Source organism: Puniceibacterium antarcticum (assembly GCF_002760615.1).
Taxonomy (GTDB): Bacteria; Pseudomonadota; Alphaproteobacteria; order Rhodobacterales; family Rhodobacteraceae; genus Puniceibacterium; species Puniceibacterium antarcticum.
Window position 1 is genome coordinate 1 of the sequence record NZ_AWWI01000111.1, and the last position, 55,356, is coordinate 55,356.

At 62.2% G+C, this 55,356-nt stretch carries 56 protein-coding genes and 1 other RNA gene; 31 read left to right on the top strand and 26 right to left on the bottom strand.

The genetic code is table 11. The features are described from left to right. The 7 genes from P775_RS15325 to P775_RS15355 form a co-directional block, all read right to left on the bottom strand. A partial coding sequence (locus P775_RS15325; protein ID WP_099911794.1) for an ABC transporter ATP-binding protein occupies positions 1–867 on the bottom strand: 867 nt, incomplete at its 3' end. Continuing rightward, a complete protein-coding gene (locus P775_RS15330; protein WP_099911795.1) occupies positions 864–1,916 on the bottom strand; it encodes an ABC transporter ATP-binding protein in 1,053 nt (350 codons plus the stop codon). The genes P775_RS15325 and P775_RS15330, both read right to left, overlap by 4 nt. Then, on the bottom strand, positions 1,903–2,784 hold the full coding sequence (locus tag P775_RS15335) for an ABC transporter permease (protein WP_099911796.1): 882 nt from the start codon (positions 2,782–2,784) through the stop codon (positions 1,903–1,905). Before P775_RS15335 ends, P775_RS15330 begins: the two co-directional genes overlap by 14 nt. A gap of 3 nt (positions 2,785–2,787) precedes the next feature. After that, the gene (locus P775_RS15340; protein WP_099911797.1) at positions 2,788–3,741 is read right to left on the bottom strand and encodes an ABC transporter permease; all 954 of its coding nucleotides are present in this window, start codon (positions 3,739–3,741) and stop codon (positions 2,788–2,790) included. Between the two features lie 63 nt (positions 3,742–3,804). After that, a complete protein-coding gene (locus P775_RS15345) occupies positions 3,805–5,406 on the bottom strand; it encodes an ABC transporter substrate-binding protein (protein ID WP_099911798.1) in 1,602 nt (533 codons plus the stop codon). A gap of 379 nt (positions 5,407–5,785) precedes the next feature. Then, on the bottom strand, positions 5,786–6,886 hold the full coding sequence (locus P775_RS15350) for a transglutaminase-like domain-containing protein (protein WP_099911799.1): 1,101 nt from the start codon (positions 6,884–6,886) through the stop codon (positions 5,786–5,788). 90 nt (positions 6,887–6,976) lie between these two features. After that, on the bottom strand, positions 6,977–7,849 hold the full coding sequence (locus P775_RS15355; protein WP_218967716.1) for a transglutaminase family protein: 873 nt from the start codon (positions 7,847–7,849) through the stop codon (positions 6,977–6,979). Between the two features lie 96 nt (positions 7,850–7,945). Here P775_RS15355 and P775_RS15360 point away from each other — a divergent pair, with 96 nt between their 5' ends. Then, positions 7,946–8,854, top strand: coding sequence for a transglutaminase-like domain-containing protein (locus tag P775_RS15360; RefSeq protein ID WP_099911800.1), 909 nt, complete (start codon positions 7,946–7,948; stop codon positions 8,852–8,854). A 102-nt stretch (positions 8,855–8,956) separates the two neighbouring features. On the opposite strand, the gene P775_RS15365 is transcribed toward P775_RS15360, so the two are convergent. Both P775_RS15365 and P775_RS15370 read right to left on the bottom strand, forming a co-directional pair. Continuing rightward, positions 8,957–9,271, bottom strand: a complete 315-nt coding sequence (locus P775_RS15365) for a DUF1244 domain-containing protein (protein ID WP_099911801.1) — start codon at positions 9,269–9,271, stop codon at positions 8,957–8,959. Between the two features lie 35 nt (positions 9,272–9,306). Further along, on the bottom strand, positions 9,307–10,044 hold the full coding sequence (locus tag P775_RS15370; RefSeq protein ID WP_099911847.1) for an N-formylglutamate amidohydrolase: 738 nt from the start codon (positions 10,042–10,044) through the stop codon (positions 9,307–9,309). 206 nt (positions 10,045–10,250) lie between these two features. Here P775_RS15370 and pyk point away from each other — a divergent pair, with 206 nt between their 5' ends. From pyk to rplT, 3 genes are all read left to right on the top strand, one after another. Beyond that, positions 10,251–11,696, top strand: a complete 1,446-nt coding sequence (pyk, locus tag P775_RS15375; protein ID WP_099911802.1) for a pyruvate kinase — start codon at positions 10,251–10,253, stop codon at positions 11,694–11,696. Positions 11,697–11,916: 220 nt separating this feature from the next. Further along, positions 11,917–12,117, top strand: a complete 201-nt coding sequence (rpmI, locus tag P775_RS15380; RefSeq protein ID WP_099911803.1) for a 50S ribosomal protein L35 — start codon at positions 11,917–11,919, stop codon at positions 12,115–12,117. Between the two features lie 29 nt (positions 12,118–12,146). Further along, on the top strand, positions 12,147–12,518 hold the full coding sequence (gene rplT, locus P775_RS15385) for a 50S ribosomal protein L20 (protein WP_099911804.1): 372 nt from the start codon (positions 12,147–12,149) through the stop codon (positions 12,516–12,518). A gap of 66 nt (positions 12,519–12,584) precedes the next feature. On the opposite strand, the gene P775_RS15390 is transcribed toward rplT, so the two are convergent. Continuing rightward, the gene (locus tag P775_RS15390) at positions 12,585–13,457 is read right to left on the bottom strand and encodes an aldose 1-epimerase family protein (protein WP_099911805.1); all 873 of its coding nucleotides are present in this window, start codon (positions 13,455–13,457) and stop codon (positions 12,585–12,587) included. A gap of 119 nt (positions 13,458–13,576) precedes the next feature. Between P775_RS15390 and pheS the strand changes: the two genes are divergently transcribed. From pheS to mscL, 7 genes are all read left to right on the top strand, one after another. Next, positions 13,577–14,650, top strand: a complete 1,074-nt coding sequence (gene pheS / locus P775_RS15395; RefSeq protein WP_099911806.1) for a phenylalanine--tRNA ligase subunit alpha — start codon at positions 13,577–13,579, stop codon at positions 14,648–14,650. A 230-nt stretch (positions 14,651–14,880) separates the two neighbouring features. After that, positions 14,881–15,282 (top strand): BLUF domain-containing protein, encoded by a 402-nt coding sequence (locus P775_RS15400; protein ID WP_099911807.1) that lies wholly within the window; start codon positions 14,881–14,883, stop codon positions 15,280–15,282. A gap of 113 nt (positions 15,283–15,395) precedes the next feature. Then, on the top strand, positions 15,396–15,839 hold the full coding sequence (locus P775_RS15405; protein WP_180287460.1) for a BLUF domain-containing protein: 444 nt from the start codon (positions 15,396–15,398) through the stop codon (positions 15,837–15,839). Next, positions 15,836–16,114, top strand: a complete 279-nt coding sequence (locus P775_RS15410) for a YrhK family protein (protein ID WP_099911809.1) — start codon at positions 15,836–15,838, stop codon at positions 16,112–16,114. Before P775_RS15405 ends, P775_RS15410 begins: the two co-directional genes overlap by 4 nt. 281 nt (positions 16,115–16,395) lie before the next feature. Further along, on the top strand, positions 16,396–18,792 hold the full coding sequence (gene pheT, locus P775_RS15415; protein WP_099911810.1) for a phenylalanine--tRNA ligase subunit beta: 2,397 nt from the start codon (positions 16,396–16,398) through the stop codon (positions 18,790–18,792). 209 nt (positions 18,793–19,001) lie between these two features. Beyond that, complete coding sequence (locus tag P775_RS15420) at positions 19,002–19,451, top strand: YtoQ family protein (protein WP_099911811.1); 450 nt, start codon at positions 19,002–19,004, stop codon at positions 19,449–19,451. A gap of 137 nt (positions 19,452–19,588) precedes the next feature. Continuing rightward, the gene (gene mscL / locus P775_RS15425; RefSeq protein ID WP_099911812.1) at positions 19,589–20,011 is read left to right on the top strand and encodes a large conductance mechanosensitive channel protein MscL; all 423 of its coding nucleotides are present in this window, start codon (positions 19,589–19,591) and stop codon (positions 20,009–20,011) included. 57 nt (positions 20,012–20,068) lie between these two features. On the opposite strand, the gene ald is transcribed toward mscL, so the two are convergent. Then, entirely contained in the window at positions 20,069–21,187 is a 1,119-nt protein-coding gene (ald, locus tag P775_RS15430; protein ID WP_099911813.1) for an alanine dehydrogenase, read from the bottom strand. Positions 21,188–21,323: 136 nt separating this feature from the next. On the opposite strand from ald, the gene P775_RS15435 reads away from it, so the two are divergent. Then, positions 21,324–21,782: an Lrp/AsnC family transcriptional regulator gene (locus tag P775_RS15435; RefSeq protein WP_099911814.1), complete on the top strand. Its 459-nt coding sequence runs from the start codon at positions 21,324–21,326 to the stop codon at positions 21,780–21,782. A gap of 155 nt (positions 21,783–21,937) precedes the next feature. On the opposite strand, the gene rpsU is transcribed toward P775_RS15435, so the two are convergent. Further along, the gene (gene rpsU / locus P775_RS15440) at positions 21,938–22,144 is read right to left on the bottom strand and encodes a 30S ribosomal protein S21 (protein WP_099911815.1); all 207 of its coding nucleotides are present in this window, start codon (positions 22,142–22,144) and stop codon (positions 21,938–21,940) included. Positions 22,145–22,317: 173 nt separating this feature from the next. On the opposite strand from rpsU, the gene P775_RS15445 reads away from it, so the two are divergent. Together P775_RS15445 and P775_RS15450 are read left to right on the top strand one after the other, a co-directional pair. Beyond that, complete coding sequence (locus P775_RS15445; RefSeq protein ID WP_099911816.1) at positions 22,318–23,010, top strand: COQ9 family protein; 693 nt, start codon at positions 22,318–22,320, stop codon at positions 23,008–23,010. Between the two features lie 35 nt (positions 23,011–23,045). Next, complete coding sequence (locus P775_RS15450; RefSeq protein ID WP_099911817.1) at positions 23,046–24,029, top strand: NAD(P)H-quinone oxidoreductase; 984 nt, start codon at positions 23,046–23,048, stop codon at positions 24,027–24,029. A gap of 70 nt (positions 24,030–24,099) precedes the next feature. On the opposite strand, the gene P775_RS15455 is transcribed toward P775_RS15450, so the two are convergent. After that, complete coding sequence (locus tag P775_RS15455) at positions 24,100–24,900, bottom strand: DUF2189 domain-containing protein (protein WP_180287461.1); 801 nt, start codon at positions 24,898–24,900, stop codon at positions 24,100–24,102. A 193-nt stretch (positions 24,901–25,093) separates the two neighbouring features. Between P775_RS15455 and P775_RS15460 the strand changes: the two genes are divergently transcribed. Both P775_RS15460 and P775_RS15465 read left to right on the top strand, forming a co-directional pair. After that, a complete protein-coding gene (locus P775_RS15460; RefSeq protein ID WP_099911819.1) occupies positions 25,094–26,077 on the top strand; it encodes a quinone oxidoreductase family protein in 984 nt (327 codons plus the stop codon). 93 nt (positions 26,078–26,170) lie between these two features. After that, positions 26,171–27,199 carry an Atu2307/SP_0267 family LLM class monooxygenase gene (locus P775_RS15465; RefSeq protein WP_099911820.1) on the top strand — a complete coding sequence of 343 codons (1,029 nt, stop codon included), beginning with the start codon at positions 26,171–26,173 and terminating at the stop codon, positions 27,197–27,199. 64 nt (positions 27,200–27,263) lie between these two features. Here P775_RS15465 and P775_RS15470 read toward each other — a convergent pair whose 3' ends face one another. Continuing rightward, a complete protein-coding gene (locus P775_RS15470) occupies positions 27,264–27,893 on the bottom strand; it encodes a ribonuclease T2 family protein (RefSeq protein ID WP_099911821.1) in 630 nt (209 codons plus the stop codon). Positions 27,894–28,068: 175 nt separating this feature from the next. Between P775_RS15470 and P775_RS15475 the strand changes: the two genes are divergently transcribed. Together P775_RS15475 and P775_RS15480 are read left to right on the top strand one after the other, a co-directional pair. Further along, positions 28,069–28,836 (top strand): DUF1013 domain-containing protein, encoded by a 768-nt coding sequence (locus P775_RS15475; RefSeq protein WP_099911822.1) that lies wholly within the window; start codon positions 28,069–28,071, stop codon positions 28,834–28,836. A gap of 254 nt (positions 28,837–29,090) precedes the next feature. Further along, entirely contained in the window at positions 29,091–30,383 is a 1,293-nt protein-coding gene (locus tag P775_RS15480) for an Nramp family divalent metal transporter (RefSeq protein ID WP_099911823.1), read from the top strand. A 2-nt stretch (positions 30,384–30,385) separates the two neighbouring features. On the opposite strand, the gene recR is transcribed toward P775_RS15480, so the two are convergent. The 3 genes from recR to P775_RS15495 all read right to left on the bottom strand — a co-directional run bounded on the left by recR (position 30,386) and on the right by P775_RS15495 (position 33,316). Continuing rightward, entirely contained in the window at positions 30,386–30,982 is a 597-nt protein-coding gene (gene recR, locus P775_RS15485) for a recombination mediator RecR (RefSeq protein ID WP_099911824.1), read from the bottom strand. Between the two features lie 90 nt (positions 30,983–31,072). Beyond that, on the bottom strand, positions 31,073–31,417 hold the full coding sequence (locus P775_RS15490; RefSeq protein ID WP_099911825.1) for a YbaB/EbfC family nucleoid-associated protein: 345 nt from the start codon (positions 31,415–31,417) through the stop codon (positions 31,073–31,075). 153 nt (positions 31,418–31,570) lie between these two features. Beyond that, complete coding sequence (locus P775_RS15495) at positions 31,571–33,316, bottom strand: DNA polymerase III subunit gamma/tau (protein WP_099911826.1); 1,746 nt, start codon at positions 33,314–33,316, stop codon at positions 31,571–31,573. A 240-nt stretch (positions 33,317–33,556) separates the two neighbouring features. Between P775_RS15495 and P775_RS15500 the strand changes: the two genes are divergently transcribed. Both P775_RS15500 and ypfJ read left to right on the top strand, forming a co-directional pair. Further along, on the top strand, positions 33,557–35,089 hold the full coding sequence (locus P775_RS15500; RefSeq protein WP_099911827.1) for an ankyrin repeat domain-containing protein: 1,533 nt from the start codon (positions 33,557–33,559) through the stop codon (positions 35,087–35,089). A gap of 288 nt (positions 35,090–35,377) precedes the next feature. Further along, positions 35,378–36,211 (top strand): KPN_02809 family neutral zinc metallopeptidase, encoded by an 834-nt coding sequence (gene ypfJ / locus P775_RS15505; RefSeq protein WP_099911828.1) that lies wholly within the window; start codon positions 35,378–35,380, stop codon positions 36,209–36,211. 120 nt (positions 36,212–36,331) lie between these two features. Here the strand turns inward: ypfJ and ffs are convergent. The 4 genes from ffs to P775_RS15525 all read right to left on the bottom strand — a co-directional run bounded on the left by ffs (position 36,332) and on the right by P775_RS15525 (position 39,660). Beyond that, an RNA gene (ffs, locus tag P775_RS15510) (signal recognition particle sRNA small type) lies at positions 36,332–36,429 on the bottom strand. A gap of 52 nt (positions 36,430–36,481) precedes the next feature. Beyond that, a complete protein-coding gene (locus tag P775_RS15515) occupies positions 36,482–37,129 on the bottom strand; it encodes an HAD family hydrolase (protein WP_099911829.1) in 648 nt (215 codons plus the stop codon). Then, positions 37,126–37,464 (bottom strand): hypothetical protein, encoded by a 339-nt coding sequence (locus tag P775_RS15520; protein ID WP_099911830.1) that lies wholly within the window; start codon positions 37,462–37,464, stop codon positions 37,126–37,128. Before P775_RS15520 ends, P775_RS15515 begins: the two co-directional genes overlap by 4 nt. 216 nt (positions 37,465–37,680) lie before the next feature. Further along, entirely contained in the window at positions 37,681–39,660 is a 1,980-nt protein-coding gene (locus P775_RS15525; protein ID WP_099911831.1) for a bifunctional 2',3'-cyclic-nucleotide 2'-phosphodiesterase/3'-nucleotidase, read from the bottom strand. 250 nt (positions 39,661–39,910) lie between these two features. Here P775_RS15525 and nudC point away from each other — a divergent pair, with 250 nt between their 5' ends. The 5 genes from nudC to P775_RS15550 all read left to right on the top strand — a co-directional run bounded on the left by nudC (position 39,911) and on the right by P775_RS15550 (position 44,567). Beyond that, complete coding sequence (nudC, locus tag P775_RS15530; protein ID WP_099911832.1) at positions 39,911–40,882, top strand: NAD(+) diphosphatase; 972 nt, start codon at positions 39,911–39,913, stop codon at positions 40,880–40,882. A 43-nt stretch (positions 40,883–40,925) separates the two neighbouring features. After that, a complete protein-coding gene (locus tag P775_RS15535) occupies positions 40,926–41,393 on the top strand; it encodes an SRPBCC family protein (protein WP_180287462.1) in 468 nt (155 codons plus the stop codon). 91 nt (positions 41,394–41,484) lie between these two features. Continuing rightward, a complete protein-coding gene (locus tag P775_RS15540; protein ID WP_099911834.1) occupies positions 41,485–42,330 on the top strand; it encodes a fumarylacetoacetate hydrolase family protein in 846 nt (281 codons plus the stop codon). A 3-nt stretch (positions 42,331–42,333) separates the two neighbouring features. Next, on the top strand, positions 42,334–43,155 hold the full coding sequence (locus tag P775_RS15545; protein ID WP_099911835.1) for a DUF4198 domain-containing protein: 822 nt from the start codon (positions 42,334–42,336) through the stop codon (positions 43,153–43,155). After that, positions 43,155–44,567, top strand: a complete 1,413-nt coding sequence (locus tag P775_RS15550; protein ID WP_099911836.1) for an FAD-binding oxidoreductase — start codon at positions 43,155–43,157, stop codon at positions 44,565–44,567. The genes P775_RS15545 and P775_RS15550 overlap by 1 nt, the downstream gene beginning before the upstream one ends. 45 nt (positions 44,568–44,612) lie before the next feature. On the opposite strand, the gene hemC is transcribed toward P775_RS15550, so the two are convergent. After that, positions 44,613–45,575, bottom strand: coding sequence for a hydroxymethylbilane synthase (gene hemC / locus P775_RS15555; protein ID WP_099911848.1), 963 nt, complete (start codon positions 45,573–45,575; stop codon positions 44,613–44,615). A 116-nt stretch (positions 45,576–45,691) separates the two neighbouring features. Between hemC and hemE the strand changes: the two genes are divergently transcribed. Further along, positions 45,692–46,720 carry a uroporphyrinogen decarboxylase gene (hemE, locus tag P775_RS15560; RefSeq protein ID WP_099911837.1) on the top strand — a complete coding sequence of 343 codons (1,029 nt, stop codon included), beginning with the start codon at positions 45,692–45,694 and terminating at the stop codon, positions 46,718–46,720. Between the two features lie 71 nt (positions 46,721–46,791). On the opposite strand, the gene P775_RS15565 is transcribed toward hemE, so the two are convergent. Continuing rightward, complete coding sequence (locus P775_RS15565; RefSeq protein WP_099911838.1) at positions 46,792–47,772, bottom strand: DMT family transporter; 981 nt, start codon at positions 47,770–47,772, stop codon at positions 46,792–46,794. Positions 47,773–47,902: 130 nt separating this feature from the next. On the opposite strand from P775_RS15565, the gene P775_RS15570 reads away from it, so the two are divergent. Further along, complete coding sequence (locus P775_RS15570; protein WP_099911839.1) at positions 47,903–48,838, top strand: ABC transporter ATP-binding protein; 936 nt, start codon at positions 47,903–47,905, stop codon at positions 48,836–48,838. Next, entirely contained in the window at positions 48,835–49,596 is a 762-nt protein-coding gene (locus P775_RS15575; RefSeq protein ID WP_099911840.1) for an ABC transporter permease, read from the top strand. The genes P775_RS15570 and P775_RS15575 overlap by 4 nt, the downstream gene beginning before the upstream one ends. 154 nt (positions 49,597–49,750) lie before the next feature. Here the strand turns inward: P775_RS15575 and P775_RS15580 are convergent, their stop codons facing one another. Both P775_RS15580 and P775_RS15585 read right to left on the bottom strand, forming a co-directional pair. Next, entirely contained in the window at positions 49,751–50,950 is a 1,200-nt protein-coding gene (locus P775_RS15580; RefSeq protein WP_099911841.1) for an MFS transporter, read from the bottom strand. A gap of 150 nt (positions 50,951–51,100) precedes the next feature. Continuing rightward, positions 51,101–52,696 carry a sodium:solute symporter gene (locus P775_RS15585; RefSeq protein ID WP_099911842.1) on the bottom strand — a complete coding sequence of 532 codons (1,596 nt, stop codon included), beginning with the start codon at positions 52,694–52,696 and terminating at the stop codon, positions 51,101–51,103. A gap of 79 nt (positions 52,697–52,775) precedes the next feature. On the opposite strand from P775_RS15585, the gene P775_RS15590 reads away from it, so the two are divergent. Next, positions 52,776–53,645, top strand: coding sequence for a 50S ribosomal protein L11 methyltransferase (locus tag P775_RS15590; protein ID WP_099911843.1), 870 nt, complete (start codon positions 52,776–52,778; stop codon positions 53,643–53,645). A gap of 109 nt (positions 53,646–53,754) precedes the next feature. Here the strand turns inward: P775_RS15590 and P775_RS15595 are convergent, their stop codons facing one another. After that, entirely contained in the window at positions 53,755–54,027 is a 273-nt protein-coding gene (locus P775_RS15595; RefSeq protein WP_099911844.1) for a DUF1127 domain-containing protein, read from the bottom strand. 316 nt (positions 54,028–54,343) lie between these two features. Here P775_RS15595 and ruvC point away from each other — a divergent pair, with 316 nt between their 5' ends. Continuing rightward, on the top strand, positions 54,344–54,835 hold the full coding sequence (gene ruvC, locus P775_RS15600; protein WP_099911845.1) for a crossover junction endodeoxyribonuclease RuvC: 492 nt from the start codon (positions 54,344–54,346) through the stop codon (positions 54,833–54,835). Continuing rightward, positions 54,832–55,356 (top strand): Holliday junction branch migration protein RuvA (ruvA, locus tag P775_RS15605; protein ID WP_099911846.1); only part of this gene is annotated, 525 nt, incomplete at its 3' end. The genes ruvC and ruvA, both read left to right, overlap by 4 nt.

The window sequence follows — 55,356 nt, forward strand, 5'->3', positions numbered from 1 at the left end:
CGGCGCAAAGGAACAGGCGTCGGGCCGCGTGTCCAGCGGCGGCGGCGCGCCCGGAATGGCGTTCAGCCGTGCGCCGCGCGCCGCATCATGCAGGTTCGCCGCCAGCAGCCCCCGCGTATAGGGGTGGCGCGGGTCCTTGATGATCTGGCGGGTTGTGCCCTCTTCGACGATCTGGCCGGCATACATCACGGCAATGCGTTCGGACACTTCGACGGCTACGCCGATGTCATGGGTGACAAAGATCACCCCCATTCCGAATTCCTTTTGCAGATCGCGCAGCAGCAGCAGGATCTGGATCTGCACCGTTGCATCCAGCGCCGTCGTCGGCTCATCCGCCAGCAACAGGCGCGGACGGCAGGCCAGCGCCAGCGCGATCATCACCCGCTGCAACATCCCCCCCGACAGCTCGTGCGGATAATTTTTCAGCCGCCGCTCGGGCGACGGAATGCGCACCCGGCGCAGCATGTCGAGCGCGGTTGACAGCGCCTCTTCGCGGCGCACGCCCTTGTGGCGCATCACGGATTCCGCGATCTGATCCCCCACAGTATAGACCGGGTCCAGCGCGAGACCCGGCTCCTGAAACACCATCGACACCTCTTCGCCGCGATAGGCCTGCAGTTTCTTGCCCGACAGGGTCAGTACATCGACACCGTTGACCTCGATTGCGCCATCAATCTTGCTGCGTTTTGGCGGCAGCAGACGCAGCAAGGTCTTTAGCGTCACGGACTTGCCCGACCCGGATTCGCCCAGCAGCGCCAGCGTCTCGCCCTGCTTCAGGGTCAGGGTCAGGTCGTTGATCGCATGCACCGTGCGCGCGCCGGTAAAGCGGACATTCAGGTTGCGGATATCGACAAGGTTCTCGGTCATGACAGCACGTCCTTTCCCGCCTTGCTGTGGCCTGATCCCAGATCATGCAGATGGCAGGCCGCCATATGCTCTGACCCCACAGCCAGCGGGCGCAATGTCGGCACCTTGGCCTTGCAGACAGATTCGGCAAAGCGGCAGCGCGTGTGGAACCGGCACCCCGACGGTGGATTGATCGGGTTGGGCGGATCGCCCGCCAGCGGCGGCTCCATCGTGCGGTTGTCCGGATCCATCGACGGCATCGCCGAAAACAGTGAGCGCGTATAGGGATGTGCCTGCGACGCCCAGATGTCATCCACCGGCGCAATCTCGACCACCTCGCCCAGATACATCACCAAGATCCGGTCAGAGATATAGCGCACCACGTTCAGATCATGGCTGATAAAGATGTAGGTCAGGCCAAACTCGCGCCGCAGATCCGCCAGCAGGTTCAGCACCTGCGCCTCGACCGATTTGTCCAGCGCCGAGACGGCTTCGTCCAGCACCACCAGACGCGGCGACATGGCCAGCGCGCGCGCAATGTTGATGCGCTGGCGCTGCCCGCCCGACACCTCATGTGGGTACCGCTGGGCAAACCGATCCGGCGCCAGCCCCACACGCTCCATCAGCTTGCGCGCACGGCCCACCGGGTCCGACAACCCCTGAATGCGCGCACCAAAGGCAATCGATTCCTCAATCGTCAGGCGCGGGTTAAGAGAGGCATAGCTGTCCTGAAACACCATCTGCACGCCCCGGCGCAGATCGCGCAACGACAGCGCACCGCCAAGGTCCTGACCATCATAGATGATCTCGCCCTTGTCCTTATCGATCAGGCCGATCAACAGGCGCGCGGTTGTGGACTTGCCGCAGCCGGATTCGCCGACAATGCCCAGCGTCTCGCCCTTCTTGACCTCAAACGACACACCATCCACCGCCTGCACCACGGCCTTCTTGCCACCCAGAATGCCGCCGCGCACGGGGAAATATTTCTGCAGATTGCGCACAATCAGCAGCGGTTGCGCCGGGCCACCCTTGTCGGGCGCGGTGTCGGGCAGGGGTTCAGTCACGGACATTCATTGCACTCCTTACGCCATCGCTCAGCAGGTTGAGGCAGAGCGAGGTGATAAAGATCATCAGCCCCGGCAGGGCCGACAGCCAGGGGTTCACATAGATCGCGGATCGCAGGGTGTTCAGCATCAGACCCCATTCCGGCTCTGGCGGGCGCACCCCGATGCCAAGGAACGACAAACCGGCCGCCAGGATCATGCAGACGCTGGTCAGAGAGGTGGCATAGACAAAGATCGGCGACAGCACGTTGCCGATCACATGCACCCGGATCACCGTCAGCGCATTCGCCCCCGACGCCCGCGCCGCATCGATGTAGTCGAGCGCGCGCACACCCGATGTCACCGCCTCGGCCACCCGCGTCAGCGGCGGGATGAACACGATGGTCAGCGACACCAGCGAATTGACGATCCCCGCCCCCAGCGCCCCCGAAATGGCGATGGCCAGCAGGACCGAGGGGAAGGCAAAGAACACATCCACCGTGCGCATGATCAGCGTGTTGACCCAGCCCCCGGCATAGCCCGCCACAATGCCCAGCGTCCCACCGATGAAAAACGCCAGCACCACGGGGGTCAGACCAATGAACAGCGTCAGCCGCCCGCCATAGATCAGCCGGGCCAGCATGTCGCGGCCCTGCTCATCCGTGCCCAGGATATGCCCCGGTGTGCCGATGGGTTTCAGCCGCGCGATCATCGACCCCTTGTAGGGATCAGCCAGACCCAGCCATGGCGCAAAGACCGCCGACAGGATCAGCAACAGGATCACGCTCATGCACAGCAGCGTCAGCGGATCGCGCATCAGCCGCGCGCCGACACCCGACCAGTAGCCCTTGCCCGATTCCGCGACCGGCTCTTCGAGGGTTTCAACCGCGCTCATGGCTCAGCTCCTCTTGATACGGGGGTCGATGGCGGCCTGCGCCACGTCGACGATCAGGTTCATCCCCACAAAGAACAGGGCCAGCACAAGGATGGTCCCCTGCAGCAGCGGCAGATCGCGCTGAAAGATCGCATTGGACAGCAGAAAACCCGACCCCGGCCAGTTGAACACCGTCTCGATCAGGATCGAACCGCCCAGCAGATACCCCAGCTGCAGGCCCATCACCGACAGCGCGGTCGCGGCGGCATTGCGCGCCACATGGCGCAGTACATCGCCCCGGCTCATCCCCTTGGCATAAAGCGCCTGCACAAAATCCTGCGTCAGCAGATCCCCCGCCAGTGCGCGCACCGTGCGCGCAACAATCCCTATGGGCACCACGGCCAGTGTGACGGCGGGCAGCACCAGATGGCGCATGTGCAGCCAGTCCCAGGACCAGTCCTGCGATCCCCCCGGACCCGCGCCCATCGACGGCAACCAGCCCAGATTGACGGAAAAGATGATGACCAGAACGATGCCCAGCCAGTAATTCGGCACCGACACTCCGGCGATGGAAATCGCCGTGACCACGCGGTCGATCCAGCTGTCGCGGAAATAGCCCGCCAGAAACCCCAGGAAGATCCCGATGGGAAAGGCGATGACCGCGGCGCTGAACGCCAGCAGCAGCGAATTGTTCACGGCGCCGAACACCTCGCCCGCGACGGGGCGCCCGGATGCAATCGACCGGCCCATGTCGCCTTGGGCAAGGTTGCCGATCCAGATCGCATATTGCACCGGCAGCGGTTTATCTAGGCCGTAGACGGCGCGCATTGCGGCCTGTTCATCTGCGGTGGCATCCACCGGCATGATTGCGGTCAAAGGATCACCCGGGGCGATCTGGACCAGCATGAAGCAGATGACCGAAACACCAAAGGCGACAGGCAGCATCAGGATCACGCGGCGCAGGAAATAGCTGAACACTTGGCATTCCTCATATTGGAAAGCCCCCCGCCGCAGTGGGCGCGGCAGGGGGCGGGGATCAGATCATTCCATCGTGATGGACGAAAAATTCTGATACCAGTTCTGCGCCTGGACAAAGCCTTTGACCTTGGGCGACAGGGCGCGGGGCGCTACGTCATGGGTGACCATCAGGAACAGCGCATCGTTCACGAACTTCTCATGGGTCTTGCGCAGCACCGCATCCTGTTCGGCAGGGTCAAAGGTGGTCTTGATCTGCTCGAACAGCGCCTGCATTTCCGGATCGCAGTAATGGCCCCAGTTGGTGCCGTTGGGCGCGATCAGATCACAGGACAGGTGGCGGATCAGCCCGGTGAACGGATCCTGGATAAAATAGGTAAAGTTGATCGATTCCGATCCTTCCACCGCTGGATCAGCGGCCCCTGCACGCCACAGGTTGATCATCTGGTTCCACTCGACAACCATGAACTCGACCTCGATGCCGACTTCGGCAAGGCTTTGCTGGATGTATTCGTTCATCGGCAGCGGCAGCATCTGACCTGACCCCGAGGGCGAGATCAGCGCCTTGACCTTCAGCGGGTTCTCAACGCTGTAACCGGCCTCGGCCAGCAGCGCCTTGGCCTCTTCGGGGTCATACCGCACGTCAAATGTCGGCTCGCCGAACCACTGCGACGACGGCGGCAGGAACCCCTTGGCCGGAACCATCAGGCCGCCCAGCAAGGCGCCCATGCCCTCGCGGTCGATGGCAAGGTTCGCAGCCTTGCGCACGCGGATGTCATTCCAGGGCGACCCGTCCACACGCGACAGGTGCCAGGTCCAGTTGTGCGGATAGGCGTTGGACGAAATCACAAAGCCGTTGCCGGTCATCGCGGGAATGGTGTCGGGCGCGGGCGCCTCGATCCAGTCGACCTGACCGGACAACAGCGCGGCGGCACGGGCGTTCGGCTCGGGCAGCGGGATCAGCACCATCTTGTCGAGCTTGGGAATACGGGCTTCATCCCAGTAATCGGTGTTGGGCACCATTTCGGCACGCTCACGCGGCACAAAGGTTTCCAGCTTCCAGGGCCCGGTACCAGACGGTGTGGCGGCAAACGCCTCCCAGTCTTTTCCCAGCGCCTCGAACTGCGCCTTGGACGACATCAGGATCCAGGCCAGCTGATAGGGCAGGGTGGCGTCCGGCTCCTTGGTCACGATCTCAAGCGTATATTCGTCAACGGCGGTATAGCTCGCAACCGCGGGAATGCGCGACTTGCCCTGTGCGGCCTGACGGGAATCATACTGTTCGGACGTTTCATCCAGCAGCTTGTCTAGGTTCCAGACAACCACCTCGGACGTGAACGGGCTGCCGTCGTGAAAGGTCACGCCCTCGCGCAGCTTGAAGGTCCACTTGGTCTTGTCCTCGGCATCGACCGCCCATTCGCTGGCAAGCCCGGGGATCAGCACAGACGGCTTGTCCGCGCTGGTCAGGTCCCATTCGATCAGCGAATCATAGACCGTATAGCCCATGAACCGCATGCCTTCGCCGCCCTGATCTGTCTGGCCGGTGGTCAGCGGAATGTCTGCGGCCGTCATGCCGATCCGCAAGGTCCCCTGCGCGGCAGCCCCCTGCGCGAAGGCCAGACCCGCAGCCAAAGCGAGGGCTGCAAAGCCTTTCGTGAACTGTCTCATCTTTACGCTCCATGTCGTTTCGGGGCCGTATGACTCGCCCCTTGACCGACAAATTGCGCAAGCCGGAAATCCAGTCCCGCACCAATGCGCGAATTGGTGCAGGTGATTGCGCTCAGCCCGACGATTTTGCCCGCTTAATGGGCAATCATGCAGGTCCTGATTACTTCGCGGGCAGACGCCAGATCAGGGGCGCGGCACGACAGGGGCCTGCCGACAGCAGCCATCAGACCCTCGTGATGTCCTGAAATCTCACCGTTTCGCGCCGCGATCCGTCTATTGGCCTCGGGGCGGCGATGCCGGGGCAGCGGTCAAAGATGCGGCGCTCCTGCCGGAAATGCACCGATGGGCGCGGGGCAGCCTGCGCCACCCCGCGAAAGTGTCACGCGGTCAGTTCGCGCGCCGTGATCGTGTAATAACGGTTGTCCATGTCCAGCGGGTCCATCAGCGCGCCGGCCAGTTCGGCCTGCGGGTACATCAGAAACGCGATGGGATCCGCGTTCGAGCCGGGCAGAACCACATCATGGGCAAAGTTATAGGCGATCCAGTTGCCTTCCCAGCCACCGAACAGCACATTGCGGGCCTCGACCACCTTGGGATCATCCAGCGGCAGATCCTTGGGCGGCTCTTCCAGCATGACCTTGCGCACATCAGCGGGGTCGACGGCGACCCAGCCGAACCCATCCAGAAACACCTCAGCGCGGCAATGCTGTGCCTTGGTCACATCCGGCGAACCGGCGCCCAGGCTCTTGTAGCCGAACTCGGATTTCGCCACGCGCAGACCATAGACGTCGCGCGCCGGAATCCCCGCCGCCCGCGCCAGCCCGACGTAAAGCGAATTGAGATCGGCGCATTTGCCGGTCAGATCGCCCACCGCCAGCATGGATGCGACATCGCCCAGACCACAGCCACGGGTTTCGGGATTGCGCGCGGTGTTTTCCACGATCCAGTCATAGATCAGCCGCGCCTTTTCCAGATCGCTCTCTGCCAGCTCGGTGATCTTGTCCGACGTTTCCTTGACCAGACCATCGGTCGGGATCAACGCAACAGCGGATGTATAAAGCGTGCGCTCTTCTGCCGACAGGTCCGGCGTCTCGCCGGGCTTGGACAGATCCGTGTCCCGGCTCTGGGCTGAAACGGTGTTGACCAGATCCAGCACCTTTGCCTTGGTGTTGCCCGCATCCCATTCGGCATGCAGCATCATCACGCCGGTTTCGGGGTTGCTCACAACCTCGGCGCGGTCGGCCGTGGTGGTCCATTGCGTCGCGCCGGGCTTGCTCCAGCCCGCCTGATCGACCGCAGGCAGCGGCACCCAGACCTGTGCCGCCTCTGACGTCTCTGGCAGGGCGATGTTGGTCGTCAGCTCGAACTCGCGCCAGCCGTTCGGCTCGGGGCGGAACGCCGCCATCGCGCGGCGGGGCATCAGGGCCAGCAGCGATACCGCCGCGCCGGTCATCAGCACTGTGCGTCTATTCATATCCATTCGGCCACTCCACTTTATCAAAGTCCGCAGCCTTAGGCCCCCACCGGGGGATCCGCAAGCCTGCGTCCCATTGCAGATCAGCATAGCCGATCAGTCCACTTCCGTCACGCTGACCGACACGGTCAGGCCCAGAAACACCGCGCCCGCCCCGTGATAGCTGCCCGAGATCGGCGAGGCCTGCGCCGGTGTGCGCGTCGTTGCCACCCGGATCAGTGCGCTGCCTGCGGTCAGACGGTTGGTTGGGTCGAACTCGATCCAGCCCTCGCCGGGGACAAAGACATCGGCCCAGGCATGGGTTGCCCCTCCGCCGACCGGCGCGCCATCACCACTGCCCGCATCGTTCAGATAGCCGGTGACGAACCGCGCCGCGAAACCGAACCGCCGCGTCGCCTCCATGAACAGAAAGGCAAAGTCGCGGCAGGTCCCGCGCGCCTTGGCAATGGTCTGCCCGGCGGTCTGCGTGCCCATCTCTTCGCGGCTGGAATAGCCCATGACGCGGTGGATTGTGTGACAGAGGCTGCGCAGGAACGGCACGGCGCTGCCGGGACGGTCGGTGAAATGGGTGTTCAGCCACTGGTCCAGCGCCCCGGCATCCCCGGGATTGTGCAGGCCAAGATACGGCGACAGGTCGCGCGCATCCTCGTCCGTATAGGCAAAGGGGTAGGGGCAGGCAGGCCCGCCGCCCGCGCGCACCAGCGGATCGCCCGCATAGCGCCGCAGCACCAGCTCGCTTTCGATCACCAGCACGTCGCTTTCTCTGGAAAACGTCGCCTCGGCAATCGAATTGCCGAAGGTGTCAAAATACCAGTGCAGCTTGGCCACGGGCTGGATGCTCAAAAAGGCCTCATCGACCCACAGGTCATGCCCGTCGCGCGGGCGCAGCATGAGCTTGTGCGGGTTCAGCACAACCTTACGGTCGTATTTGTATTCGGTGCGATGCAGAACGCGCAGACGGCGGGCCAAGGGAACCTTTCCGGGGTCGGCGCGTATGATCGAACGTGCGACCGCATTGTGACGACAAATCTGCGCCAACTCTATTCCTAAAAACAAGGACGAACCATGCTCATCCGTTTCGGATTCGAGATTGATATCGACTGCGTGGCCCCCGTGCCGATGCTGCTGGCGCTCTCGACTCACAGCACTCTGGGTCAAAGCCCCCTGAACGCCCGGTTGATCGGGCAGGATTTTGTGCGCGCCCCTCAGTCCTGCGGCGCACGCAGCTATGTCGATCAATTCGGCAACCGCATCACACGCATCGTAACTCCGGCCGGATCGACCCGGCTCTGGTCCGATTGCGTCATCGACTTTGCGGGCGATGTGGACGAACAGGCCCCCTTTGCCGTGCAGCACCCGATCGCGGATCTGCCCGATGATGTGCTCAGCTACCTTCTCGCCAGCCGCTATTGCGACAGCGACAACCTCACCGCCCAGGCTTGGAACATCTTCGGCCAGACCGCCGAAGGCTGGGGCCGGGTCGAGGCGATTGTCGCCTTTGTCCACCAGCACGTGACCTTTGGCTATCATTTCGGCCGCGCGAACAAGACTGCCTCAGAGGTGTTTCGTGAAAAGACCGGGGTCTGCCGCGACTTCGCGCATCTTGCGATCTCTCTTTGTCGGGCGATGAACATCCCGGCGCGCTATGCCAGCGGCTATCTGGGTGACATCGGCGTGCCCTATTCCGGCCCGCCCGACTTCTGCGCCTGGTTCGAGGTTTATCTGGGCGGGCGCTGGTACACGTTCGACGCCCGCTACAGCACGCCCCGGGCGGCACGAATCCTCATGGTGCGCGGCGCGGATGCGGCGGATGTGGCGATGATCACGTCCTTTGGCGGCTACCGGCTGACCTATTTCCGGGTCTGGACCGAAGAGATCGACAGCACCCTGTCCGATGACGCGGTGCATGACATGTTGCGCACCCGCCCGGGCGGGGATCCGTTGGTCTATCCCTCTTCGGCCCGCATGGCCTGAGCCACATGGCCTTAAGCACACGGCGCAAAGTACGCGGCCCAAAGAAAGTGTCCTGTACCCCGCAGCCGAAGCAGCGGGGCGCGGCTTCGGCTGCGTCCCGGATCAGTCTTTGTTGGTGACGTTCTCGGCAAAAGCAGTCTTGAACGCCTCCTCCTTGTCCCCGGTCGCCTCGGTCTGGTGCTGCGCTTTCCAAGCGTCCATCGTCATGCCGTAAAACGCCTCGCGGCCTTCGTCCTTGTTCATTGTGATGCCACGCTCGTTTGCGGCCTCCTGATACCAGCGCGACAGGCAGTTGCGGCAGAACCCCGCCATGTTCATCAGATCGATGTTCTGCACATCGGGTCGGTCCTGCATCAGGTGCTTTCGCAGGCGGCGAAAGGCGGCGGCCTCGAGTTCAATACGTGTCTGGTCATCCATTCTTCAAATCCCATACTTTCAAGGTCTTTCGCGCCTCATACATCGGCGCGCCGCAGCGATTCTTCAAGCATGGGCGCCAGACGGTCGGCCCAGGCCTGCTGCGCCTCTGGTGTCTCGATCAGGTCGTTGCGCAGCTCGATCAGCGTGTTCTGCCGGCCATGTTTCAGCCCGTGCCGGTCAATGCTGTCGCCGGGCAGATGACCCGGATAGGGCTGGTTGCGCCCGACCGCAAGATCAGGCTCGGCGTCCAGCAGCGCGATCAGCGGATCCGACAGCCGCACGTCCCAGGCATGCAGGATGCCGATATGCCAGGGCCGTGGGGGCCTCCCGCGCAATTGCGGGGTAAAGGAATGGATCGATACCAGGACCGTATCCTCGCGCCGTGCCGCCAGCCCCGCAAGCGCTGCATGATAGGGGCGGTGATAGGCGGCCAGCCGCCGCTCCTTTTCCGCACCATCCGCATGGCGGTTGGCCGGTATCACCGACCCGTCATAGAGCCGCATCAGCAGCGTCGGATCATCCTCGCCCCGGTTCGGATCGATCACCAGCCGGGAAAAGTTGGAACAGATCACCGGCGCATTCAGGACCTGCCCAAGGGCGCGCGCAACCCCCGCCGCACCAATGTCAAAGGCGATGTGGCGTGCCATATCTTCGGGCGCCAGCCCCAGAGATGCCCCCAAATCAGGCGGGACCAGATTGCTGGCATGGTCGCAGGTGATCAACCAGGGACTGTTTCGCCCGCTTCCATCTATATGGTAAGGAGTGTAGGTCATGGTCATGTCATCTCTTTGCCGCATCTCTACAGAGGAGTTGCGCGTTCAGGGGAAATACGCAATAAGGGCGCTGATGTGTTAGCGGTAACGAAAATCGAACGGGCACCGGGGCATCGTGCGAAATGGGCACGGGGTCCGACCCAAAAAGGGGTACCGGGGCCGCAGCTCTGACACGACCGCAGAAATTCCAGACGGGACACTGATATATGAGACGATTGCGCAATGTAAAAATCGTGGCCACGCTGGGGCCGGCATCTTCGGATTACGACATGATCCGCAAGCTGCACGAAGCCGGGGCAGATGTGTTCCGCCTCAACATGAGTCACGGAAGCCATGACGAGATTCGCGAACGCCACGCGATCATCCGTCAGGTCGAGGTGGATCTGAACAGCCCCATCGGCATCCTTGCTGACCTTCAGGGGCCAAAGCTGCGCGTCGGCGTCTTTGCCAATGGCGAAGAAGAGCTGGTCAAAGGCGCTGCCTTCCGCATGGATCTGGACAAGGCCGCAGGGGACGCCACCCGCGTCAACCTCCCCCATCCCGAGATTTTCGAGGCGCTGGAACCCGGCGCACACCTTCTGGTCAATGACGGTAAGATCCGCCTCAAGGTCGAAACCTGTGGCAAGGATTTCGCCGATTGCATCGTGATCAACGGCGGCACGATCTCCAACCGCAAGGGCGTGAACGTGCCCGATGTGGTGCTGCCGCTGGCCGCTCTTTCGGCCAAGGACCGCAAGGATCTGGAATTCGTCTGCCAGCTGGGTGTCGACTGGCTCGCCCTCAGCTTCGTGCAGCGTCCCGAGGATGTGCTTGAGGCGCGCGAACTCTGCAAGGGCCGCGCTGCGATCCTGTCCAAGATCGAAAAGCCTGCGGGTGTGACCGCCTTTGATGCGATCCTCGAAGTGTCCGACGGCATCATGGTCGCCCGGGGGGATCTGGGTGTGGAACTGCCGGTGCAGAACGTGCCGCCGATACAGAAACGCCTGATCCGCAAATGCCGCGCCGCCGCCAAGCCGGTGATCGTCGCGACCCAGATGCTCGAATCGATGATCGAATCGCCCATGCCGACCCGCGCCGAAGTGTCCGACGTCGCCACCGCGATCTACGAAGGCACCGATGCGATCATGCTCTCTGCTGAATCTGCGGCCGGCGCCTATCCGGTCGAGGCTGTGGAAACCATGCACAACGTCGCGATGGAGGTCGAAAGCGATCCGACCTATCGTCAGGTCATCGACGCCTCCCGCGCGGCAAAACGCACCTCGATTGCCGACGGCATCGTCGCCGCCGCGCGTGAAATCGCCGAGACGACGGATATCAAGGCGATCGTCTGCTTTACCCAAAAGGGCACAACCGCCCAGCTGGTCGCGCGCGAACGTCCGCGTGTGCCGATCCTTGCGCTCACCTCCTCGCTGAACACCGCGCGGCGTCTGGCGCTGCTCTGGGGCACCAACACCGTCCAGATCGGTGTGCTTGAACGGTTTAAAGAGGCCGTTGTCAGTGCCGCCCGCGCCGCACGTGAAGGGGGCTATGCGACCACCTCCGATCAGATCGTCGTGACCGCCGGTGTGCCCTTCAACACCTCTGGCACCACAAACATCCTGCGCGTGGCGCCCTGTGACGAACGCCTGATCTACACCACCGATCCAGGTTGATCCGCAGCTTCTGCGCAGATCCGTAACAGCTATCGCGGCGCCGCCTTTCGGGGGGCGCCGCAGTTTTTGCCTCCCCGGCGCCTCTGATGCCTGCCCCCCTCAAAACCCCTTGCATCGGCTCCGGTCGCCGCCTATACGGCCCACTCAATCCGCGCACGTCCGGCCCACTTGGCATGCCGAGTCGTGCGTCCTAACCGACCCAAACGTTAAGGAGACGGAAATGCCCAAGATGAAGACCAAGTCGAGCGCTAAAAAGCGCTTCAAGGTGACTGCCACTGGTAAAGTGATGGCAGGCCAGGCCGGCAAACGGCACGGCATGATCAAGCGCTCCACCAAGTTCATCCGCGATGCGCGCGGGACGTCGGCTCTGTCGGCTCCGGACGCCAAGATCGTCAAGGGCTACATGCCCTACGACCGCTGATAGACCTGCAGATATAAGGAGCCTCAATCATGGCAAGAGTTAAAGGTGGGACAGTTACCCACGCCCGTCACAAAAAAGTCACCGATCAAGCCAAGGGTTACTATGGCCGTCGGAAAAACACCTTCAAGGTGGCTGCACAGGCCGTCGACAAGGCAAACCAGTACGCGACACGCGACCGTAAGAACCGCAAGCGCAACTTCCGCGCTCTGTGGATCCAGCGGATCAACGCGGCCGTCCGCATGTACGATCCCGAACTGACATATTCGCGCTTCATCAACGGTCTGGCACTCGCCGGTATCGAAGTGGACCGCAAGGTTCTGGCCGATCTCGCCGTGCACGAGCCTGAGGCATTCATCGCCATCGCCGCTCAGGCCAAGGCAGCCCTGCCCGCAGCCGCCTGAACCGGCGACACGGACTGACATTCTGAAACGCCACGGGGGAAACCTCGTGGCGTTTTGCGTTGGGGCTCAGAGGTTCAACGCCATCCGATAGCCGAACCGCGCCACGCCGCCTGCTGGCAGCGTCACGCTGAACGGGCGCTCCGCAATCTGGTGCGATCCGCCAACCCGCGCCGCCATCCCGTGCCACGGCTCGATGCACAGGAACGGCGCGCCCGGCTTGCTCCACAGCGCGAGGTTGGGCAGGGTGTCGAACTGGAACGTCAGGTTTGCGCCCCCCGCCACGCCATAGCGCAGCCCGGGTCCAGCGCCCTCGGGGAACACCAGCGCATCCTGATCGAACATCCCCGGCGTGATCGAAAGGCGCCCGGCATCAAAGGGTGACGGATGCGTGCCCGCCGCCAGCAGCCCGTCCTCCAGAGCGGCCCGCAGCGGCGCGCCACCATTGTCCAGCACCACCTCGTGTTGCTGACCCGCACAGCCGGGCAGGGGCCAGACAAAGGCCGGATGAAAACCGAACCCGAACGGCATCTCACCCTCGCTGCAATTCTCGACCTCGGCGCGCACCTCGACCGCCGCGCCGTCCAGCCGGTGCGTCAGCCGCAGTGCAAATTCAAACGGATAGACCGCCCGCGTCGCATCACTGTCGCGCAGCACATGGCGGCACATCTCCGGGCTGCTCTTTTCCAGCTCGAACACCGACCGCCGCGCAAACCCATGCTGCGCCATCTCGGCCTCAAACTCCCCCACCGCGATCCGGTTCTTGGGCGCGCGCCCGACAATCGGGAACAGCACCGGCGCGCGTCCGCCCCAAAACGCCGCATCGCCCTGCCACAGCACTTCGCGCCCGTCCACGGTGCGCAGGCTTTGCATTTCCGCCCCCAGTGCTGCCACATCCAGCGCCAGATGCACGTTTTCCAGATGAACGCCGTCGTCACTCATATCCGTCTCCTGTCCGTTTTGCGCACCCTGCCGCATCGCAGTGGTCAAGACCAGCGCCCGAAAGCTTGCATTCCCGGGTCGCTGTGCTAGCAGAGCGCCAAGGACTTCCGGAGGCCACCATGACCGATCTGCGCGACAAATATATTCAGGCCATCGCCGATGCCGGCGACGAAAACGTGCTTGAGGCACTGCGCGTTCAGGCGCTTGGCAAAAAGGGCGAAATCAGCCTGCAGATGCGCGAACTGGGCCGCATGACGCCCGAGGAACGCCAGACAGCAGGCCCCGCGCTGAACGCCCTCAAGGACGAGATCAACTCGGCCCTTGCCGCGCGCAAGGAATCGCTGGGGGATGCGGCGCTGAACGACCGCCTGCGCTCCGAATGGCTCGACGTGACGCTGCCCGCCCGGGGCCGCCGTCAGGGTTCGATCCACCCGATCTCTCAGGTGACCGAAGAAGTGACCGCGATCTTTGCCGACATGGGCTTTGCCGTGGCCGAAGGCCCGCAGGTTGACACCGATTGGTACAATTTCGACGCGCTGAACATCCCCGGCCACCACCCAGCCCGGGCCGAGATGGACACCTTTTACATGCACCGCGCGCCGGGCGACAACCGCCCGCCCCATGTGCTGCGCACCCACACCAGCCCGGTGCAGATCCGCCATATGGAAAAGCACGGCGCGCCATGCCGCATCATTGCGCCCGGCCGCGTCTACCGCGCCGATTACGACCAGACCCACACGCCGATGTTCAATCAGGTCGAAGGCCTCGCCATCGACAAGGACATCTCGATGGCCAACCTCAAATGGGTGCTCGAAGAATTCTTCGCCGCCTTTTTCGAGGTCGACGGGATCAAGACCCGCTTCCGCGCCTCACATTTCCCCTTCACCGAACCCTCGGCCGAGGTTGATATCCAATGCTCTTGGGTCGATGGACAGCTCAAGATCGGCGAAGGCGACGGCTGGCTCGAAGTGCTCGGCTCCGGCATGGTTCACCCGCATGTGCTGCGCTCGGCGGGTGTGGACCCGTCGCAATGGCAGGGCTTTGCCTTTGGCATGGGGATCGACCGGATCGCGATGCTGAAATATGGCATTCCCGACCTGCGCGCCTTCTTCGACTCTGACCTGCGCTGGCTGCGCCACTACGGCTTTGCCTCGCTCGACGTGCCGACGCTACACGGTGGGCTCAGCCGCTAAATCAGCTAGGCGCGCAAACGCGCGCCGGGCCGCGCCAGCCGACATCGCCAAACGCGAGGCAGGCTGGCGCTTTGATAAGGGCAGCAACCATCACTGACGCTGCCGAGATAAACCGCCCCAAACGGCCGTCCCATGGGCCACTCCACGGCCATCCACCCGGCGTCCTCTTTCAACGCCCTCTCGACACATCCCCCCGCAGGACGTAGCCTTTCGCAAAAGGAGTCCGCCTCGTGTCCCATCTCCGCCTGATCTATGCCTCGCGCCCCTTCGGCTTTGACCCCGGCACGCTCAACGGCGTCCTTCTGGATTCCCGGCGATGCAATCTGCGCGATGACATCACCGGGGCGCTGATCACCCGGGCAGACCTTTTCCTGCAACTGCTCGAAGGCCCCCCGGACAAGGTCAACGCCGCCTATGATCGCATCCGCCGGGATGATCGCCATATTGAGATCCGCGAACTGGTCCGCCGCGATGCGGACACACGGCTGTTTGCTGGCTGGGCCATGCGTGACGATCCGGCCAGAAGCTGGCTCTGGTCACGCGAGGAACTCGCCGCCGGTGCCCTCGACACCGCGTCGGAATCCGAGGTCGAAGCGGTCTTTGTGCGCGTCTGGCGCGAGGCGCTGAACTGAACTGATCTTGAAAAGGCAGGGCGCAGGGGACGGAACCCTACGGTCCTCTGGCGCGTTGGACCGTAAGAGCAGTTCCAACAGCGATCTGCTTTCCTGCACTACAAGAGTGTTCATTGACCTATCTCAGACTGATCTATGCATCGCGTCCCGTCGATTATGCGCCCGAAACGCTGGGTGCCGTCCTTGCGGGTTCTCAACGTCGCAACATCCGCGACGACATCACTGGCGCCTTGATCGCACGGGCCGACCTTTTCCTTCAGATGCTGGAAGGCCCGGCATCGCTCGTGGATCAGGCCTATGCCCGCATCCGGCAGGATCCCCGCCATGAAAACATGCGCCTTCTGGTTCGTCGCGAAACGCAATGGCGTCTTTTCCCCGGCTGGACCATGCGCGAGGCGTCAGACACGGAGTGGATCTGGACGCCCGAACAGGTCGCTCATGGTCTGCCCGCCAAAGCCCCCCGCCACGAGGTCGAGGCGATCTTTGTCCGCCTCTGGCGCGAAGGCCTGACGCCACCGGCGCGCAGGTTTACCCTCAGACGCAAGAGCCTTTTATGAAACTGTTTGACCACAAGAACCGCGAGCGTAACGACCACACCCGCCGCATCTATGCCCTTTACGAGATTGCGCATACCGCCGTGGATTTCCTCGCCGCCGTCAGCTTTCTTATTGGCTCCGTGCTGTTCTTGTTCCCGGATTACGAAACCCCGGCCGTCTGGCTGTTCATCCTCGGCTCGGTCTTCTTCATGGCCAAACCGACCCTGCGCCTGCTGCGCGAAATCCAGCTCTACCGCATGGGCCAGCTCGACAGCCTTGCGGGCCGGTCGTCCTGAAACGTTTCGTCTTTGGCTTCACGCAGCAAAGGGGGATTACGTTTTCAGTCGCAACGTCCTAAGCGCGCTGCGTTAACACTCGCCCCTCCCAGACGCCAAAGCCATACGGTTTCCATACGCATTCCATATGGGTTCCATACGGCCCAAAACCCTTGTTAACCGGGGCAATCGCGCTGATTCACGCCAATCGTTAACTGCACCTCCTTTGCACACCGCCCCCTTTCCCCCCGGACCCCGATCCGCTAAGGGGGATGCAACACGCAATTAACGGGTTGAGACCGATGAAATTCACCTTTTCCTGGCTCAAGGATCACCTCGACACCACCGCTCCGCTGGACGAGATCCTGGAGGCGCTGACCGACCTCGGGCTCGAGGTTGAAGGCGTTGAAAATCCACTGGAAAAGCTGTCTGGCTTTACCATCGGCAAGGTGCTTGAGGCCGAAAAGCACCCCGATGCGGACAAGCTCAAGGTCTGCAAGGTGGCGATCGACGATGGCGAGACCCAGATCATCTGTGGTGCACCCAACGCCCGTGCCGGGATCACCGTGGTCGTGGCCAAGCCCGGCACCTATGTCCCTGGAATCGATACCACAATCGGCGTGGGCAAGATCCGTGGCATCGACAGTTTCGGCATGATGTGCTCCATGCGCGAACTCGAACTGTCCGAAGAACATGACGGCATCATCGAACTCGTCTCCGGTGAGGTCGGGCAGAGCTTTGCCGACTGGCTGGGCCAGAACGAACCCGCCCGCGTCGATCCGGTGATTGAAATCGCCATCACCCCAAACCGCCCCGACGCGCTCGGCGTGCGTGGCGTGGCGCGTGACTTGGCCGCGCGTGGCCTCGGCACGCTGAAACCCCGCGATGTCGTCCCTGTCGAGGGTAGCTTTCCCTGCCCCATCGGGGTGAGCATTGATGATGACACACTCGACGCCGCGCCGGTGTTTTATGGCCGCGTTATCAATGGTGTAACGAACGGACCCAGCCCGCAATGGCTGCAGGATTCCCTGCGCGCCATTGGCCTGCGCCCCATCTCCTTTCTGGTCGATGTCACCAACTTCTTCACTTATGACCGCAACCGCCCGCTGCATGTCTTCGACGCCGATTTGGTGGCCGGAAACCTGCGCGTGCACCGCGCCAAGGGGGGGGAGACTCTGCTGGCGCTGGATGACAAGACCTACACTCTCCAGCCCGATATGACGGTGATTTCCGACGACAACGGCATACAAAGCATTGCGGGCGTCATGGGTGGTCTCGACACAGGCGTGACCGAAGAGACGACAAATGTCTTCATCGAAGCCGCCTATTTCGACACGGTCCGCACCGCCTACACGGGCCGCGCGCTCAAGATCAATTCCGACGCCCGCTATCGTTTTGAACGCGGCATCGACCCGGCCTGGACTCCCACCGGTCTGGAACATGCGACCCGCATGATCCTCGACGTGGCTGGCGGCAAGGCGTCCGAGGTGGTCGTGGCCGGTGAAATCCCCGACACGGACCGCGCCTATAAACTCGACCCGGCGCGCGTCATTTCCCTCGTCGGCATGGATATCCCCGAATCCGAACAGCGCCAGACACTTACCCGCCTCGGCTTTGTCCTTGACGGCGACATGGCGCAGGTTCCCAGCTGGCGCCCCGATGTGCTGGGAGAGGCCGATCTGGTCGAAGAAGTCGCGCGCATCGCCTCGCTCACCAAACTGCAGGGCAAGCCGCTGGCGCGCACACAGTCGGGCGTGCCGCAGCCGATCCTGTCGCCGCTGCAAAAGCGCGAACAGATCGGACGGCGCACCGCAGCGGCGTTGGGATACAACGAATGCGTGACCTACAGCTTCATCGACAAGGCGGCAGCGACCCTGTTCGGCGGCGGCGATGATGCGACCATGCTCGCCAACCCGATCAGCGCCGACCTCAGCCACCTGCGCCCCGATCTGCTGCCGGGTCTGCTGCGGGCAGCGGCACGCAATCAGGCGCGCGGTTTCCCGGATCAGGCGCTGTTCGAACTCGGTGCCACCTTCAGCGGGGGTGAGCCGGGCGAACAGCAGCTGCAGATCTCGGGCCTTCTGGTCGGTCGCACCGGGCCAAAGGATGTGCACGGCACGGCACGCGGCGTCGATGTCTATGACGCCAAGGCCGATGCAGAGGCGGTTCTTGCCGCCATGGGCGCCCCTTCTAAAGTGCAGATCCTGCGCGGCGGCGACGTCTGGTGGCATCCGGGCCGTCATGGCCGCATCTGTCTGGGGCCGAAAAAGACCCTCGGCATCTTTGGCGAGGTGCACCCCAAGGTGTTGAAATCCTTGGATATCAAGGGACCTGCCGTCGCCTTCACCCTCTGGCCTGCCGAAATCCCGTTGCCGCGCAAGACGGGTGCAACCCGCCCGGCGCTGGTGGCGACCGATCTGCAGGCGGTCGAACGCGACTTTGCCTTTGTCGTCGATGCCGAGGTCGAGGCGCTGAGCCTCGTCAACGCCGCAGCCGGTGCCGACAAGGCCCTGATTGCCGAGGTGCGCGTTTTTGACGAATTCATCGGCGGCTCGCTGGGTGAGGGCAAAAAATCCATCGCCCTCACCGTGCGTCTGCAACCGACAGAGGCGACGCTGAAGGAAAAGGATATCGAGGCGATTTGTGCCAAGATCGTCGAAAAGGTCCAGGGCGCCACAGGCGGCACCCTGCGGGGATAGGTCACGATGTGACCTGATCTGGGCGGCGTCAGCCCGTCACGCCCAAGGGATGCCTTTGGTGTGACGGGCAAGCGCTTTCGGGCGCGCGCCGCGCTTTATTCCGGGCCGGAAGACACCCCGCGCGTCGCGGGCAAGTCCACCACAGACTTGCGCCCGAGAGATTAAGTCTTAGGTAACGCCTCAAGGAATATAGTCAGAGCGAGGCACTCATGGGATTGAACGTTTATCTGTCCGGCGAAATCCACACCAACTGGCGCGATCAGATCATCGACGGCGCACAGGGTCTGGATGTCACCTTTTCCGGCCCGGTGACGGACCACGGTGCCTCAGACGATTGCGGTGTCAAAATTCTTGGGGAAGAGGCGAACAAATACTGGCACGACCACAAGGGCGCCATGTTGAACGCCATCCGCACCCGAAAGGGTATCGCGGACTCTGATGTTGTCGTGGTGCGTTTTGGCGAACAGTACAAACAGTGGAACGCCGCCTTTGATGCGGGATACGCAGCCGCACTCGGGAAATCCCTGATCATCCTGCAACAGCCCGACCACGATCACGCCCTGAAAGAGGTCGACGCCGCTGCCCTTGCCGTGGCCCGCGACCCGGCTCAGGTGGTCGAGATCCTGCGCTATGTCCTCACCGGCACACTTCCGGGCTAAGCGGAACAGTCTGCCGTGACGTCAGAGACACGCCGCGCAGGGCTCGGAACAAAGAGGGTGCAACTGATCGCGGTGCCTGGTTATAGACTCGCAGAACGGGCAGGGGTCCTGTCCTGCAAACTCTATGAGGCACCGTTATGATTCAGGAATTCAAGGACTTCATCGCCAAGGGCAATGTCATGGACATGGCCGTCGGCATCATTGTCGGCGCGGCCTTCACCGCCATCGTGACCTCGCTTGTCGGGGATATCATCAACCCGGTCATTGCGCTGTTCACCGGCGGCATCGACTTTTCCGGCTGGTTCTACGCGCTGGACGGCGAAAAATACGTCTCCCTCACGGTGGCCAAGGATGCCGGTGCGCCGGTTTTTGCTGTGGGCAAGTTCCTCATGGCCGTGATCAATTTCCTGATCATCGCCTTTGTCGTCTTCATGCTGGTCAAGATGGTGAACCGGGTGAAATCCGTCGCCGACAGACCGGATGATATCGCTCCACAGGTCAAGACCGGGCCATCCCAACTGGATGTCCTGCTGGAAATCCGCGACCTTCTGCGCAAGTAAGGGGTTCTGCTGAAACGCAAAAGGCCGGGGAACGCCCCGGCCTGTCTGCTTTTCGGCTCAGCCCTTCAGCGCCAGCTGGGGTGACGTGACATCGATCCCCAGCGCCTTGCCCACTGCATAATAGGTCAGCTTGCCGGCATGGACGTTCAGCCCGTTCAGCAGGTGCGGATCGTCGGTGCAAGCTTGCCGCCAGCCCTTGTCGGCCAGCGCCAGCATGAACGGCATTGTCGCATTCCCCAGCGCGATGGTCGATGTCCGCGCAACGGCACCGGGCATGTTCGCCACGCAATAATGCATGATCCCGTCCACGTCATAGATTGGGTCCTGATGGGTGGTGGCATGCGATGTCTCGAAACATCCGCCCTGATCAATCGCCACATCGACGATCACCGCACCGGGCTTCATCGTGGACAGCTGCGCGCGGCTCACCAGCTTGGGCGCAGCGGCTCCGGGGATCAGCACGGCACCAATCACCATATCCGCCTCGGCCACCAGCTCGGCGGTGGTCGCCGCACTGGCATAGGCAGTCTTGAACGTGCCGCCAAAGACATCGTCCAGATAGCGCATCCGCATCAGCGACCGGTCCAGCACGGCAACATTGGCGCCCATGCCCGCCGCAACCCGCGCCGCATGGGTTCCGACAACCCCGCCGCCGATCACCACGACCCGCGCCGGAAACACCCCCGGCACGCCGCCCATCAACACACCGCGCCCGCCATTGGCCTTTTGCAGTGTCCAGGCCCCCACCTGCGGCGCGAGCTTGCCCGCAACTTCTGACATCGGCGCCAGCAGGGGCAGACCGCCGCGATCATCCGTCACCGTCTCATAGGCGATGCAGGTCGCACCCGACGCCAGCAGATCGCGGGTCTGCTCTGGGTCCGGTGCCAGATGCAGATAGGTGAACAACACCTGCCCCTCACGCAGCATCTTGCGCTCACCGGCCTGCGGTTCCTTGACCTTGACGATCATGTCCGCCGTGGCGAACACCTCCTCGGCGGTGTCGATCATCCGTGCGCCTGCGGTGATGTAATCCGCATCCTCGAATCCCGCGCCGCGCCCGGCCCCGGATTGGATCAGGACCTCGTGCCCATGGGCGACCGCCTCATGTGCCGCGTTCGGGGTGATCCCGACACGGAATTCCTGTGGCTTGATTTCTGTGGGGCATCCGATTTTCATGGCTCTCTCCCTTGCGCCTGTGTCGCGACCCTGCGCTTATCGCCTTGCAATTACTGGTCGGATTTGATGCGGTGATAGCGGAAACACGCGAAGGATCTTCGGCCATGCCTGCCTTTTTCGAAAGGAACTACCCCGTTTGACTCTGGACGACACAGACCGCCGCATCCTGCGCGCCCTGCAGCGCAGCGGGCGCATGTCCAACGCTGATCTTGCCGAAACTGTCCACCTTTCAGCCTCGGCCTGCCATCGGCGGGTGCAGCGGCTTGAGGAAGACGGCTATATCCGCGACTACGTGGCGCTTCTTGATGAACGCAAGCTTGGCCTGCCCACCACGGTCTATGTGGAGATCAAGCTCAGCGCACAGGCGGACGACGTGCTTGAGGCGTTCGAAAAGGCTGTGGCGCGGGTGCCGGATGTGCTGGAATGTCACCTTATGGCGGGGGCGGCGGATTACATCCTCAAGATCGTGGCCGAGGATACCGATGATTTCGCCCGCATCCACCGCCAGTACCTGACCCGTCTGCCGGGGGTGGCGCAGATGCAGTCGAGCTTTTCGCTGCGCACCGTGTTTCGGACGACAGCACTGCCAGTCTGACCAGGCGCTATCCCAAACTTTTTATAAAAAAGTTTGCCAAAAATCTTTCCAAGATTTTTGCAGCGAGCCCATGAAGCGCTGCGCAGGAAACGAAAAACCCCCGAAGCCAGAGCTCGGGGGTTATCAAATTGTTTATTTAGCGTGGAAAACAGCTCTCAGAGCATACCTTCGCGTTGCGCCTTTTTGCGTGCCAGCTTGCGGGCACGGCGGATCGCTTCGGCTTGCTGTCGCGCTTTCTTTTCGGACGGTTTCTCGAAATGCTGCTTGAGCTTCATTTCACGGAACACGCCTTCGCGCTGGAGCTTTTTCTTCAGAGCCCGAAGGGCCTGATCGACATTGTTGTCGCGAACACTAACCTGCATGTGGTTTTCACCACCTTTCTGGTTGGAGTTGCAAGGATTTGCAGGAACGGAGCGTTTAACAAGGCTTCTGCCATTTGTCTACACGCGAAAGCCGCCTCCTGCGGGCATCTGTCTCTGGTCAAATCCCGCAAAACGCTTAGGTTCAGATAAAATCCTCAACGGAAGGGACAATCATGACACCCGAGTATGATCCGACCGAAACCGCCTTGCTAGAGGCGGCTCTGCTGAACGTACCTTTTGACGGCTGGTCCGAAGACACTTTCAAGGCTGCAGTCTCCGAGTCCGGTATCGAGCCGGTTGTTGCGCGGGCACTGTTTCCCCGTGGTGCGCTGGATCTGGCCATTTCCTTTCATCGGCGCGGCGATGATGAGATGGTCCGCCGTCTTGAAGCGACCGACCTCAGCGGCATGAAATTCCGCGACAAAGCCACGCTTGCGGTCCGCCTGCGGCTTGAGGCGGTCGAGGATCGCGAGGCAGTGCGCCGCGGCACGACGCTCTTTGCGCTGCCGATGCATGCGGCGGATGGCGCAAAGCTGATCTGGGGCACGGCAGACCGTATCTGGACGGCGCTGGGGGATACGTCGGACGATATCAACTGGTACACCAAGCGCGCGACGCTCAGCGGTGTCTACTCCTCGACCGTGTTGTATTGGCTGGGCGACGATTCTCTGGAAAATCAGGCGACCTGGGCGTTTCTGGACCGCCGCATCGGGGATGTGATGCAGATCGAGAAGGTCAAGGCGCAACTGCGCGGCAATCCTTTGCTTGGCAGGGTTTTCGCCGGACCCGCCTGGGTGCTAAGCAAGGTCAAGGCGCCCGCAGGGGCGCGTGATGATCTGCCGGGCCGGCAGGCGACACCGTCCTGAGGGCCCGCAGACGCCAAGCAAGAAGGACCTGATACATGACCCAGACAATGCGCGCCGTAGAGATCACCGAACCCGGTGGTCCGGACGTCCTCAAGATTGCAGAGCGCGCCGTGCCCCAGCCCGGCCCCGGGCAGGTCCTGCTGAAGGTGGCTTATGCAGGCGTCAACCGCCCCGATGCGCTGCAACGCGCCGGGGCCTATGCCCCGCCTCCGGGCGCCAGCGATCTTCCGGGGCTCGAAGCCTCGGGAGAAGTCGCGGCCTTGGGTGAGGGTGTCACCGATCTGCACGTCGGTGATCAGGTCTGCGCCCTGCTGCCCGGTGGCGGCTACGCCGAATATGTTGTCACCCCGGCCGTCCATTGTCTGCCCGTCCCCGAGGGGCTGGATCTGAAACAGGCCGCCTGCCTGCCTGAAACCTATTTCACCGTCTGGACAAACGTCTTCCTGCGCGGGGGCCTGCAGGCCGGCGAACGCTTTCTGGTGCACGGCGGGTCCAGCGGCATCGGCACGACGGCAATCCAGCTTGCGCATCACTTTGGCGCGCGGGTCTTTGCCACCGCGGGGTCTGCGGACAAATGCAAGGTCTGCATGGATCTTGGCGCCGAAAAGGCGATCAACTACCGTGACGAGGATTTTGTCGAATTGCTGCGGGCCGAAGGTGGTGCAAACCTGATCCTCGACATGGTGGGCGGGGATTACCTGCCGCGCAACGTCAATGCGCTGGCAGATGACGGGCGACTGGTGCAGATCGCCTTTCTGCAGGGACCGAAGGTCGAGCTTAACTTTGCCCAGGTGATGATGCGCCGCCTGACGATCACCGGCAGCACCCTGCGCCCGCAAAGCGATCTGGCCAAGGCGCGCATCGCCTCTGATCTGCGCGCCCGTGTCTGGCCGCTGCTTGCGGCGGGGCGGATCGCACCGGTGATGGATTCCGAATATCCGCTGGAAAAGGCGTCAGAGGCGCATGCACGCATGGAAACCTCCGGCCATATCGGCAAGATTGTCCTCAAGGTTTCCTGAACCCGACCTTCCTGCGCCCGACCACCCAGGTTGGTCGGGCGCAGTCTAGTGCTGCGCAGCAGATCTGGTTTCAGCCCACCGCACGCCGATAGAGATGCCATGTGGCATGGCCCAGCACCGGCAGCACGATGATCAGCCCCAGTAGAAGCGGCACCGCGCCCAGCACCAGACCCGTTGCAACCACAGCGCCCCATGTCAGCACCACACGCGGGTTGCGGCGCAGCACCTCGACAGAGGTGGCGATGGCCACGGGCACGCCCACATGCCGGTCCAGCAGCATCGGAAACGACACCACCGAAATCGCCAGTGCGATCACGGCAAAGCCGAACCCGACGCCGCAGCCAAGCAGGATCATCGCCCAGCCGCCGGGTGTGGTCAGCACCTGTTCGGCAAAGGCCGACAGGCTGACCGGCACACCGTCACCCAGCGTGACTTTGTGAATGCCTGCAGCGACCAGCATCCAGGTCACGAACAGCGCGGTAAGGTAGAATGCCATAACCAGAACGGCGCCGTGTTCGCGTCTGCGGCTGATCTCGTACAGGCCCACCGCCGCAACCGGCCCCAGCAAGGCAAAACCCGCAAGCAATGGGAACAGCAGCGGCAGCATCGACATCTGAAGGCCGATGCCCACCAGCAGCAGCCCAACCACTGGATAGATCATCACGATGAACATCACATCGCTGCGCGACGCGGTGAAATCCGCCCAGCCCTCGGCCAGGGCATCGCGGATATCGCTCATGTCCAGCCTGCGCACGTAAGGTGCGGTGGAACCGTCATTGCCAAGCTCACGGGCCGAAGCGGCCAGATGGCTGCCCGACCGCCCAAGCGCCTGAGCCGTCCACGATAGGGGATTTCCGATTGTCTGGGGCACAGTCAAACTCCTTTCGCTACGCGGCGAGCGTGGTTTGCGGTTCCGACCCTGCCGCATTGATGGTCAGACCGATCAGCAGCACCTATGTACGTAGGATAACACGGAATCACGTTAACGTTTATCACGGTTTGCAGAGCGGGCCCGCCAGCCCTGCAGACAGAATAAACCGCAGCGCCCAAGGGGAGAGAACCACATGACCACCACAGCCAGAACCGCCGTCATCCACGAACACGGCGGACCCGATGTGTTCCGCATCGAGGACCGCCCGGTCGGTGACCCCGGCAAGGGCGAGATCCGTATCCGGCATGCCGCCTGCGGGCTGAACTTTATCGACGTCTATCAGCGCAGCGGCCTGTATCCGATGCAGCTGCCCCAGGCGCTGGGCATGGAGGCCTCCGGCACGGTCGAGGCGGTGGGCGAGGGTGTCACGCACCTCAAGGTCGGGGACCGCGCTGCCTATGCCGCCCAGCCGCCGGGGGCCTATACCGAGGCGCGGGTGATGCCTGCGGCACAGGTCTGCCCGCTGCCGGATGGCATCTCATTCGACGAAGGTGCTGCCATGATGCTCAAGGGCCTCACCGTACAGTACCTTTTTCATCGCACAACACCGCTGAAGCGCGGCGATACCGTGCTGTTTCATGCCGCCGCCGGGGGCGTTGGCCTGATCGCCTGTCAATGGGCGCGTTCCGAAGGGATCACGCTGATCGGCACCGCCGGCACGGATGAGAAATGCCAGCTTGCCCTCGATCACGGGGCGAGCCACTGCATCAACTACCGCACACAGGACTGGGCGGCAGAGGTAAAGGCGCTGACCGGTGGCGCTGGCGTCGATGTGGTGATGGACGCCGTGGGCGCGGACACCTTTGACGGCTCACTGAACAGCCTGAAACCGCTTGGCATGATGATTTCCTTTGGCAATGCCTCTGGCCCCGTGCCGCCGTTCAACCTTGGCATTCTTGGGCCCAAGGGGTCGCTCAAGATCACGCGCCCGACGCTGTTCACCCACATCTCGGACCATGCCGCCTGTCAGGACATGGCGCAGATGCTGTTCGCCAAGGTTGTCTCGGGTGATGTGAAGATCCGCATCGACCAGCGCTTTCCCCTTGTGGATGTTGCCGAGGCGCATCGCACGCTCGAAGCCCGCGAAACCACCGGCAGCACGATCCTCACGCTCTGAGGGGTGCCGAAGATGCACAGCTTCTGTGCGCATGGGGAGGTTCGTTAACGGCCTCCCCACGCTTAGATATGTTGTGAAACAAGGAGGCTCCTCATGGAAGTCGGACTTTACACTTTCGGCGATATCGGAACGGATCCTGTCACCGGCAAACAGATCGCTGCGCCCGAACGCCTGAACAACCTGATCGAAGAGATCGAGCTGGCCGATCAGGTTGGCCTTGATGTCTTTGGACTGGGCGAACACCACCGCCCGAACTACGCCATTTCCGCGCCGGCCGTGGCGCTGGCTGCTGCTGCCCGCACCACAAAGAACATCCGTCTCAGCTCGGCTGTCTCAGTGCTCAGCTCGGACGATCCGGTGCGGGTCTACCAGCAGTTTTCCACGCTCGACGGGCTCAGCAATGGCCGGGCCGAACTGATGGTCGGGCGCGGCAGTTTTATCGAAAGCTTTCCGCTGTTCGGCTATCATCTTGACGATTACAACGCGCTGTTTGATGAAAAACTTGCGATGCTCTTGGCGCTGAACGAAGGCGAGGTCGTGAACTGGCCGGGGTCCGGTTTCACGCAGGCTATCGACGGGCTGGGCATCTATCCCCGCCCCGTGAATGGCAAACTGCCGATCTGGATCGCCGCCGGCGGCACACCGCAAAGCATGGTGCGTGCAGGCACTCTGGGCCAACCTCTGGCCTTGGCGATCATCGGTGGTGAACCACGCCGTTTCGCGCCCCTCGCAGACCTCTATCGCCGTGCGGCGGCGCAGTCGGGCCATGCAGATGTGGCGCGTGTGTCGCTGAACGTGCACGGGTTTGTGGCCGAGGACGGAAAACAGGCGGCGGACACTTTCTTTCCGGCACAAAAGCAGGTGATGGACCAGATCGGCCGCGAACGCGGCTGGGCGCCACAGACACGCGCACAATTCGACGCAGGCTCTGGCCCCGAAGGTGCGATGTTTGTCGGTTCGCCCGCCCAGATCACCGACAAGATCCTGAGCCTGCGCGAAGATCTCGGCTTTGATCGCATCAGCATCCAGATGGCGATCGGTGTGATCGAACACAGCACCATGATGAAGGCGATCGAAGTGCTGGGGACCAAGGTTGCCCCCGAGCTGCGCAAGGCCGGGTGATCCGGGCCTCTTGAGCCTGACAGGCCCCCGCCGATGCCGTTGGACATCCGGCGGGGATTTGCGATCAGCGCACCGGGTCCAGCAGGGCGTCGTTCAGTGTACAATCCCGCACCACATCCGAACCGCAGGGCACGGGAATCAACGCTTTGGACAGGCAAATCCGCGCCTCTTGAATCCGCCCGCTCTGGCAGGTGATGGTGATCATATTGGGCTCCAGCTCCGGATTATCCTTAATGAACGCCTCTTCAACCAACTTTGCTGGCAAAGTCACCGGCTTTTTCAGCTCGCGCAGCGCGGCGGGCCGTTTGATCCGAACATAGGCCTCGCGCGCCAAGGCATAATAATCCGCCGCCTCAAGCCCCGAACAGACGCCGTGTTTCTTCCACTGGTGCCAGGCGCTGCCCGATGTGCCCATGATATCCACCATATCGTTCGTCATGGCACGCGACGGCGCGGGCAGGGGGCTGTGACAATAGGAGGGGTAGCCGCGTGTGTTCTGCGGCCACAGCCCATGCAGCACCCAGCCGAAATCCCGCGTCCCGTCGCATTGCGCCGATCCCTGCGCATCTCCGCTCAGTGCGCACCAGCTGGGCGACCAGCTCAGCGACAGGACGTAATAGTCAAAGGCGCCGGGCCTCTCACCTTCGGCATGGGCAAGGCTGCCCGTCAGGCACAGCAGAATCAGCCAGCGCATTTTCTCTTTCCTCTTGGGGTCTGGATGACTATAAGGCGGCCAAGTTCCCCGACAACGGTAACCTGTTTCGGCCAAGGCCGGAACCGCCTGGACCCCCGGGCGACAGCGAAGCTATGCGTCGGGACAGGCATATATGCCGCGACAGATGCGCGGAAAGTAATGAAGGAGACGTGGAATGAGTAAACCGATCATGGCACGCGCCACCGCCGTATGGCTGGTGGATAACACGACCCTGACCTTCAAGCAGATTGCGGATTTCACCGGCATGCACGAGCTCGAAGTGCAGGGCATCGCCGATGGGGACGTGGCAACGGGTGTCAAGGGGTTCGACCCCATCTCAAACAACCAGCTTGACCAGTCCGAACTCGACAAGGCTGAAAAAGACCCGATTCACAAGCTGAAGCTCAAGTTCAACGCCGCTGCTGTCGGCGAGGAAAAGCGCCGTGGCCCGCGCTATACCCCCCTGTCCAAACGTCAGGACCGTCCCGCGTCTATCCTCTGGCTGGTGAAGTTTCACCCGGAACTGACCGACGGTCAGGTCGGCAAGCTGGTCGGCACCACCAAGCCGACCATTCAGGCGATCCGCGAACGGACCCACTGGAACATCGGGAACATCCAGCCGATCGACCCGGTTGCCCTTGGCTTGTGCAAACAGTCCGAACTGGACGCCGCCGTGCAGAAAGCCTCGAAAAAAGGCGACAGCGTGCTGACCGATGATGAACGTCGCAAGCTGGTGAGCACCGAGCAAAGCCTTGGTATGGACGAAGAACCGCGCCTGCCGAGCTCAATGGAAGGGCTGGAAAAATTCAGCCTCTCCGATCCGCGCGAAGACGAGGAAGACAAGCGTTCGGACAAGGATTTCGCCGACGCTGAAAGCTTCTTCAACCTGCCCGATGCGGATGATGAAGATGATGATGAGGAAAGCGACGATCCACGCCGCTGATCGCTACGCCAATTTCCAGAAAAGACCCGCAGTCCGCTGCGGGTCTTTTTGGTTTCTGGCCCGGAAAAAGGGGCGGGAAACGCGGCCCTGTGCGCTTGCAACTTTTCCGGACGTTTGACTGTCGCTTTCGAAAGTCGACCCTCTGCCAGGCAGGGTCCGTCACTCTCGCGAAGAGGTATTGTTCATTGACACTTTCGTCGGTCCGATCCTAAGGCGTTGGACAGGGCGGAGGCTGCAACAGACAGGATCCACGCATGACATTCAATTCGAACACGCGTACCCAATCCGCCATGTCAGAGGTTCTGGCCGGGACGCGGCGTGGGCCGCGTGCGATGCTGGTGTTCGCAGGGCCGGCCATCGTCGCGTCGGTCGCCTATATGGATCCGGGCAATTACGCGACCAACATTCAGGCCGGGGCAGGCTATGGCTATTCCCTGCTCTGGGTCGTGCTGGCGGCCAATCTGATCGCGATGCTGTTTCAGGCGCTGTCGGCGCGGGTCGGGATCGTCACTGGGCGCAATCTGGCAGAGCTGTGCAAGGACCATTTCCCGCGCCCCGTTGTGCTGGTCATGTGGTTCATCAGCGAAATCGCCGCCATGGCAACAGATCTGGCCGAGTTTCTGGGGGGTGCCATCGGTCTGGCGCTTTTATTCAACATGCCGCTCATGGCGGGCATGGTGGTCACCGCCATCGTGACCTATGCCCTGCTGCTGTTCGAAAAGCGCGGCTTTCGACCCATGGAGCTGATCATCGGCGCGCTCGTCGCGGTTATTGGCCTGTGCTATCTGATCGAGGTGTTCATCGCCCCGATCGCCTGGGGCCAGGCGGCGCTGGGAGTGGTCACGCCTTCGCTGCCGGATGCCACCGCGCTGACCATCGCCGTGGGAATCATCGGCGCGACCGTGATGCCACATGCCATTTATCTGCACTCGGGCCTGACACAGGCGCGCGCCGTGATGCGTGATGATGCCGACCGTCGCAAGGTGGTGAAATTCTCGAATGTCGAGGTGGTGCTGGCGCTGTCCGTGGCGGGCCTTGTCAACATGGCCATGGTGATGATGGCGGCCAGCGCCTTTCATATCGGCCATAGCGAAGTGGCCGAGATTGAAACCGCCTATCACACCCTGACACCGCTGTTCGGTGTGGCGGCAGCGGGGGTGTTCCTGCTCTCGCTGATCGCCTCGGGCATTTCCAGCTCGGTTGTGGGCACGATGGCGGGGCAGCTGATCATGCAGGGCTTCATCAACATGCGCCTGCCGATCTGGTTTCGCAGACTGGTGACGATGATCCCGGCCTTTGCTGTGGTGGCCATGGGCTACAACGCGACCGAGGCTCTGGTCATGTCCCAGGTCGTGCTGAGCATTGCGCTGCCGGTGCCGATGGTGGCGCTGATCGTGTTTTCGGGCCGGGCAGAGATCATGGGGGATTTTCGCACCGGTCCGCTGGTGCGTGGGCTTGCCATACTGGGGGCAGCAATCGTTTTGTCGCTGAACTTCGTTCTGCTGGCGCAGATCTTTGGCGTGCCGATCCCGGGCCTTGCAGGATAGGTCTATTCCATACGCTTGCGCGCGTTCAGGGCAGCGGTGATGGTACCGTCGTCCAGGTAATCCAGCTCGCCGCCGATGGGCACGCCTTGGGCAAGCGAGCTGAGCATCACGCGCCCCTCAAGCTGGTCTGCGATGTAATGGGCGGTGGTCTGGCCATCGACTGTGACATTCAGCGCCAGGATGACCTCGCTGATCTCCTCGGCCGGAACGCGCGATATCAGGCGCGGAATGCGCAGCTCTTCGGGGCCGACAGAATCGAGCGCCGAGAGAGTGCCGCCCAGCACATGATAGCGCCCCTTGAAGGTGCCCGACCGTTCCATCGCCCATAGGTCAGCCACATCCTCGACGACGCAAAGCAAGCCGTTGGCACGTTTCTCGTCGGCGCAGATTGTGCAGATATCCGATGTGCCGATATTGCCGCAGTTCAGGCATTCGCGCGCCGTGGCCGCAACCCTCTGCATGAGGTCCGCCAGCGGCGTCAGCAGCCGGGCGCGTTTGCGGATCAGATGCAGCACGGCGCGCCGTGCGGAACGGGGGCCAAGGCCCGGCAGGCGGGACATCAACTCGATCAGCGCGTCGATATCTGTGCGGTCGCTCATGTCGTTTGGCTCCCTAGGCGGGAACTGGGTGCCGGACACCGCAGGTTTGACCGGCAAACCCGCTTTGTCCGTGCAGCGCGCATTCTGAAATCAAAACGGCAGCTTCATGTCGGCAGGCAGGCCCATGGATTCGGTCAGCTTGGCCATCTCTGCTTGCGCGCGCTCCGAGGCTTTGCCCTGTGCGTCCTTTATGGCCGCCATAATCAGGTCCTCGACCACTTCCTTTTCATCCTTGTTAAAGATCGACGGGTCGATATCCAGACCCTTGAGCTCGCCCTTGGCCGAACAGGTCACCTTGACCAGACCAGCACCGGATTCGCCGGTGACCATGATGCTGTGCATCTCTTCCTGCAGCGCGGTCATCTTGGTCTGCATTTCCTGCGCGGTCTTCATCATCTTGGCCATGTCGCCAAGTCCACCTAGTCCCTTGAGCATCTCGGTCTCCTCTCTGTTGGGTTGGATCAAGAGATACGTGCGAGGGCGCCGTGCCACAAGGGGAGGTTGTTGTGTGGCAGGGCTTCTTTATGGGCAAGCGCAGAAAAGCTTTGCAGGTTCACACTTCCCTGACCGGCTGCGCTGCTGTGCAGTTCAGCCCTCCTCGAACGGATCCCATTCATCCTCGACTTCTGGCAGGGCATCTGCCTGTGCCTCGTTGGCGATGGCCGCAAGGCTGCGGATGTCGCGGATGCTGGCCTTGGGAAATGCGGCAAGGGCGGCCATGACCAACGGGTGCTCGCTGGCCTCGGCACGCATGGCGATGTCGGTGGCGTCACGTTTTTCCGCGATGGTGGCCGCATCGCTGGTGTTGACCAGTGTCACAGCCCAGCGGTTGCCGCTCCATCTTTGCAGCGCGGCGCCGAGTTTCTGTGCAAGGTCCTGCGGGGCATTATCCGCGGGGGTAAATTCGATCCGGCCGGGCTGATATGCGGCAAGACGCACGCCGGTTTCGACATCGACCAGCAGCTTGACGTCGCGGTTGGTGCGGATCAATTCGACCACATGTTCAAAGGTCGGAAACCTTGCAAGCGCTGCGTCTGCTTCGGTTGCCAAAGCCTGCACCGGCTGACCACCCGAGCCGCCACCGCTGCGCTGTTGCGACACCGCGTGCGACGTCTGTCCACCGTTCGAAGCGCCGCCGGCCAAGCGTCCGCCACCCGGCGTGGGCGGCGGGGGGGCAGAGCTTTGCAACTTGCGCACCAGATCCTCTGGCGAGGGGAGCTCCGAGACATGGGTCAGCCGGATCACGGCCATTTCGGCGGCCATCATGGCATTTGGGGCCGAAGCCACCTCGTCCAGCGCCTTGAGCAGCATCTGCCACATGCGCGTGAGCGGCCTCATGCCCAGTCGTTGCGCCATGGACTGGCCGCGTGTGCGCTCATCCGGGCTGATCGTCGGATCTTCGGCGGCTTCGGGCGTGATCTTGACCACGGAAATCCAGTGCGTGACCTCGGCCAGATCGCGCAGCACGGCCATCGGATCAGCCCCTTCGGAATACTGCCCGCTGAGTTCTGACAGCGCGCCCGCCGCATCGCCCTGCATGATCAGATCGAACAGATCCATCACGCGGCCCCGGTCGGCCAGGCCCAGCATGGCACGGACCTGCTCTGCTGTCGTCTCGCCCGCGCCATGGCTGATCGCCTGATCAAGCAGCGAAGTCGCATCCCGCGCTGACCCTTCGGCGGCGCGGGTGATCAGGGCAAGGGCATCATCGTTGATTTCGGCCTGTTCGTTGGTCGCGATCCGGGTCAGCAGCTTGATCATCACCTCGGGTTCGATGCGACGCAGGTCGAACCGCTGGCAGCGCGACAGGACCGTGACCGGCACCTTGCGGATTTCCGTCGTGGCAAAGATGAACTTCACATGCGCTGGCGGCTCTTCCAACGTCTTCAAAAGCGCGTTGAACGCGCCGGTGCTCAGCATATGCACTTCGTCGATGATATAGACTTTGTAGCGGGCCGAAGCTGCGCGGTAATGCACCGAATCGATGATCTCGCGGATGTTGGCCACACCGGTGTTGGATGCCGCATCCATTTCGATCACATCAACGTGCCGACCTTCCATAATCGCTGTGCAATGTTCGCACACACCGCAGGGTTCGGTCGTCGGTGTGCCGTTTCCATCTGGGCCGATGCAGTTCATGCCTTTGGCGATGATGCGCGCGGTGGTGGTCTTCCCGGTGCCACGAATGCCGGTCATGATAAAGGCCTGCGCGATGCGGTCAGCGGCAAAGGCGTTCTTGAGCGTGCGCACCATCGCATCCTGCCCGACAAGATCGGCAAAGGTTTCTGGGCGGTACTTGCGGGCAAGGACCTGATATTTCGGCGCGTCGGACATGCATGGCCTCTTTGGGGAGTCGTGAGCAAACTAAGGCGTGTGATGCGGCGCGTCCACCGCAGATGCGCGGGCTTGTGCGTGGCGACAGGAGGGATATAATCCGAATCGGTCCCGGGGCAGGGGGCCACCTGATCCGCGGAAAGCGCGCTGCACCTGCCTTGCAACATGAGAAACCATTTTTCGGTTTTTTCTGTGCCCGGACAGCAGCGGATCCTCGGGCAGCGACAGGAGGAACCTGACATGGCCCGTTTTCCGGCTTTCCCGACCGATATCACCCTCGATTACCTGCGCCGCGACGCCAAGGCGCTGAAGAAGGCGCATGAGGCTCATGCCCCCGGCGCGCTTGAGCGGCTGAAGGCGCATCCGCCCCGCGCAGATCTGGGCGCTTTGAAACATGCCGATTACCTGCATGTCATCGCGCAAGAGCATCATTTCGAAAGTTGGCTCCGGCTCAAGCTCGCGTCTGAAACCATCGGCATGGACCGCGCCGCGCGTCAGCAGCGGCTCAAGGTGGCGCTGTTTCGCGGCAATGGCTGGGTGGTTGAACAGCTGCTGGACGAAACGCCGGATCTGGCCGAGGGTCTGTTCGGGTTGCAATGCGCGCTTTATGACCGCGCGGCGGTCGAGGCGGCGCTGGCGCTTGATCCCGGCCTTGCAGTCAAGACATTCGGGCCGCGCCGTCCGATGCTGCATCTGACTTTTTCCAGATGGATCAAGCAACGCCCGGATCTTGAGGCGGATATGATCGCCGTGGCCGAGGCATTGCTGGCGGCGGGGGCGGATGTGAACGACACCTCGCCCGAACAACCGGGGTCTGACAAGCGGCTTTCGGCGCTTTATGGTGCGGTGGGTCATGCGGATAACATGGTGCTGGCACGCTGGCTGCTGGATCATGGGGCCGATCCGAACGACGGCGAATCGCTCTACCACGCGACCGAGCTGGGGCATCACGAGGGGCTGCGGATGCTGCTGGAGCATGGAGCGGATCCAAAGGGAACAAATGCGCTGCTGCGGGCGATGGATTTTCATGATGTCGCAGCGGTGCGGATGCTGCTGGAGCATGGCGCTGAGCCGGATGATAGCGGCGACGACCTTTGGGTCGTGCCGTCCCTGCATCAGGCGGCCCGGCGTGATTCGGGGGCAGAGATGGTGGCCCTGCTGCTGGAACATGGCGCAGATCCGGGACGGCTTTATCAGGGCGTCAGTGCCTATTCCTATGCGCGGGTCTTTGGCAATCGGGTGCTGGCAGAGGCGATCGAGGCACGCGGTGTCGCGATGCCGCTGAGCTGGGAGGAGAAGCTGCTGGCGCAGGCTGCCGACGGGGATCTGCGCCCTGGGGTCTTTATCGACCCCGAGCGCCTACCAGAAGCATATCGCACGATCCTGCGGCAGATCCTGCATCTGCCGGACCGTTTGGACCATATCCGCCGTCTGGTGGGGTTGGGCATCGAATATGACGGCACCGATTCCGAAGGTCTGACCCCCGTGCAGGTGGCTGGCTGGGAAGGTTTGCCCGAGGTGCTGGCCTATTTCCTGAGCCTGCGACCGGATCTGAGCCACGTGAACGGCTTTGGCGGCACCTTGCTGGGCACAATCCTGCATGGCTCTGAACATCACCCGGAACGCGACAGCCGCGATCATCTGGCCTGTCTGGAGATGGCTTTGCAACAGGGTGTTGCCCTTCCGCGACAGACGCTTCGGCAGGTGGGGCGCGAGGATGTGGCAGCCTTTCTTGAGGCTTGGGCAGAGGCGCATCCCGGTCAGCTCGTATAGATTTTTCGATATTGACTTGAAACACGGGGGCACACCGCGCGCTGTCAGATCCTTGATTTGACGCAACGCGGGCTGTGTGGGGTCAAAGTCGAAACGCCTTGGCTGGGGTAGGGTGGCAGGGCACTGCCTGCCCCAGCCATGGCTTTGGCCAGGCCCTCTAGGATATTTTTGGGGAGATGAAACAGGAAAGGCTGTTCCCTGTTCCTGTCCGGCCGGGAACTTTCGGGTGGCTCGCGGCTTGTTCATCATGCTGCGGCGTTGTTCCGGGCTGATCAGGGAGTACAGGCGATGCGTTTGAGGGGGGTGCGTGGCAGCCGCAATGTCGAGGACCGGCGCCGGATGGGCGGCGGCGGAAAGGCAGGCATTGGCGGGATCGGTTTGCTTGTGGTTCTGGCTATCGGCTATTTTGCCGGGATCGACGTGACGCCGCTGCTCAACCAACTGCCTCAGGAGCGTTCAGAGCCGCGCGAGTTGAGCGCGGCAGAAGAACGCGCAGCAGAGTTTTCGGCGCAGGTGCTGGCCACCACCGAAACCGTGTGGGGCGAACTGTTTCCCGAACAGGTCGGTGCCGCCTACGCTGCGCCCGTCATGGTGCTGTATTCCGGTGTTACGCAGTCGCCGTGTGGTGGGGCAAGCGGGGCAACCGGGCCCTTCTACTGCCCAGTGGATGGCAAGGCCTATCTCGACACGGATTTTTTTGCCACACTTGAACAGGAGCTTGGGGCCAAGGGCGATTTCGCAGCCGCCTATGTGATCGCCCATGAGGTGGCGCATCATGTGCAGGACGAGCTGGGTATTCTGGGCGAGGTCAATGGGTTGCGTCAGAACGCGTCGCAACAGGAGGCAAATGCGCTGACCGTGCGGCTGGAGTTGCAGGCAGATTGTCTGTCCGGTGTCTGGGCGCGGTCGGTTGACGGTCTGCTGGAGCCGGGCGATCTGGACGAGGCGCTGAATGCGGCAAGGCGGATTGGCGACGACTACCTGCAAAAGCGTGCGGGGCGGGTGCCCCAGCCGCATACCTTTACACACGGTACATCCGCGCAGCGCTCATCTTGGTTTGCCAAAGGCTATGACAGCGGCCAGATGAACTCCTGCGATACCTTTGGTGCGGCAGAGCTTTGAAAGCGATTTATGCTGCGCAATTTGTGCGCGAAGCCATGGAAAGTCGACCAATGCCATTCGCGTGCTTCACTTAAACACGCTTGGCACTGTACGTTAAACATCGCTGCGCGACGGGTAACGAGGTGAGAGGCTGACAACGACCCAAGCGGGGCTCGTTACGGCTGCTTCCTTCCGGACCTGACCGGGTTGGCGAGGCGCCTGCCCGCGCCAACCCCTCGACCGTCTACATAGGGATAGAAAAACGGATTCGCAACCCGGCTTTCGCGTGTCTTACAATCCGGCGGCGCGGGCACCGTTGATCAGTGTGTCTGCGACGTGATGGGCATGTAGCCCGGCGGTGGGGAGCAGGTCGGGGACCTGCACCACACGCATCCCGGCGCTGTGTGCGGCTTGCGCGCCGGTATCGCTGTCCTCGAAAACCAGACATGTGGCGGGGTCTACATCCAGACGCTGTGCTGCCAGAAGATAGGCATCCGGTGCCGGTTTTGCACGGGTGACGCAGTTCACGGTCACGACGGTAGAAAAATAGCGATCAAGGCCGGTCATGGCGAGCTTTTCCTGCGCCGAGCGGGACTGCGACGAAGTGACGATGGCACGCGGCATCTTGCGGGCCGCAAGTTCGTCAAGCAGCGTCAGAACACCGGGTTTGAGGTCGATCCCTGCCTTATGCAGGCGGTGGGATTCGACTTCCCAGTGATGGTCAAGTGCCTCAAGATCTAGGTCTGGCAGATGCGCGCGCAGGATCTCCGCGCCGGAGTCACGGTCTTTTCCGATCAGCTGGTGCAAGAATGACTGTTCGACATCATGGCCGAGCATCGCCATGGCAGCCTGACCGGCGGCAAGACCAAGGCGCTCGGTGTCGATCAGTGTACCGTCGAGGTCAAAGAACACGGCGCTATAGGTCCTACCCTCGATCATTGGGGGGCAAAGCCGCCGGGGCAGGTGAATTTTGTGAAGGCACCGTAGCAGGTGGCGCTGCGGTCGAACCCGGTTGCCGTGAAGACTGAATAGAATGTGCGGTCCTCATAGGTTGTCTTTAGCCCGGAACTGACCAGATCATAGCATCCTTCGGGGTTCATGCGGCAGCCCATCAGCGCAGCTGAGGTGACCGGATCCTTGCCATTGGTATCCTCGGTGGTGAGGGTCGCAATGATCGTGGCGCGCATCTCGGATTTCGCCTGATCCTCGCTCGGGCGGGTGAGCCAGGCGCCCAGAAGACCGACGGCGACGAGAAGAAGAATGAGGCGCAGCATGATGGGATCCTTTGAAAGCGTTTGCGCCCCGCATAAATCATGCGGCTGAGAAGGAGTCGAGATGGCTGTGGCCGACGCAGGGGCTTAACGTGGCAGGCAATCAGGACATCTCTCTGCATCTTGGTACAAAGATCCAAGCCTCTTGCAGGCATGAATGAGGGCAAGGGTCGCCCCTATAGCGGCACTCTGCGTCCCGGGGTGTAAAAAGCCCGCCCGCTAAAGGAGAATGCGAAACTGTGCAAATCCCTCTGCGGTTTCCCCGGTATCCTCCAGCGTCAGGCTGCTGATGCTGTCCACATAGATTCGTGCCTTGGGTCCCGTCTCGAACAGGACCGAGGTATCGGGCAGCGGCGCAAAGGACCAGTTCGCATCGGCAGAGGGGTTTATGGTGCCCTGTTCGACGATATAGCGAACAAGCACGTCACGGTTTGTATCCGGTCCCTCGAACACGATGGTGTCACCAAGCGCGCCGGGAAAGACCCCGCCCCCGCCCGCGCGGTAGTTGTTGGTGGCGATGATGAAGTCCTGAGCGGGATCAACAGGTGTGCCATCATGGGCCAGATCCACGATTCGACGTGCCTCGGGATTCAGCAATTCACCCTTGGGGTCGAACCGGGATGGCTGCGATAGGTCGATCTTGTAGGTCACCCCGTCGATCACGTCGAAATTGTAGCTCGGGAAATCGGGGTTCAGCAGCGGTTGATCTGCCTTGCCCGGTGTCACCTGATTGAACATACCGGCGGAGCGTTCAAGCCAGCCATGCAGTTCCGCCCCTGTCACCTTCACCGCGCGGACCGTGTTGGGGTAAAGATAAAGGTCGGCGACATTCTTGATCGCCACGTCACCAACCGGCACATCGGTGTAATAGTCCGGCCCGCCACGACCGCCTGCCTTGAAAGGGGCCGCAGCAGACAGGATCGGCAGGCCCTCGTATTCGGTGCCCTGCATCATCTGGCTGATGTACCAGGTCTGGGCAATCGACACGATCTGAACCGAGGGGTCATCGGCCACCAGCGCAAAATAGGATTGCAGCGGTGCCGAGGTCTTGCCCACGGGACGCCGGATGTATTCAAGCGTTTCCTCGTGTTCCTTCTGGCTCGCTGCAATCACGACGGGATCGCTGTCCACAAGCGCCGTGATGCTGCGGTCTTCGTTGCGCTGGAAAATCGGCCGCGCCTCTGAGGTGGTCGAGACGACACGCCAGACGTTGCCCTCGCGTTCCAGCAGCAGGTCGATCACGCCCAGATGGCTGCCCCAGAAGCCGCCCATTGTGGCGGGTTTTCCGTGGATCGTGCCTTTGGTTACGTCAACGGCTGCGTAGCCGTCATAGGTGGGGGAGGGAAAGACAAGGTGCGAGTGGCCGGTCATCACCGCGTCGATCCCGTCAACAGCAGCGACGGGCACCGATGCATTCTCCATCCCGTCGTCGGGTTGCGCCGCGCCGATACCGGAATGGGACAGGGCGATGATGAGGTCGCAACCGGCCTCTTTCATCTCGGGCACCCAGGCTTCGGCGGTGGTGACGATGTCGCGTGCCGCGACGTTGCCTTCGAGGTGCTGGCGGTCCCAGTTCATCACCTGCGGCGGGGTAAAGCCGATCACACCGACCCTGATCGGGTGGCTGGTGCCGACGCCATCGCTCACGCTGCGGTCCAGAATAACGTAAGGTTTGAACAGGGTGGTATCATCACGCGCACCCGCACCTGATTTGGTTGCGATATTGGCCAGAACGATGGGGAACTCCGCCCCGGCGGTGGACTTCATCAGAAAGTCGAGGCCGTAGTTGAATTCATGGTTGCCGATGGTCCCGCCATCATACCCCAGCGTGTTCATGGCGGTGATCACAGGGTGCATATCCCCCGCCTTCATTCCGCGTTCATAGGCGATGTAGTCACCCAACGGATTGCCCTGAAGGAAATCGCCATTATCCAGCAGCAGGCTGTTCGTCGCCTCAGCGCGGATGTCGTTGATGATGCCGGCGGTCCGGGCCAGACCGACCGTGTCGACCGGTTTGTCGGCGTAATAATCGTAGGGGTGCACGTGCACATGCAGATCGGTGGTCTCAAGCAGTCTGAGATGCACTTGCCCGTTGGCGGCAAACGCAGAAAAGGGATGTAATGCGATCAAGGCGCTGCCTGCGGCTGTCCCTGCCATGAAATGACGACGGCTGAGTTCGGAGCGCTTCGAATCTGACATGCTGTGTTCTCAAATCTGTGGTCGGGGCTATGTTAACCAGAATTGTGACATTGGATGTGCCAGTTTGTGCAATCCGGATCAAAATCGGCGGAGCTTCCGTTGCGGCAATGCGCAAATCTCAGGCAACCGAACTACGCTTTTGCCATTGATCTGGGTTCGTCGCACGGTGATCCCGGCCTGAAAGGCATTTGCCTCATACGCGTGCGCATGGCATGGCATGCGCGATACAGCGGGTCAGGAAAGGTACGATATGCGGCATGCAGAAGAGGTGACATTCGGCGGCTCGGCTTTGGATCGCGCTGCAGAGTTGCGCGGCGATATTCCGGCACTGGCGGCGGCGATGCAGATGCCCGACACCCGCACCGTGGTGCTCTGGCAGGGCAAGCCGCTGGTCTCGGGCGAAGAGGGCGCGCTGGATCTGGTGCGCCTGCCGCTGGATCACCACGTTCTGGCTGAGGCGCGTCAAGCGCCTATCTTCATGGGGCGCGAAGACGGTGCCGCACGGTTTGCCCACGACATTTCCGCCTGGCAGCCCGAGAATGTGGATCTGACGAATCTCGGTGCCTTTGCCGACCCGAGCGAGCAGATGCATCCCAGCCTTGCCCCCGGTGAGCGCTTTGCCGAACTGCGCCGCGTGATGACTGCGCTCAGCCCGCGCGACGCCGAACTCGCCGCCAGCGCCAAGGCGATTTTTGCCTGGCATGGCGGGCATGGGTTCTGTGCCAAGTGCGGCGCGGCGTCAGATGTGATGCAGGCGGGTTGGCAGAGAATCTGCCCCGCCTGCGGCACACACCACTTTCCGCGCACCGATCCGGTGGTGATCATGCTTATCCTGCGCGGCAATTCCGTGCTGCTTGGCCGTTCTCCGGGCTGGCCGACAGGCATGTATTCCTGCCTTGCCGGTTTCGTTGAGCCGGGCGAGACGATCGAGGCGGCGGTGCGCCGTGAGGTGTTCGAAGAGGCGGGCGTTCAGGTCGGCGCCGTCAGTTATCTCGCCAGCCAGCCCTGGCCGTTTCCCGCATCGCTGATGATCGGTTGCAGGGGCGAGGCGATCAGTGAAGAGATCACCATCGACCCGGTCGAGATCGAAGAGGCCCGTTGGGTCAGCCGCGAAGAACTGGCGCTGGCCTTTGCCGGGGAACATGCCGAGATCCTGCCTGCGCGCAACGGGGCCATCGCGCATTTCCTGCTGCGCAACTGGCTGGCGGATACGCTGGAATAGGGGCCCGGAAACGGCAGAGAACAAGACACGGGGGGGAATGCGCGTGAATTTCACGGCACAGGAAGACATCAAGGCACCGCTGGATCAGGTTTTTGCCGAACTCAGCGATTTTGAGGCGATACTGGCGGCGGTCACCCAGCAGGGTGGCGAGGTGCAGCGCACCGACGATGGCGATGCCACGGGGGTGGGTTCGCGCTGGTCATCGGCGTTTGAGCTGAATGACAAGATGCGCGAGATCACCGTGACGCTGACCGAATATGTGCCGCCCAATGCCATGGCCTTTGTCGCCGTCTCGGCAGGGATCGAGCTTCAGGCGCGGGTCGATCTGGTCGCGCTGACCTCGGTTGAGACCCGGGTCGATGTCGTGGTGGATATGTTGCCCAAAACCATGTCGGCCCGGCTCTTGATGCAGCCGATGAAGCTGGCGCGGGGCAAGCTTGCGGACAAATTTCAGTCGCGGGTTAAGACTTATGCCAAGGAACTGGAGACCCGGCTGAATCACACGGCCTGACGCAGTCCGGTTCTGATACGCGGGACCAACGATTGAAGTCGCGCCAATTCCCTCTAGTGTTGCGCACGACATCTTGAGGGAGCGAACTGCCATGAAATTTCTGAGATACGGCCCGACGGGCGCCGAAAAGCCGGGCATGCTGGATGCAAACGGAACGCTGCGCGATCTGTCGGCCTATATGACGGATCTCTCGGGTGACTCGCTGAATCCGCAGAACCTTGCCTCTCTGGCGGAATTGGAGGTGGCAAACCTGCCCGAAGTCACCGGCACGCCGCGCATCGGTCCCTGTGTCGGGGGCGTGGGCAAATTTTTGGCGATCGGGTTGAACTATGCTGATCATGCCGCCGAATCTGGCATGGACCTGCCGCAGGAACCCATCGTGTTTTCCAAGGCGACCTCCTGCATAATTGGCCCCAATGACGATGTCGAAATTCCCCGAGGTTCAAAATCCACCGATTGGGAGGTCGAACTGGGTTTTGTCATCGGCAAGACCGCGAAATATGTGACCGAGGCAGAGGCGCTGGAATACGTAGCAGGCTATTGCGTTATCAATGATATCAGCGAGCGTGATTTTCAGATCCGTCGCTCTGGCCAGTGGATCAAGGGAAAATCGGCAGACACCTTCGGCCCCATCGGTCCTTGGCTCGTTACCCCGGACGAGGTCGGCGATCCGCAGGATCTGGCGCTGTATCTGGATGTGAACGGGCAGCGGCGGCAGGACGGAACCACACGGACGATGCATTTTACCGTGGCGCAGATCATCGCGCATCTGTCGCAGTTCATGTCGCTGCACCCAGGTGATGTGATCGCGACCGGCACCCCGCCGGGCGTCGGCATGGGCATGAAACCTCCGGTCTACCTGAAACCCGGCGATGTGATGGAGCTGGGTGTTGCTGGCCTTGGCGTGCAGCGTCAGCAGGTCAGGGCGGCGGGGTAAGCCATGTCATTTCTCGGAACTCTCCCAAAGGCGCTGAGTTTTGTGGTGGCGCTTTCAGCGGCGCTCCCCGCCGCAGCGCATGAATTCTGGATCTCGCCGGTTGACTATCAGGTCGCTGACGGCGTGCCTCTAAAGGCAGATCTGCGCGTGGGCCAAAGCTTTGAAGGCTCGGCCTATCCTTATGTGCCTGCAAACTTCACCCGGTTTGAGCTGATTCAGGGCGATGCTGTCAGGTCCGTCGAAGGCCGGGCCGGGGATCGGCCTGCGCTGAACATGGCCGCCCCGGGGGATGGTCTGGCCGTCGTGGTGCATGTCACCCGCGACTATTCCCTGACCTATCCCAAGTGGGAAACGTTTGTGTCGTTCACCGAACACAAGGATATCGTCTGGGCGCAGGAACGGCACCTTGAACGCGGCCTTACCAAGGATCGCGTGCGCGAACGCTACACACGCTTTGCCAAAAGCCTGATCGGCGTGGGCACTAGCGCGGGTGCGGATCGCGAGATGGGTCTGCGGACCGAGATTGTCGCGCTGACCAATCCCTATACCGATGATCTGTCGAATGGTTTTAATGTGCAGGTACTTTATGAGGGCGCGCCCCGCGCCGATGTGCAGGTCGAACTGTTCGACAAGGCCCCGGGCGAGTCCAAGGGGGTGTCGACCCTGCATCGCACTGATGATCAGGGCCTCGTCACCCTGCCGGTTCAGACGGGGCATGAATATCTGGTCGATTCGGTGGTGTTCAACGAACTGGATCCGGAAACGCAGGATGACCACGCGTGGGAATCCCTCTGGGCCTCTCTGACGTTTAGGGTGCCGGAGTGATGGAGGATCTAAACGATGCATTGCGACGCGCTTTGGGTGACGGCGCAGTTCTGACCGGCGACGATGCTGCGCCCTGGTCGCAGGACTGGACGGGGGTCTACACCTGGACGCCAGTTTGTGTGGTCCGGCCACGGTCCACTGCAGAGGTCTCTGCCGTGATGAAAATCGCCTATGATGCAAGGGTGCCGGTTGTGCCTGTCTCTGGCAACACAGGTCTGGCTGGCGGCACGGTGGGAGAGGGCGCAATCATGCTGTCGCTCGACCGTATGAACAAGGTGCGCGAAATCCGGGCCGAGGCGCGGCTGGCGGTGGTCGAGGCGGGGGGAATCCTCGCGTCCCTGCACGAGGCGGCGCTGGCGCAGGGGCTGGTGTTTCCGCTGACCTTTGGAGCCCGTGGGTCCTGTATGGTTGGCGGGTTCCTCAGCACCAATGCCGGCGGGTCCAACGTGCTGCGCTATGGCAATACCCGCGATCTGGTGTTGGGAATCGAAGTCGTGATGGCCGACGGACAGGTGATGAACCTGATGTCAGAACTGCACAAGGACAACTCCGGTCTGAACCTCAAACATCTGATGATCGGGGCGGAGGGCACGCTGGGCGTGATCACCCAGGCCGTGCTGAAGCTGGTGCCGAAACCCGCTGCCACCGCCACGGCGATGGTCGCGGTGTCGTCACTGGATGAGGCGCTGTCGCTGCTACATGCGTTGCAGGCCGTAACGGGCGGCGCGGTCGAGGCGTTTGAATATATGCCGCAGGACTATCTGGCGGAATACGCCCGCTACGCGCCGCAGTCCCGCCCCGTTTTTGATACCGAATACGCCCATTGCATCATGGTCGAGGTCGCAACCACCGCCCCGCGCGACGCGACGCCGGGGCCTGACGGAGAGGTGCCTTTGGTAGGGCTGCTTGAGGGCGTGCTTGGCGACATGCTGGAACGCGGCGCTGTTCTGGACGCTGTCGTGGCGCAGAACGAATCGCAGCGCGCCGAGATCTGGGCGCGGCGTGAGGTGGCGGGCACATTGGCGGTTTCGCACAAGCCATTGGTGAACAACGACATCGCGGTTCCAGTCGACAAGGTGTCGGTGTTTCTGGACAGGATGGATAAACGGCTGGCAGAGCTGGACCCGGGCGCGAACGTTCTGGTCGTATCGCATCTGGGCGACGGCAATGTTCACTACACCGTCTGGCCAGAGAATACCGACCCGGCGTGTTGCGATGCGATCATGGAGGTGGTCGAGGACGAGGTTCTGTCTTTGGGCGGGTCGTTTTCAGCCGAGCACGGGATCGGTTTGACCAAACGGCCCAGCATGGCACGGCGCAAGGACAAGGTGGCCGTCGCGGCGATGAAGGCAATCAAGGCGGCGCTTGATCCCCGTGGCATCCTCAACCCGGGGAAGGTGTTTCCGGACTGACAGCTTTCGGGAGGAAGGCCTCTGCTGGCCTTCCTCCTGCAGTCCTCAGACCTTTTCCGCGCCTGTGTGCCAGTCGAAGAATCCGGGACCGGCGATGTCGAGCAGTTCTGCCGCCAGATCCGCGCCCATCGCGGCACCGTCGGGAATTGGCCCCGAGCGATGGCCTTTGTGCGCGACTGACCCATCCGGGCGCAGCACTTCGCCGCGCAGGGTCAGGGTGGTGCCATCAAGCTCGGCCAGGCCGGCAATCGGCGTCTCGCACGAGCCATCCAGCCGAGTCAGAAACGCGCGTTCCGCCGCCAGACGCTGACCGGTGGGGATGTGGTGAATCGCCATCAGCATTTCCGCCACGCGCTCATCGTCAGCGCGCCGTTCGATCCCGATGGCGCCCTGTGCCACGGCGGGCAGCATGTGATCCGTGTCGATGGGGGTGTGGGGCACACCGGGGATCTGCATCCGGTTCAGCCCGGCCATGGCAAGAAAGGTACAACTCGCCACGCCATCACCGAGCTTTTTCAGCCGGGTCTGCATGTTGCCACGGAATTCCACCACCGTGAGATCAGGCCGTTTGTGCAAAAGCTGCGCGCGACGCCGCAGGGACGAGGTGCCGACCACTGCACCCGGCGCAAGCTGGTCGATGCCGCTGAACTCGGGCGAGATGAAGGCGTCGCGTGTATCCTCTCGTGGCAGATAGGTGTCGAGCATCAGGCCCTCGGGCTGCAGCACCGGCATGTCCTTCATCGAATGAACGGCGATGTCGATGGCACCGGACAGAAGATCCTCTTCGATCTCGCGGGTGAACAAACCCTTGCCGCCGATCTCTTTCAGCGGTCGGTCCAGCACGCGGTCGCCGGTCGTCTTGATCACCACGATCGAAAACGCCTCGTGCGGCAGATCAAAGGCCTGGGCAAGCCTGTCGCGGGTCTCGTTTGCCTGCGCCAGCGCCAGCGGCGAACCGCGGGTTCCGATGCGCAGAGGTGCGGCGGGTGTGGGCAAATCATTTCTCATAGGCATAGGCTTAGCCGCGTCAATCTGGCCTGACAATCCTCCTTCTTGGGCTCCTTTGGGTTGACATATCCGCGCTGGCATCGGACCAACCTGTAAACCGAAGAGGACAGTTCCGAATGACCAAGACCATCCTGCGCGCACTTGCCGGCGAAACCCTGCCCACGCCGCCCATCTGGATGATGCGCCAGGCCGGGCGCTATCTGCCCGAATACAAGGCGACTCGCGCCCAGGCCGGCGATTTCCTGTCTCTGTGTTATAACCCCGAACTGGCAGCCGAGGTGACGCTGCAACCGATCCGCCGCTATGGCTTTGACGCGGCAATTCTGTTTGCCGATATTCTGCTGCTGCCGCAGGCACTGGGCGCGGATCTGTGGTTTGTGACGGGTGAGGGCCCGCGGCTGTCCACCATCACTTCCGAATCGGATTTTGCGGCGCTCAAGCCCGTGCATGCGATCGACGACACGCTGGCGCCGGTCTACGAGACGATCAAGATCCTGCGCCGCGAACTGCCCGAAGAGACGACGCTGATCGGTTTCGCCGGCGCGCCCTGGACCGTCGCGACCTATATGATTGCCGGGCAGGGCACCCCGGATCAGGGACCGGCCCATGCGTTGATGCAGGGCAACCGCCTGCTGTTCGAGCAACTGCTGGGCAAGATCACCGAGGGCACGATCGAATATCTGTCCCGCCAGATCGAGGCGGGGGCCGAGGTGGTCAAGATATTCGACAGCTGGGCGGGGTCGCTGAAAGGCGAGGATTTCGTGAAATACGCGCAGGAACCGGCGCGGATCATCACAGAGGCGCTGAAGCGGCGTCACCCGGGCATTCCGGTCATCGCGTTTCCTCGTCAGGCGGGCGATGGATATATCGGGTTTCACGCCAAGACCGGGGCGGATTGCGTGGCTGTGGATGACAGCGTGACGCCCGAATGGGCGGCTGAACATGTGCAGATCGACGGCTGTGTGCAGGGCAACCTTGCCTCGGCCCATATGGTGACCGGGGGTGATGCGCTGGTGTCTGAGACGCGGCGGGTGGTGCAGGCATTTTCCAAGGGTCCGCATATCTTTAACCTTGGCCACGGAATCACGCCGGATGCGGATCCTGAGAATGTGCAGCTGATGATCGACACGGTGCGCGGGGCCTGAGGGCTGTGCGGGGGCGCTGCCCCCGTCCTGCGGACTCCCCCGGGATATTTAGGGGCAGATGAAACTGTTACTCAGCGCCTGAACGGGCGTGTGCGGCGCCCGGGTGTGGGGCGGGCACGGGTTTGTTCGCGCAGAAAGACGAAGAGGCCTGCGCCCACGATGAGGGCGCAGCCGATCCAGACGGGCAGGGCGGGCCAGTCGCCAAAGACGTTCCAGCCCCAGAAAATGGCCAGCGGCAGGCCGAGATATTCGAATGGGGCGACGGTGGCAGCAGCGGCCAATCGATAGGCGGCGCTGAGGCAATAGCCGATGATGCCCGAGGCGCAGCCAAGCCCCGCGAACACGGCCCAGTCGCTTTGGGGTGGCACGATCCAGGCGCGCAAAAGGAATTGCAGGCTTTTGTTGTCGACGCCGTCAGCATAGCTGCCATCCCCGGCGATCAGGAAAAACCCTGCCGAGACCAGAATGAACATGCCCTGAATGTAGACGGCCATCGCAGAGGCGCGGGTGGTGACGCCGAGTTTGCGGGTGAGGACCTGCATCATCGCATAAAGCAGCGCGGCGATGACCGGCAGCAAGAGCGTCAGGCGGGAGAGTGCGACACCTTGAGACGTCCAAGGCTGTTGCATCACCACAACCCCTGCAAATCCGACCAGTACTGCGCCCAGTCGCAGGGGGCCGACCTTTTCCCCAAGGACGGGAATCGACAGCAGCGTGATGAACAGCGGGGCGACGAAGAACAGCGCTGTCGCCTGCGCCAGAGGCATCACCGCGACTGCGGCGTAAAAGGTCATGTTGGCCAGAACCACCAGCAGGCCGCGCAGCAGGTGCAGGCCCGGGGTTTTGGTGCGCAGAATGGCAAATCCGCCTTCGATCTGCACGAAGGTGAGGGCAAAGAAGATCGCGATCCCCGACCGGATCGCGATGATCTGGTGCAGTGGGTAGCCGCCCGACAGCAGCTTGATCAACAGATCGTTGACCGAGATGGCGCAGATCCCGATGCAGATCAGCAGGATACCGAGTGTGGGGCGGTTGAGGTTCTCTGTGGTCATGGAGAGTGAGGTATCTTGACGCGGCGTGATTTGCACCTGCGAAAATCACCCGCACAGGCGCCCTCTCGGAATGCGCATTGCGTTCCGGGGCGACCGGCTTAGGTTGCGCACAAGAATTTGGAGGTGCCCCATGGCAGCAATTGTTGAGATCGAAAATGTCAAAAAGGTCTATGACGGCGGCTTTGAAGCGCTCAAAGGTGTCACGCTGAACATCGCCGAAGGAGAGATCCTTGCGCTGCTCGGGCCGAATGGTGCGGGTAAAACAACCCTGATTTCAGCGGTTTGCGGGCTTGCGCAGCCGACGTCTGGCCGCATCCGGGTCGGTGGACATGATGTGGTCAGCGACTTTCGCGCGGCGCGCAACCTTGTGGGGCTGGTGCCGCAGGAGGTGAACCTTGAACCGTTCGAGACGGTCTGGCGCACGGTGCGGTTTTCGCGCGGGCTGTTCGGCAAGGCCAAGGATGACAAGCTGATTGAAAAGATCCTGCGTCAGTTGTCGCTGTGGGACAAGAAGGATACGGCGATCCGCGCGCTTTCGGGAGGCATGAAACGGCGGGTGCTGATTGCCAAGGCGCTGAGCCATGAGCCGCGTGTTCTGTTCCTTGATGAACCCACCGCTGGTGTGGATGTCGAGTTGCGCCGCGATATGTGGGAGATTGTGGCCGGGCTGAAGGCCGATGGCGTGACGATCATCCTGACGACCCACTACATCGAAGAGGCTGAGGCGATTGCCGACCGGATTGGCGTGATCAACAAGGGGCAGTTGCTGCTGGTCGAGGATAAGGATGCGCTGATGACCCGGATGGGACAGAAGCAGCTGCGCATCGAGTTGCAAGGCAGAATTTCCGATATTCCTCAGGAGCTTGCTGAGTTCAATCTGCAGATGGCAGAAGGTGGCGAGGCGCTGATTTATACCTATGACACACGGGCCGAGCGGACGGGGATTGCCAAGCTGATGGCGGCGATGAGCGCGGCCGGGCTGGTGCTGCGGGATCTGGCGACCAGTCAGAATTCGCTTGAGGACATCTTTGTCGGGCTTGTGCATGAAGAGGAGGGCGCGGCATGAACTGGCAAGCGGTCAAGGCAATCTATATCTTTGAAATGGCGCGGTTTTTCCGCACATTGATGCAAAGTTTCATCTCTCCGGTCATTTCGACCTCGCTTTATTTTGTGGTCTTTGGCGCGGCCATCGGGAGCCGGATCGAGCAGGTTGAAGGCGTGTCTTATGGTGCCTTCATCGTGCCGGGGCTGATCATGCTGAGCGTGATTACCCAAGCGATTTCAAATGCTTCCTTCGGGATCTATTTCCCGAAATTCATTGGCACGATCTATGAATTGCTGTCCGCACCGATCAGTTTCCTTGAGATCGTGATGGGCTATGTGGGGGCGGCGGCGACCAAGGCGATGTTCATCGGCCTGGTGATTCTGGGCACCGCAGCGCTGTTCGTGGATCTGAGCATTCAGCACCCGATTGCCATGCTGCTGTTTCTGGTTCTGACCTGTCTCAGCTTTTCGCTCTTCGGCTTCATCATCGGGATATGGGCCGGGAATTTCGAGCAATTACAACTGGTTCCGCTGCTGGTGGTGACACCTCTCGTGTTTCTGGGCGGGTCGTTCTATTCGATTTCCATGCTGCCGGAGGCCTGGCAGGCGGTGGCGCTTTTCAACCCTGTGGTCTATCTGATTTCCGGGTTCCGCTGGGCATTCTTTGGCATGGCGGATGTGCCGATCGGGCTGAGCCTGCTGGCGATCGGGCTGTTCACCGGGCTGTGCATGGGCGCGATCTGGTGGATCTTCAAGACCGGCTGGAAGATCCGCAACTGACGCCAATCCGCAGGCTGGAAACCGTATGGTTTGCGTATGTAAAGCGTATGGCTGACAGGCGGGCGAACGCCGCCGGTGGCTAAGGTACATCATATAAAACCCGCGCCTGTTGAGGGCGCGGGTTTTGCGTATTTGGAAAGAGAAGAAGCCGGGGTTACGTGGCCCGGGTTTCGTCGATCCTTGGCAGGAACCAGGTGAGCAGACCGGCCAGAGGCAGGAAGGCGCAGATCTGATAGACGGCTTCGACCCCGTAGCTGTCGGCCAGCGCGCCGAGCAGTGCCGCCGCGATGCCGCCGAGGCCGAAGTTCAGCCCGTAGAACAGACCGCCGATCAGGCCGATCCGGTCCGGCAGCAGGTCCATCGCGTAGATCAGGATCGAGGCGAAGGCGCTGGCCATGATCAGGTTGATCATGATGGTGAGCACGCCGGTCCAGAACAGATCGACATGGGGCAGCAGCAGCGTCAGCGGCAGGGGCCCCAGCACCGAGAACCAGATGATCCGGTAGCGGCCGATCTTGTCGCCGACGATTCCGCCGATCAGCACGCCCACTGCAGCCGCCATCAGGAAGACAAACAGCATCATCTGCGAGGCGGGGATCGAGAGATCAAACCGTTCGATCAGGTAGAAGGTGTAGAAGGAGCGGAAGCTTTCGCTATAGGCGTTCTTGGTGAACATCAGCAGGGTCAGCACGACGAGGCCCACGGCAATGGTCTTTGACGCGTGTCTGGCGGTTTCCGTGCCCTTTTTGCTGCGCGCGCGAAGGGCCGCGAATTCGGCGCTGATCTGGCGCTGCTTGCTGCCGATCCATGTGAGCAGCATCATGGCGATGAGGGCGGTGACTGCGAACCACGCGAGGCTCGGCTGGCCCCAGGGCACAATGATCAGCGCGGCAAAGACCGGGCCAAGCGCGCCGCCTGCCTGACCGCCGACCTGAAACATCCCCTGCGCGAGGCCCTGACGGCCCCCGGCGGCATAGCGGGCCATCCGGGTTGCCTCGGGGTGGAAGATCGAGGAGCCGATGCCGATCAGCGCAACCGAGGCGAGAATCATGCCGTAGCTGAGCGCATAGGCGAGGCAGACCAGACCGGAGAGGGTGAACATCATCCCCACCACGGGCGAATAGGGGGCGGGATGTTTGTCGGTGATCATGCCGATCACCGGTTGCAGCATGGCGCCGGCGATCTGAAAGGTCAGGGTGATGAGGCCGATCTGCACGAAGTCCAGCGCATAGGCCTGTTTCAGGAGCGGGTAGGCTGCCGGGATCAGGGATTGCATTAGGTCATTGAGAAGGTGGGTCAGACCCAGAACCGCAAGCACGGTCAAATGGGTTCCTGTACGGGACTTGGTTGTCATGTGGGGTGTCTTGCACTTTGGGGAAAATAGGATCGTAATCCGCGCAATTGGCCACAGCGCGCCCTTGGCCGCAAGAGGGGCACCGCAAACGGTACCGCCCAAGGTGGCTGAGCGGTACCGGTGTCGTTTTGGGCCCGGAGGCCGCGCGCCTTACCAGAATAGGATCAGGATCGCGATCATCGAGGCGGCCAGCAGCATGGCCCAGAGCTTGACGTTCTTCCAGACGGGCGCGTCGTCGGACAGGGCGTCAAAGGCCATGTCGGGTGACCAGACCACGTCTTTGAGCTCCTCATCCGATCGCGGCGTGCCTGCGTTTGAGACGATGAAGAAGATCACGCAGCTGATCAGGGTCATCAAGCCCACGTTAGTCGTGTAGTGGAGCGGCCAGTAGCCGAGTTTGGTCGCGACGAAGAAGGCGAGCGAGACGGCATGGCCGCAGCAGAGCGTGAGGAAGGCGGCGTCGCCCGTGCCCTTTTTCCACAGCGCGCCGAGCAGGAAGATGGCGACGACCGGGGGCACGAGGATCGAGAAGGCCTGTTGCAGGTACTCCCAGAGGCCCCCCATGTCGTCGATGAACGGCGCCCAGAGGATGGCCACAACCATCAGGATCAGGGTGGTGACGCGGCCGATCCGGCGCTGTTCTGCCGGTTCCTTGTTCTGGGCATCCAGAAAGTCATGGCTGATCAGCGTCGAGGAGGAGTTGAGGGTGGAATCAACACTCGACATGATCGCGGCGACAAGGCCTGCGAGCACGAGGCCGGTGAGGCCGGGCGGCAGCAGAGTGGCGGTGATGGTGGGAAAGACCTGATCGGCGTTTTCGAGGTTCGGGATCACCGCGAGCGCCATGGCGCCGGGCAGGACCATGATGAACATCGGAATGATCTTGAGAAACCCGCCGAGGATGGCGCCGCGCTGTGCCTCGCGCAGATCGCGCGCGCCAAGGACACGCTGAACGATGTACTGGTTGGTGACCCAGTACCAGAAGCCCAGGAACGGCACGCCAAGGATCAGGCCCGGCCAGGGCAGGATCTCATCCGAGCGCGGCTGGATCAGCGACAGGTGGTTCGGGTCTGGCATGGCATCGGTGACGGCCTTCCACGAAAAGCCGAGGTCCGAGAAGAGGATCCATGTCATCGCGGCGGTGCCGAGGATGAGCACGATGGCCTGCAACACGTCGGTGTAGACCACAGCCTTGAGCCCCCCGGTGGCGGTATAGAGGCCTGCAAAGAGGCCGATGGCGACGCAGGTCTGCCAGATCGGAATGTCGGGAAAGAAGGTGCGCACCACGACGCCGCCGGCATACAGCCCGCCGGCCGTGTCGACGATGACGGTCAGAACAATGGTGACGGCAGAGAAGTAGAGCCGCGCGCGGCGGTCAAAGCGGAGTTCGAGCCATTCGGGGATCGTGGTGACGCGTGATTTGAAAAAGAGCGGCGCAAAGACGAAGGCCAGCAGGATCAGCGGCAGCCCTGCCATCCATTCATAAGCCGAGGTGGCGATGCCGGTGGAATAGGCTGCACCGGTCAGGCCGATGAGCGTGGTCGAGGAAATATTGGAGGCAAAAAGCGAGAAGCCGATGATGCCCCAGGTGAGCGAGCGGCCGGCGAGAAACAGGTCATCGCCACTTTGCGTGCGTCGGCTGACCCAGATGCCGATGGCAATGACCACAGCAAAATATGCCACCAGAACCCAGATATCCAGCGATGTGATCGCATTGGCGACGGCTTGCGGCGCGCCCTGTTCCATGTGTAAACCCCTTTCAAACTATGATGGCCCAACGGGCATCGCAAAAATTTGTTCCCGTTCCGGGGGAAAGCACGCAACCATGACAACCTACACGGCACTGACGACACTGATGGGCAAGGACGCGGCCGAGGCCTTGGGCGAGGGTATGGAGGCGCTTTGGCCCGAACCCACCGGCGTGGGCGTGTTCGAAGTGGAAGACGGGTCCGGCCTGTGGGAAGTTGGCGGCTATTTCGAGGAACAGCCCGACGAAACCGAACTGGCGCTGCTGGCGGCGGCCCATGGCGCGCGCGCCTTTGCCATTTCGGAACTGCCCGAGACGGACTGGGTCGCCAAAGTGCGCCGCGAGTTGATGCCGGTCGAGGCGGGGCGGTTTTTTGTCTATGGCAGCCATGATGCGGACAAGGTCCCCGAGGATTGCGAGCCGCTGCTGATCGAGGCGGCGATGGCGTTTGGCACTGGGCATCACGGCACGACGCTAGGTTGCCTGCGGGCGCTGGACCAGTTGGCGAACGGTGGATTTGTTGGCAAGAGCGTGGCCGATATCGGCTGTGGCACGGCGGTTCTGGCGATGGGCGCGGCGCGGATCTGGCCGGGTGTGGTGCTGGCGAGCGATATCGACGAGGTCGCGGTCGAGGTGGCCGAGGCGAATGTGCTGGCAAACGATCTGGTCGGTCGGGTGAAATGCGTCGAGGCGGCAGGATTCGGTCATCCGGATCTGGCGGCGGCGGCGCCGTTCGATCTGGTGTTTGCCAATATCCTCAAGGCGCCGCTGATTGATCTCGCACCTGATATGGGGCGGCACGTCGCGCCAGCGGGCTATGCGATCCTGTCGGGTCTGCTGAACGAACAGGCGGATGATGTGATTGCGGCCTATGCGGCGCAAGGCATTGGCCTGAAAGAGCGGCAGGAAATCGGCGAATGGACGACGCTGACCCTGCAGAAAAGCTGATCAAGCTGCTCTTGTCCCGGCGGCCTGTGCTGCCGGGCGATCGTCAGACATAGAAAAGGCCGCGTTCCCATGAGGAGCGCGGCCTTTTTCGTCCCCGAAGGGAGAAGGCTTAGCGGCGGGCAACGGCGTCGATGTCGCCACGGGTCAGGCCGATATCGTCCAGTTCACGGTCGGTCAGGGCCGACAGAGCCTTGCGGGTGATGCGGGAATCGTTCCAAGCAGAGACGGCAGCATAGGTCGAGGTGAACAGACCAAAGATCTGGGCCGAGGTGCTGGAGCCGTCACGGCTGCGCGGGGTGTCCAGCGCGGAGACGAAGATGTTGCCGATCAGGCCCGCGTGGCCGAACGTTCCGAACGAGTGCGAAGTGTTTGCGGTGGTCATAATCTTGAACCTTATCATATCGTGTGCGGTTTGAGTTGTTGATGCTCATCTAGTGGGCGGTTTAAGAACGCACAAGTCGCGTCGTCTGCATGGGTCACATGCAATGGATGCATGGCTGTTTTGGTGGTTAACATACCGTAAATATTGAAATAATTATGACGGACCGGTGTCTGTTTTCGGACGTATACGGACAATTTTGCGCGGAAGTGTCGCCTTTGGTTCCGGGTTGTCGTTTTTGGGCGTCGCTGCAACGGGGCTTGGCGCGTGTTCGCGTTTCGTGCTAGCTGTGTCCGCAAAGCAACAAAGGGCAGCAGGCATGCGGGTATTGGGCATAGATCCGGGTTTGCGCAACCTTGGATGGGGCGTGATCGACGTCGACGGCAGCCGACTCAGGCACGTGGCGAACGGAGTCTGCACCAGTGCCGGGCCGGAACTGGCCCCGCGCCTGCTGTCGCTGCACCATCAACTGACCGAGGTTCTGCGCCTGTATGCGCCCGAAGTGGCGGCGGTTGAGCTGACATTTGTGAACAAGGATGCGGTGGCGACGCTGAAACTGGGGCAGGCGCGGGCAATTGCGCTGCTGGTGCCGGCGCAATTCGGGCTTGAGGTTGGGGAATATGCGCCCAACAAGGTCAAGAAGACAGTGGTCGGCGTGGGCCACGCGGACAAGACACAGGTGCTGCACATGGTGAAGATGCAATTGAAGGGGGCCGAAATTCACGGCCCGGATGCGGCGGATGCCCTGGCGATCGCGATCTGCCATGCGCATCACGCCCGGGTGCCGGTCCTGCGGGAGATGCGGGCATGATCGGGCGCGTGGCGGGACGGATCGAATACAAGGGCGACGATCATGTGCTGATCGACGTGCATGGGATTGGCTATATCGTCTATTGTTCGGACCGGACGCTGGCGTCTTTGCCCCGCGCCGGAGAGGCGGCGGCGCTGTTCACCGATCTGCTGGTGCGCGAGGATCTGCTGCAGCTGTTCGGGTTCCTGTCGCTGGTGGAAAAGGAATGGCACCGGTTGCTGATGTCGGTGCAGGGGGTCGGGGCCAAGGCGGCTTTGGCGATCCTTGGCACTCTGGGGCCTGACGGCGTCAGCCGCGCCATTGCGCTGGGTGACATGAACGCGGTCAAGGCGGCGAAGGGGATCGGCCCCAAGACGGCGCAGCGCATCGTGCTGGAGCTGAAGGACAAGGCGCCGACGGTGATGGCCATGGGTGCTGCGGTGGCACCGTCCCCGGCCGAGGATCTGGGCGAGGTGATCGAGACGGCGGCCCCGCAGGTGTCGCGGCCCCGGTCGGCCCCGGCACCGCGCGCCGCCCCATCG

Coding starts and splice junctions, on each gene's coding strand:
- P775_RS15545 (WP_099911835.1), top strand. CDS start 42,334: ATGTCATTTCTCGGAACTCTCCCAAAGGCGCTGAGTTTTGTGGTGGCG.
- recR (WP_099911824.1), bottom strand. CDS start 30,982: ATGAGCGACCGCACAGATATCGACGCGCTGATCGAGTTGATGTCCCGC.
- P775_RS15585 (WP_099911842.1), bottom strand. CDS start 52,696: ATGGAACAGGGCGCGCCGCAAGCCGTCGCCAATGCGATCACATCGCTG.
- P775_RS15410 (WP_099911809.1), top strand. CDS start 15,836: ATGAAACTGTTTGACCACAAGAACCGCGAGCGTAACGACCACACCCGC.
- P775_RS15520 (WP_099911830.1), bottom strand. CDS start 37,464: ATGCTGCGCCTCATTCTTCTTCTCGTCGCCGTCGGTCTTCTGGGCGCC.
- P775_RS15565 (WP_099911838.1), bottom strand. CDS start 47,772: ATGACCACAGAGAACCTCAACCGCCCCACACTCGGTATCCTGCTGATC.
- P775_RS15345 (WP_099911798.1), bottom strand. CDS start 5,406: ATGAGACAGTTCACGAAAGGCTTTGCAGCCCTCGCTTTGGCTGCGGGT.
- P775_RS15580 (WP_099911841.1), bottom strand. CDS start 50,950: ATGACAACCAAGTCCCGTACAGGAACCCATTTGACCGTGCTTGCGGTT.
- P775_RS15495 (WP_099911826.1), bottom strand. CDS start 33,316: ATGTCCGACGCGCCGAAATATCAGGTCCTTGCCCGCAAGTACCGCCCA.
- P775_RS15465 (WP_099911820.1), top strand. CDS start 26,171: ATGGAAGTCGGACTTTACACTTTCGGCGATATCGGAACGGATCCTGTC.
- P775_RS15330 (WP_099911795.1), bottom strand. CDS start 1,916: ATGTCCGTGACTGAACCCCTGCCCGACACCGCGCCCGACAAGGGTGGC.
- P775_RS15540 (WP_099911834.1), top strand. CDS start 41,485: ATGAAATTTCTGAGATACGGCCCGACGGGCGCCGAAAAGCCGGGCATG.
- P775_RS15350 (WP_099911799.1), bottom strand. CDS start 6,886: ATGGATATGAATAGACGCACAGTGCTGATGACCGGCGCGGCGGTATCG.
- P775_RS15445 (WP_099911816.1), top strand. CDS start 22,318: ATGACACCCGAGTATGATCCGACCGAAACCGCCTTGCTAGAGGCGGCT.
- P775_RS15570 (WP_099911839.1), top strand. CDS start 47,903: ATGGCAGCAATTGTTGAGATCGAAAATGTCAAAAAGGTCTATGACGGC.
- P775_RS15515 (WP_099911829.1), bottom strand. CDS start 37,129: ATGATCGAGGGTAGGACCTATAGCGCCGTGTTCTTTGACCTCGACGGT.
- ruvC (WP_099911845.1), top strand. CDS start 54,344: ATGCGGGTATTGGGCATAGATCCGGGTTTGCGCAACCTTGGATGGGGC.
- P775_RS15525 (WP_099911831.1), bottom strand. CDS start 39,660: ATGTCAGATTCGAAGCGCTCCGAACTCAGCCGTCGTCATTTCATGGCA.
- rplT (WP_099911804.1), top strand. CDS start 12,147: ATGGCAAGAGTTAAAGGTGGGACAGTTACCCACGCCCGTCACAAAAAA.
- P775_RS15500 (WP_099911827.1), top strand. CDS start 33,557: ATGGCCCGTTTTCCGGCTTTCCCGACCGATATCACCCTCGATTACCTG.
- ypfJ (WP_099911828.1), top strand. CDS start 35,378: ATGCGTTTGAGGGGGGTGCGTGGCAGCCGCAATGTCGAGGACCGGCGC.
- ald (WP_099911813.1), bottom strand. CDS start 21,187: ATGAAAATCGGATGCCCCACAGAAATCAAGCCACAGGAATTCCGTGTC.
- P775_RS15420 (WP_099911811.1), top strand. CDS start 19,002: ATGGGATTGAACGTTTATCTGTCCGGCGAAATCCACACCAACTGGCGC.
- rpsU (WP_099911815.1), bottom strand. CDS start 22,144: ATGCAGGTTAGTGTTCGCGACAACAATGTCGATCAGGCCCTTCGGGCT.
- P775_RS15590 (WP_099911843.1), top strand. CDS start 52,776: ATGACAACCTACACGGCACTGACGACACTGATGGGCAAGGACGCGGCC.
- pheT (WP_099911810.1), top strand. CDS start 16,396: ATGAAATTCACCTTTTCCTGGCTCAAGGATCACCTCGACACCACCGCT.
- P775_RS15575 (WP_099911840.1), top strand. CDS start 48,835: ATGAACTGGCAAGCGGTCAAGGCAATCTATATCTTTGAAATGGCGCGG.
- P775_RS15550 (WP_099911836.1), top strand. CDS start 43,155: ATGGAGGATCTAAACGATGCATTGCGACGCGCTTTGGGTGACGGCGCA.
- nudC (WP_099911832.1), top strand. CDS start 39,911: ATGCGGCATGCAGAAGAGGTGACATTCGGCGGCTCGGCTTTGGATCGC.
- P775_RS15335 (WP_099911796.1), bottom strand. CDS start 2,784: ATGAGCGCGGTTGAAACCCTCGAAGAGCCGGTCGCGGAATCGGGCAAG.
- P775_RS15470 (WP_099911821.1), bottom strand. CDS start 27,893: ATGCGCTGGCTGATTCTGCTGTGCCTGACGGGCAGCCTTGCCCATGCC.
- hemC (WP_099911848.1), bottom strand. CDS start 45,575: ATGAGAAATGATTTGCCCACACCCGCCGCACCTCTGCGCATCGGAACC.
- mscL (WP_099911812.1), top strand. CDS start 19,589: ATGATTCAGGAATTCAAGGACTTCATCGCCAAGGGCAATGTCATGGAC.
- P775_RS15475 (WP_099911822.1), top strand. CDS start 28,069: ATGAGTAAACCGATCATGGCACGCGCCACCGCCGTATGGCTGGTGGAT.
- P775_RS15390 (WP_099911805.1), bottom strand. CDS start 13,457: ATGAGTGACGACGGCGTTCATCTGGAAAACGTGCATCTGGCGCTGGAT.
- P775_RS15360 (WP_099911800.1), top strand. CDS start 7,946: ATGCTCATCCGTTTCGGATTCGAGATTGATATCGACTGCGTGGCCCCC.
- P775_RS15490 (WP_099911825.1), bottom strand. CDS start 31,417: ATGCTCAAGGGACTAGGTGGACTTGGCGACATGGCCAAGATGATGAAG.
- P775_RS15480 (WP_099911823.1), top strand. CDS start 29,091: ATGACATTCAATTCGAACACGCGTACCCAATCCGCCATGTCAGAGGTT.
- pheS (WP_099911806.1), top strand. CDS start 13,577: ATGACCGATCTGCGCGACAAATATATTCAGGCCATCGCCGATGCCGGC.
- pyk (WP_099911802.1), top strand. CDS start 10,251: ATGAGACGATTGCGCAATGTAAAAATCGTGGCCACGCTGGGGCCGGCA.
- P775_RS15365 (WP_099911801.1), bottom strand. CDS start 9,271: ATGGATGACCAGACACGTATTGAACTCGAGGCCGCCGCCTTTCGCCGC.
- rpmI (WP_099911803.1), top strand. CDS start 11,917: ATGCCCAAGATGAAGACCAAGTCGAGCGCTAAAAAGCGCTTCAAGGTG.
- P775_RS15595 (WP_099911844.1), bottom strand. CDS start 54,027: ATGACCACCGCAAACACTTCGCACTCGTTCGGAACGTTCGGCCACGCG.
- hemE (WP_099911837.1), top strand. CDS start 45,692: ATGACCAAGACCATCCTGCGCGCACTTGCCGGCGAAACCCTGCCCACG.
- P775_RS15370 (WP_099911847.1), bottom strand. CDS start 10,044: ATGACCTACACTCCTTACCATATAGATGGAAGCGGGCGAAACAGTCCC.
- P775_RS15460 (WP_099911819.1), top strand. CDS start 25,094: ATGACCACCACAGCCAGAACCGCCGTCATCCACGAACACGGCGGACCC.
- P775_RS15450 (WP_099911817.1), top strand. CDS start 23,046: ATGACCCAGACAATGCGCGCCGTAGAGATCACCGAACCCGGTGGTCCG.